The organism is Paracoccus yibinensis, from assembly GCF_030846195.1.
Taxonomy (GTDB): domain Bacteria; phylum Pseudomonadota; class Alphaproteobacteria; order Rhodobacterales; family Rhodobacteraceae; genus Paracoccus; species Paracoccus yibinensis.
The window spans coordinates 108,991-161,136 of the sequence record NZ_JAVCWH010000007.1; the positions used below are offsets into that span (position 1 = coordinate 108,991).

General features: G+C 65.0%; 49 protein-coding genes, 3 pseudogenes and 1 riboswitch (1 of these 53 only partly in view). Of the genes and pseudogenes, 26 read left to right on the plus strand and 26 right to left on the minus strand.

Annotated features, from left to right (window positions below; all coding sequences use genetic code 11):
- The 4 genes in view from RAH32_RS15130 to serB are tightly spaced (at most 56 nt apart) and all read left to right on the plus strand, a layout consistent with a single transcriptional unit that may run on beyond the window.
- On the plus strand, positions 1 to 191 hold the 3' portion of the coding sequence (locus RAH32_RS15130; protein ID WP_306608857.1) for a hypothetical protein. Its footprint begins 187 nt before the window's first position; the window shows 191 of its 378 coding nt (coding positions 188–378); the start codon falls outside the window, past its left edge; it ends in the stop codon at positions 189 to 191.
- Positions 192 to 247: 56 nt separating this feature from the next.
- Positions 248 to 1,624 carry a leucyl aminopeptidase family protein gene (locus tag RAH32_RS15135; RefSeq protein WP_306608859.1) on the plus strand — a complete coding sequence of 459 codons (1,377 nt, stop codon included), beginning with the start codon at positions 248 to 250 and terminating at the stop codon, positions 1,622 to 1,624.
- A gap of 2 nt (positions 1,625 to 1,626) precedes the next feature.
- A complete protein-coding gene (locus RAH32_RS15140) occupies positions 1,627 to 2,463 on the plus strand; it encodes a C40 family peptidase (protein WP_306608948.1) in 837 nt (278 codons plus the stop codon).
- 25 nt (positions 2,464 to 2,488) lie between these two features.
- On the plus strand, positions 2,489 to 3,367 hold the full coding sequence (serB, locus tag RAH32_RS15145) for a phosphoserine phosphatase SerB (RefSeq protein WP_306608861.1): 879 nt from the start codon (positions 2,489 to 2,491) through the stop codon (positions 3,365 to 3,367).
- On the opposite strand, the gene RAH32_RS15150 is transcribed toward serB, so the two are convergent.
- The gene (locus RAH32_RS15150) at positions 3,357 to 4,358 is read right to left on the minus strand and encodes an NAD(P)H-dependent flavin oxidoreductase (protein WP_306608863.1); all 1,002 of its coding nucleotides are present in this window, start codon (positions 4,356 to 4,358) and stop codon (positions 3,357 to 3,359) included. The two genes, serB and RAH32_RS15150, sit on opposite strands and share 11 nt — an antisense overlap.
- A 112-nt stretch (positions 4,359 to 4,470) precedes the next feature.
- Between RAH32_RS15150 and RAH32_RS15155 the strand changes: the two genes are divergently transcribed.
- Entirely contained in the window at positions 4,471 to 5,229 is a 759-nt protein-coding gene (locus RAH32_RS15155; RefSeq protein WP_306608865.1) for a TSUP family transporter, read from the plus strand.
- Here RAH32_RS15155 and RAH32_RS15160 read toward each other — a convergent pair.
- Entirely contained in the window at positions 5,226 to 6,212 is a 987-nt protein-coding gene (locus tag RAH32_RS15160; RefSeq protein ID WP_306608867.1) for an asparaginase, read from the minus strand. The two genes, RAH32_RS15155 and RAH32_RS15160, sit on opposite strands and share 4 nt — an antisense overlap.
- A gap of 150 nt (positions 6,213 to 6,362) precedes the next feature.
- Here RAH32_RS15160 and RAH32_RS15165 point away from each other — a divergent pair, with 150 nt between their 5' ends.
- Both RAH32_RS15165 and rlmN read left to right on the plus strand, forming a co-directional pair.
- Positions 6,363 to 6,887: an invasion associated locus B family protein gene (locus tag RAH32_RS15165; RefSeq protein WP_373429723.1), complete on the plus strand. Its 525-nt coding sequence runs from the start codon at positions 6,363 to 6,365 to the stop codon at positions 6,885 to 6,887.
- Positions 6,888 to 7,016: 129 nt separating this feature from the next.
- The gene (rlmN, locus tag RAH32_RS15170; RefSeq protein WP_306608869.1) at positions 7,017 to 8,186 is read left to right on the plus strand and encodes a dual-specificity RNA methyltransferase RlmN; all 1,170 of its coding nucleotides are present in this window, start codon (positions 7,017 to 7,019) and stop codon (positions 8,184 to 8,186) included.
- 107 nt (positions 8,187 to 8,293) lie between these two features.
- On the opposite strand, the gene RAH32_RS15175 is transcribed toward rlmN, so the two are convergent.
- Positions 8,294 to 8,641 carry a hypothetical protein gene (locus RAH32_RS15175; RefSeq protein ID WP_306608871.1) on the minus strand — a complete coding sequence of 116 codons (348 nt, stop codon included), beginning with the start codon at positions 8,639 to 8,641 and terminating at the stop codon, positions 8,294 to 8,296.
- Positions 8,642 to 8,821: 180 nt separating this feature from the next.
- A complete protein-coding gene (locus RAH32_RS15180; protein ID WP_306608873.1) occupies positions 8,822 to 9,655 on the minus strand; it encodes an LOG family protein in 834 nt (277 codons plus the stop codon).
- A gap of 87 nt (positions 9,656 to 9,742) precedes the next feature.
- Here RAH32_RS15180 and dapD point away from each other — a divergent pair, with 87 nt between their 5' ends.
- From dapD to argC, 8 genes are all read left to right on the plus strand, one after another.
- Positions 9,743 to 10,564: a 2,3,4,5-tetrahydropyridine-2,6-dicarboxylate N-succinyltransferase gene (gene dapD / locus RAH32_RS15185; protein WP_306608875.1), complete on the plus strand. Its 822-nt coding sequence runs from the start codon at positions 9,743 to 9,745 to the stop codon at positions 10,562 to 10,564.
- Between the two features lie 11 nt (positions 10,565 to 10,575).
- Positions 10,576 to 11,028, plus strand: coding sequence for a YaiI/YqxD family protein (locus RAH32_RS15190; protein WP_306608877.1), 453 nt, complete (start codon positions 10,576 to 10,578; stop codon positions 11,026 to 11,028).
- A 68-nt stretch (positions 11,029 to 11,096) separates the two neighbouring features.
- Positions 11,097 to 11,675 (plus strand): exopolysaccharide biosynthesis protein, encoded by a 579-nt coding sequence (locus RAH32_RS15195; RefSeq protein ID WP_306608879.1) that lies wholly within the window; start codon positions 11,097 to 11,099, stop codon positions 11,673 to 11,675.
- Between the two features lie 92 nt (positions 11,676 to 11,767).
- Positions 11,768 to 15,106, plus strand: coding sequence for a carbamoyl-phosphate synthase large subunit (gene carB / locus RAH32_RS15200; RefSeq protein ID WP_306608881.1), 3,339 nt, complete (start codon positions 11,768 to 11,770; stop codon positions 15,104 to 15,106).
- Between the two features lie 13 nt (positions 15,107 to 15,119).
- Positions 15,120 to 16,913, plus strand: a complete 1,794-nt coding sequence (locus tag RAH32_RS15205) for a DUF262 domain-containing protein (RefSeq protein WP_306608883.1) — start codon at positions 15,120 to 15,122, stop codon at positions 16,911 to 16,913.
- Positions 16,914 to 17,145: 232 nt separating this feature from the next.
- Positions 17,146 to 18,207, plus strand: a complete 1,062-nt coding sequence (locus RAH32_RS15210; protein ID WP_306608885.1) for a DNA topoisomerase IB — start codon at positions 17,146 to 17,148, stop codon at positions 18,205 to 18,207.
- A complete protein-coding gene (locus tag RAH32_RS15215; protein WP_306608888.1) occupies positions 18,204 to 18,533 on the plus strand; it encodes a DUF779 domain-containing protein in 330 nt (109 codons plus the stop codon). The genes RAH32_RS15210 and RAH32_RS15215 overlap by 4 nt, the downstream gene beginning before the upstream one ends.
- Before the next feature lie 56 nt (positions 18,534 to 18,589).
- A complete protein-coding gene (gene argC, locus RAH32_RS15220) occupies positions 18,590 to 19,501 on the plus strand; it encodes an N-acetyl-gamma-glutamyl-phosphate reductase (protein ID WP_306608890.1) in 912 nt (303 codons plus the stop codon).
- A 36-nt stretch (positions 19,502 to 19,537) separates the two neighbouring features.
- On the opposite strand, the gene gcvP is transcribed toward argC, so the two are convergent.
- The 3 genes from gcvP to gcvT form a co-directional block, all read right to left on the minus strand.
- Positions 19,538 to 22,372: an aminomethyl-transferring glycine dehydrogenase gene (gene gcvP, locus RAH32_RS15225; RefSeq protein ID WP_306608892.1), complete on the minus strand. Its 2,835-nt coding sequence runs from the start codon at positions 22,370 to 22,372 to the stop codon at positions 19,538 to 19,540.
- 79 nt (positions 22,373 to 22,451) lie between these two features.
- Positions 22,452 to 22,808 (minus strand): glycine cleavage system protein GcvH, encoded by a 357-nt coding sequence (gcvH, locus tag RAH32_RS15230; protein ID WP_306608952.1) that lies wholly within the window; start codon positions 22,806 to 22,808, stop codon positions 22,452 to 22,454.
- 15 nt (positions 22,809 to 22,823) lie between these two features.
- Positions 22,824 to 23,948, minus strand: a complete 1,125-nt coding sequence (gcvT, locus tag RAH32_RS15235) for a glycine cleavage system aminomethyltransferase GcvT (protein WP_306608894.1) — start codon at positions 23,946 to 23,948, stop codon at positions 22,824 to 22,826.
- A 159-nt stretch (positions 23,949 to 24,107) separates the two neighbouring features.
- A riboswitch (glycine riboswitch) is annotated at positions 24,108 to 24,196 on the minus strand.
- A 110-nt stretch (positions 24,197 to 24,306) separates the two neighbouring features.
- Between gcvT and RAH32_RS15240 the strand changes: the two genes are divergently transcribed.
- Positions 24,307 to 25,980 (plus strand): glycosyl transferase family 90, encoded by a 1,674-nt coding sequence (locus RAH32_RS15240; protein ID WP_306608896.1) that lies wholly within the window; start codon positions 24,307 to 24,309, stop codon positions 25,978 to 25,980.
- Here the strand turns inward: RAH32_RS15240 and RAH32_RS15245 are convergent.
- The 4 genes and pseudogenes from RAH32_RS15245 to RAH32_RS15260 form a co-directional block, all read right to left on the minus strand.
- Positions 25,977 to 26,756, minus strand: a complete 780-nt coding sequence (locus RAH32_RS15245) for an SDR family oxidoreductase (RefSeq protein ID WP_306608954.1) — start codon at positions 26,754 to 26,756, stop codon at positions 25,977 to 25,979. The two genes, RAH32_RS15240 and RAH32_RS15245, sit on opposite strands and share 4 nt — an antisense overlap.
- A 52-nt stretch (positions 26,757 to 26,808) precedes the next feature.
- On the minus strand, positions 26,809 to 27,507 hold the full coding sequence (gene rpe, locus RAH32_RS15250) for a ribulose-phosphate 3-epimerase (RefSeq protein WP_306608956.1): 699 nt from the start codon (positions 27,505 to 27,507) through the stop codon (positions 26,809 to 26,811).
- Between the two features lie 81 nt (positions 27,508 to 27,588).
- Positions 27,589 to 28,391 (minus strand): annotated as a pseudogene (locus tag RAH32_RS15255) (CbbX protein); the annotation flags it as partial.
- 215 nt (positions 28,392 to 28,606) lie between these two features.
- Positions 28,607 to 28,938 (minus strand): annotated as a pseudogene (locus RAH32_RS15260) (RuBisCO large subunit C-terminal-like domain-containing protein); the annotation flags it as partial.
- Positions 28,939 to 29,466: 528 nt separating this feature from the next.
- On the opposite strand from RAH32_RS15260, the gene RAH32_RS15265 reads away from it, so the two are divergent.
- Complete coding sequence (locus RAH32_RS15265; protein WP_306608898.1) at positions 29,467 to 29,778, plus strand: helix-turn-helix domain-containing protein; 312 nt, start codon at positions 29,467 to 29,469, stop codon at positions 29,776 to 29,778.
- 70 nt (positions 29,779 to 29,848) lie between these two features.
- Here RAH32_RS15265 and RAH32_RS15270 read toward each other — a convergent pair whose 3' ends face one another.
- Positions 29,849 to 30,514: a flagellar hook capping FlgD N-terminal domain-containing protein gene (locus tag RAH32_RS15270; protein WP_306608900.1), complete on the minus strand. Its 666-nt coding sequence runs from the start codon at positions 30,512 to 30,514 to the stop codon at positions 29,849 to 29,851.
- Positions 30,515 to 30,526: 12 nt separating this feature from the next.
- Entirely contained in the window at positions 30,527 to 31,441 is a 915-nt protein-coding gene (locus RAH32_RS15275) for a flagellar hook-length control protein FliK (RefSeq protein ID WP_306608901.1), read from the minus strand.
- Positions 31,442 to 31,546: 105 nt separating this feature from the next.
- On the opposite strand from RAH32_RS15275, the gene RAH32_RS15280 reads away from it, so the two are divergent.
- The 6 genes from RAH32_RS15280 to RAH32_RS15305 all read left to right on the plus strand — a co-directional run bounded on the left by RAH32_RS15280 (position 31,547) and on the right by RAH32_RS15305 (position 34,710).
- The gene (locus RAH32_RS15280) at positions 31,547 to 31,786 is read left to right on the plus strand and encodes a rod-binding protein (protein WP_306608902.1); all 240 of its coding nucleotides are present in this window, start codon (positions 31,547 to 31,549) and stop codon (positions 31,784 to 31,786) included.
- Entirely contained in the window at positions 31,783 to 32,100 is a 318-nt protein-coding gene (locus RAH32_RS15285; protein WP_306608904.1) for a hypothetical protein, read from the plus strand. The genes RAH32_RS15280 and RAH32_RS15285 overlap by 4 nt, the downstream gene beginning before the upstream one ends.
- Before the next feature lie 172 nt (positions 32,101 to 32,272).
- The gene (locus RAH32_RS15290; RefSeq protein WP_306608905.1) at positions 32,273 to 33,076 is read left to right on the plus strand and encodes a flagellin; all 804 of its coding nucleotides are present in this window, start codon (positions 32,273 to 32,275) and stop codon (positions 33,074 to 33,076) included.
- Between the two features lie 80 nt (positions 33,077 to 33,156).
- Entirely contained in the window at positions 33,157 to 33,531 is a 375-nt protein-coding gene (gene flaF / locus RAH32_RS15295; RefSeq protein WP_306608958.1) for a flagellar biosynthesis regulator FlaF, read from the plus strand.
- A complete protein-coding gene (flbT, locus tag RAH32_RS15300; protein ID WP_306608907.1) occupies positions 33,528 to 33,932 on the plus strand; it encodes a flagellar biosynthesis repressor FlbT in 405 nt (134 codons plus the stop codon). The genes flaF and flbT overlap by 4 nt, the downstream gene beginning before the upstream one ends.
- Positions 33,933 to 33,939: 7 nt before the next feature.
- Entirely contained in the window at positions 33,940 to 34,710 is a 771-nt protein-coding gene (locus tag RAH32_RS15305) for a DUF1217 domain-containing protein (protein ID WP_306608909.1), read from the plus strand.
- Between the two features lie 190 nt (positions 34,711 to 34,900).
- Here the strand turns inward: RAH32_RS15305 and RAH32_RS15310 are convergent.
- From RAH32_RS15310 to bglB, 6 genes and pseudogenes are all read right to left on the minus strand, one after another.
- Positions 34,901 to 35,491 (minus strand): annotated as a pseudogene (locus RAH32_RS15310) (integrase core domain-containing protein); the annotation flags it as partial.
- A gap of 247 nt (positions 35,492 to 35,738) precedes the next feature.
- Positions 35,739 to 36,362 (minus strand): transposase, encoded by a 624-nt coding sequence (locus RAH32_RS15315; RefSeq protein ID WP_306608911.1) that lies wholly within the window; start codon positions 36,360 to 36,362, stop codon positions 35,739 to 35,741.
- Positions 36,363 to 36,579: 217 nt separating this feature from the next.
- Positions 36,580 to 37,878 (minus strand): TRAP transporter large permease, encoded by a 1,299-nt coding sequence (locus tag RAH32_RS15320; RefSeq protein WP_306608913.1) that lies wholly within the window; start codon positions 37,876 to 37,878, stop codon positions 36,580 to 36,582.
- A 3-nt stretch (positions 37,879 to 37,881) separates the two neighbouring features.
- Positions 37,882 to 38,391 (minus strand): TRAP transporter small permease, encoded by a 510-nt coding sequence (locus tag RAH32_RS15325; protein WP_306608915.1) that lies wholly within the window; start codon positions 38,389 to 38,391, stop codon positions 37,882 to 37,884.
- Positions 38,391 to 39,362 (minus strand): TRAP transporter substrate-binding protein, encoded by a 972-nt coding sequence (locus RAH32_RS15330; protein WP_306608917.1) that lies wholly within the window; start codon positions 39,360 to 39,362, stop codon positions 38,391 to 38,393. The genes RAH32_RS15325 and RAH32_RS15330 overlap by 1 nt, the downstream gene beginning before the upstream one ends.
- A 29-nt stretch (positions 39,363 to 39,391) precedes the next feature.
- Positions 39,392 to 40,510 carry a beta-galactosidase BglB gene (gene bglB / locus RAH32_RS15335; protein WP_306608919.1) on the minus strand — a complete coding sequence of 373 codons (1,119 nt, stop codon included), beginning with the start codon at positions 40,508 to 40,510 and terminating at the stop codon, positions 39,392 to 39,394.
- Positions 40,511 to 40,645: 135 nt separating this feature from the next.
- Between bglB and kdgR the strand changes: the two genes are divergently transcribed.
- Positions 40,646 to 41,461 (plus strand): DNA-binding transcriptional regulator KdgR, encoded by an 816-nt coding sequence (gene kdgR / locus RAH32_RS15340; protein ID WP_306608921.1) that lies wholly within the window; start codon positions 40,646 to 40,648, stop codon positions 41,459 to 41,461.
- Here kdgR and RAH32_RS15345 read toward each other — a convergent pair.
- Genes RAH32_RS15345 through RAH32_RS15375 form a run of 7 tightly spaced genes read right to left on the minus strand, consistent with a single transcriptional unit; the run spans position 41,431 to position 48,481 of the window.
- Positions 41,431 to 42,783: an FGGY-family carbohydrate kinase gene (locus RAH32_RS15345; protein WP_306608923.1), complete on the minus strand. Its 1,353-nt coding sequence runs from the start codon at positions 42,781 to 42,783 to the stop codon at positions 41,431 to 41,433. The genes kdgR and RAH32_RS15345 overlap by 31 nt on opposite strands.
- Positions 42,780 to 43,094, minus strand: coding sequence for an L-rhamnose mutarotase (rhaM, locus tag RAH32_RS15350; protein WP_306608960.1), 315 nt, complete (start codon positions 43,092 to 43,094; stop codon positions 42,780 to 42,782). Before rhaM ends, RAH32_RS15345 begins: the two co-directional genes overlap by 4 nt.
- Complete coding sequence (locus RAH32_RS15355; RefSeq protein WP_306608925.1) at positions 43,094 to 44,101, minus strand: ABC transporter permease; 1,008 nt, start codon at positions 44,099 to 44,101, stop codon at positions 43,094 to 43,096. Before RAH32_RS15355 ends, rhaM begins: the two co-directional genes overlap by 1 nt.
- Entirely contained in the window at positions 44,098 to 45,069 is a 972-nt protein-coding gene (locus RAH32_RS15360) for an ABC transporter permease (protein ID WP_306608927.1), read from the minus strand. Before RAH32_RS15360 ends, RAH32_RS15355 begins: the two co-directional genes overlap by 4 nt.
- Positions 45,066 to 46,604 carry a sugar ABC transporter ATP-binding protein gene (locus tag RAH32_RS15365; RefSeq protein ID WP_306608929.1) on the minus strand — a complete coding sequence of 513 codons (1,539 nt, stop codon included), beginning with the start codon at positions 46,602 to 46,604 and terminating at the stop codon, positions 45,066 to 45,068. Before RAH32_RS15365 ends, RAH32_RS15360 begins: the two co-directional genes overlap by 4 nt.
- Before the next feature lie 52 nt (positions 46,605 to 46,656).
- Positions 46,657 to 47,649, minus strand: a complete 993-nt coding sequence (gene rhaS / locus RAH32_RS15370; RefSeq protein WP_306608930.1) for a rhamnose ABC transporter substrate-binding protein — start codon at positions 47,647 to 47,649, stop codon at positions 46,657 to 46,659.
- Between the two features lie 28 nt (positions 47,650 to 47,677).
- Complete coding sequence (locus tag RAH32_RS15375; protein WP_306608932.1) at positions 47,678 to 48,481, minus strand: DeoR/GlpR family DNA-binding transcription regulator; 804 nt, start codon at positions 48,479 to 48,481, stop codon at positions 47,678 to 47,680.
- Positions 48,482 to 48,663: 182 nt separating this feature from the next.
- Between RAH32_RS15375 and RAH32_RS15380 the strand changes: the two genes are divergently transcribed.
- Both RAH32_RS15380 and rhaI read left to right on the plus strand, forming a co-directional pair.
- Entirely contained in the window at positions 48,664 to 50,766 is a 2,103-nt protein-coding gene (locus RAH32_RS15380; protein ID WP_373429724.1) for a bifunctional rhamnulose-1-phosphate aldolase/short-chain dehydrogenase, read from the plus strand.
- A 5-nt stretch (positions 50,767 to 50,771) separates the two neighbouring features.
- Positions 50,772 to 52,046, plus strand: a complete 1,275-nt coding sequence (rhaI, locus tag RAH32_RS15385) for an L-rhamnose catabolism isomerase (protein ID WP_306608934.1) — start codon at positions 50,772 to 50,774, stop codon at positions 52,044 to 52,046.
- The last annotated feature ends 100 nt before the right edge of the window (positions 52,047 to 52,146 follow it).

Here is a 52,146-nt window from a genome sequence, read left to right on the forward strand (position 1 = left end):
CGCGCCAATCCGACCTTTTGGCCCGGCTTGCCTGGCAGATCGGGCTTTTGTCGCTGGCAGGCGTGGCCATGGATCTGGGCGGCTGCGCGGAACGGCGCGACCGGGTCGCCCTGCCCGCCGTCCACGCCCGGCTGATGCGGGTCGGCAACCGGTCGCTGACGGCCATCTGGGACAGGTCCGGGCTTGGCTAGGCTTGCGGGCCGGGACGCAGGCTGTAATGTCGCGTCCGACAGACAAGGACCGCCCCATGATCCCAGATTTTGCGCCCGACACCGCCGACGCCCTGCCGCTGTGGGCCGTCTGGAAAGGGGACCCGCTGCCCGACCAGGCCGGACCCTGGCCCGCCTCCAGCGGATTCACGGCGAAGCTGGGGGAAATCTGCCTGCTGCCCGATGCCTCGGGCGGGCTGGCGGGCGCTTTCCTGGGCCTGGGCGACCGGGCGCGGGCGAACCGCACCCGTTTCGCACTGGCCCATGCCACGGCCCTGTCGAAGGGCGTCTGGCGCCCTGCCTTGCCCGAGGGGGTGGACCCGGACGAGGCTGCCCTGGCGCTGCTTCTGGGGCAGTATCGTTTCACCCGCTACAAGGGGACGGCCTATGACGGGCCGCAATTCCTCTGCCCCCAAGGCGTCGATGCCGCCCGGATCCGTGCCCAGGCAGCGGGAGAGTTTCTGACGCGCGACCTGATCAACACCCCCGCCAACGACATGGGACCGGATGATCTGGAAGCCGCGGCCCGCACCCTGGCGGATGAGGTCGGGGCATCTGTGACGGTCACTGCGGGACCGGATCTGCTGGATGCCAACCTGCCGATGATCCACGCGGTCGGGCGCGCCGCCGAACAGGCCCCGCGTCTGATCGACATCCGCCTGGGTAACGATGGTCCGTGCCTGACGATCGTGGGCAAGGGCGTCTGCTTCGACACCGGCGGGCTGGACCTCAAGCCGTCGGCCTCGATGCTGCTGATGAAGAAGGACATGGGCGGGGCGGCGACCGCGCTAGGCCTTTTGAAGATGCTGGCGCTGACCGGCGCGGCCGACCGGATGCGGATCCGCGTCCTGCTGCCGGTGGTGGAAAACAGCGTCTCGGCGGCGTCCTTCCGTCCCGGCGACGTGCTGACCAGCCGCAAGGGCCTGACGGTCGAGGTGAACAACACCGATGCCGAGGGCCGCCTGATCCTGGCCGATGCGCTGGCCCTGGGGGCCGAGGAATCGCCCGACCTGATGATCTCGCTTGCGACGTTGACGGGGGCGGCGCGGGTTGCGCTTGGTCCAGACCTGCCGCCCTTCTATTGCGACGACGATGCCACGGCGGACGCGCTGTCCCGCGCCGCCATGGTCGTGCGCGATCCCCTGTGGCGGATGCCCTTCTGGGACGGCTACGAATCGCAGATCGAACCGCCGATCGCGGATCTGGACAACGCGCCCGCCGGCGGAATGGCCGGGTCGGTCACGGCGGCGCTGTTCCTGCGCCGCTTTGCCGAAGGGTCAGGGCGTTACGTTCACATGGACATCTATGGCTGGCAGCAGGTCGCGGCGCCGGGCCGCCCCAAGGGCGGCGTGGGCCAAGGCGCGCGGGCGATCCTGGCAGCCCTTCCCGCGATCCTGCCCCGGACCGTATCGTGACACTGGACCGGCGACTGACCCCCGCCACCGATCGCGTGGCCCTGGAAAGCCTGGCGGGGGTGATCGAACGTCCCGCCTATACCCCCGGCCACCCCGCGCGGCTGGCGGTGCCTTTGGCCGACCTGATGACCGCCCCCGACGGTCGGCGCGACCGCCAGGTGAATTTCGGCGCCGATGTCACGGTGATCGAGGCGCGCGGCGACTGGTGCTTCGTCCAGGCGGCGCTTGACGGCTATTGCGGCTGGCTGCCCGCCGCCGGACTTGGCACCGACCTTCCGCCCATCACGCATCGGGTGGCGGCGCCCGCAACGCATGTCTATCCCGCCCCCGACATGAAGCAGCGAGAGACCGCCAGCCTGTCGATCGGCGCGCGCCTGTCTGTCGCGGGGGTCGAGGGGCGGTTTGCCCGGCTGGCGACCGGCGGTTTCGTTCCCATCCAGCATATCGGCGACCGGCCCGCCCCGGATCCGGTGCCCGTCGCAGAAAGCCTGCTGGGCACGCCTTATCTGTGGGGCGGCAACAGCCGCTGGGGCATCGACTGTTCCGGCCTGGTCCAGGCCGCACTGACCGCCTGCGACATCCCCTGCCCCGGCGACAGCGACCTGCAACGCGCAGCCTTCCCGGCGGCCGACGACATCCAGCGCGGCGACCTGCTGTTCTGGCCTGGCCATGTCGCTCTGGCGATAGGACCGGACCGCATGATCCACGCCACCGCCTTTGCCATGTCCGTGATCATCGAATCCATCCCTGACGCGCTGGGCCGGATCGACGCCGCGGGCGACGGCCCCTTTCTGGGCATCCGCCGCCCCGCTCTGGCGCAGCCTGCCGCTTTGGCCTAGACGCCCGCCAAAGGAGGCCCGGCCCATGTTCACCGTCTCGCTGATCGCATCGCCCCTGCGCGCCAACCTGTCCGACGATGTGGCGCAAGCCCTGTCACGCCGCTGGGGCGGCGGCCCGATCCGCTGGCTGAACCCCCGCGTCGCGGCCGAGTTCGACGTGCCGGCCGAACCCGCCGATTTCCAGGACGTCTGGGCCGAACTGCAGCAACAGACGCTGGATCTGGCGATCCAGCCCGCCGCGGGGCGGCGCAAGGCGATCCTGCTGGCCGACATGGATTCGACCATGATCGGGCAGGAATGCATCGACGAACTGGCCGACATGGCGGGGGTGGGTCCCCGCGTGGCCGACATCACGGCCCGCGCCATGAACGGAGAGCTGGATTTCGACGGCGCCCTGACCGAACGGGTGAGCCTGCTGACCGGGTTGAAGGACAGCGTGATCGCCGATGTCTTGGCCTCGCGCATCACCATGGCGGCGGGCGGGGCGGAACTGGTGGCGACGATGCGCGCGAACGGCGCCTATACGGCGCTTGTGTCGGGCGGCTTCACCGCCTTTACCCAGGCCGTGGCCGACCGGCTGGGGTTCGACGAACACCGCGCCAACACCCTGCTGGCTGACGGCGGGCTGCTGACCGGCCGGGTCGCACTGCCGATCCTGGGGCGCGAGGCGAAGGTCGAAGCCTTGGTCCAGATCGCCGCCGCGCGCGGGCTGACCCCCGCTGATGCGATTGCCGTGGGCGACGGCGCGAACGACCTGGGCATGATCCAGATGGCCGGAACAGGCGTGGCCCTGCACGCCAAGCCGTCCGTGGCCGCGCAGGCCCCCATCCGCATCAATCACGGCGACCTGACGGCGCTGCTTTACCTGCAGGGCTATGCCGCGCGGGATTTCGTCACGGGCTGATCGCCCGAACCGTGTCGGCCGCAGGCCGCGCGACGCTGGCAGCCGCGCCCGTTCCCGCCCAGAACGCCCCGTATCCGGCATTCCCCCGCGCCATGGCGGCGGCATGCAGCGCCTTGCCGATGTCATAAGCCACGGGATAATCCGCCGCCCCCGTATCGTCGATGCTTGTGAAAGCATTGGCCAGACATCGTGCCGGACGGCCGGAAATCGCGCGGGTCATCACCGTCTGCCCGCCCGACAGCGCCGCGCGATGCGCGGGCGGGGTCGCCGCCTCGGGCGCGCGCAGAAAGGCGGTTCCGCATTGCACGGCAGCCGCGCCCGCCGTCATGGCCGCCCGTGCCGCCGCACGGTCCATGATCGCCCCCGCCGCCACGACCGGCAGGCCGAGCGGCAGCAGCGCCCGCACAAGCGCCAGATGATCCAGCCGCCCGTCGGAACCATCCGGGTCAAAGATGCCGCGGTGGCCACCCGCCTCGTGGCCCTGGGCCACGATCGCATCGAAACCCGCATCGCGAATCGCCTGCCCTTCGGCGACCGAGGTCGCGGTGGCCCACAGCTTGCACCCCGCCCCCTTCAACGCGGCGATCTGGTCAGGCTTGGGAAGGCCGAAATGACATCCGACGATGGCCGGCGCCTCGGCCAGCAGCACCGACAGCATCGCGTCGTTGCCGCGAAAGCTGGGATAGATTTCGGACAGCGCCGTGGGCGGGCTGGCTCCGAATCGCTGGAACTCCGGGCGCAGGGTGTCGATCCATGCCGCTTCTTGCGCAGGGTCGCGACGGGCGGGCGCATGGCAGAACAGGTTCACGCCGAAGGCCCGGCCCGTTTTCCGTCGCACCGCCTGGATCGCCTTGCGCGCGCCCTCTGCATCCAGGGCGCCAAGCGCCACGAAGCCCAACCCACCCGCTTCGCACACCGCCACGGCAAGTTCCGGGGTTGAAGTGCCCGCCATCGGCGCCTGCACCACCCGGTGCGTCAACTGGTCAAACATGCGAATCCCCTGCCCTTTGCCTTGGTGCAAATATCCCACGGGGGTCCGGGGGTGTGAAACCCCCGGTCTTCCTGGCCTTTACAAACCAGAACCAAAGGCACATGGCGCCTCCATGCTGGAACTCTCCCTTGAACTGCTCCTGATCCTTGCCGCCGCTGGCTTCGCGGCGGGCTTCATCGATTCGATCGCCGGGGGCGGCGGGCTGATCACCCTGCCCGCGCTGATGCTGGCGGGAATTCCGCCCGCCCAGGCGCTTGCCACGAACAAGGTGCAGGGGGTTTTCGGCGCCGCGACCGCCGCCATCAGCTATGCCGCGCGAGGCCTCGTCGATCTGCGCAGCCAGGGGCGATCCGCGCTGATCGCCGGTGTGGCGGGCGCGCTGGGGGCGGTTCTGGTCAGCTATCTGCCGACCGACAAGCTGCGGCTGGTCCTTCCGGTGATCCTGATCGGCATCGCGGTCTTCTTCGCGCTGAAGCCGGGCCTGAACGATCTGGACCGGGTAGAGCGGGTGGCGCCAGCGGCCTTCGCGCTGACGGCGGTGCCGCTGGTGGGGTTCTATGACGGGCTGATCGGGCCGGGGGCGGGATCGTTCTACATGATCGCCTTCGTTACCCTGGCGGGATACGGCGTGCTGAAGGCCACCGCGCATACCAAGCTGCTGAATTTCGCATCGAACCTGGGCGGGCTTGGGGCATTCGCACTGTTCGGCCAGCCCTTGTGGCTGGTGGGGATCGTGATGGGCGTGGCGCAGATCGCCGGGGCCATGCTTGGCACGCGGCTGGCCAGCCGCATCGGCGCGCGGCTGATCAAGCCGCTGCTGGTCGTGACCTCGACCGCGCTGGCGCTGCGGCTGATCTGGCAGATGATCTAGGCGGGAAAGCCGGGGGCGGTCCGCATGTCCCCCGTAACCAGGCCGCGCCAGTTGCGGATGGGGTCGGTCAGGAAGCGGCCAACGGCCGGGTCGTTTTCGGGCAGCACGCCCAGATGGACAAGCAGGGCGGTGATCGCGGCTTCCGCCGCGCGGGTCGTGCCATCCGTCACCTTCAAGGCCACCCCCAGCCCCTGATCGGGCAGGATGGCGACGAAGACCGCCTCGGCTCCGGTCTTGGCGGCAACGCGCCCGCCCATGGCGCGCATCAGGATCGTGCAGGCCCGCCCCTCGCCCGCCACCATTTCGGGATGCGCGCGCATGGCGTCCACCAGCCGACGCATGGCCCGGCCCCGCAGATCGTCGGGCGGATCGGCAAAGAGCGCCATGGCATGGCCCAGCCCCGCCAGCGAGCAGGACCAGTTCGGGGCCGAGCAGCCGTCGATGCCGAAGCCGGGGCTGACCTCGCCCGTCACCTCCTCGAAGGCGGCCTTCACCGCCTGCTGGACAGGGTGGTCGGGGTCCACGTATTCGGCCCCGCCCCCCAGGTGCCGGTTCAGCGTCAAAAAGCCCGCGTGCTTGCCGGAACAGTTGTTGTGAAGCTGGCAGGGGCTTTCGTCGCCGCAGGTCAGGCGGCGGTTTTCATCCTTGTCCTGCGGCATGTGGCAGCCGCAGCGCAGGTCGGCCTCGCCCATGCCCAGTCCGCGCAGCCATTGGTCCACCGCATCGACATGCATCCGCGCGCCGTTGTGGCTGGCGCAGGCCAGGGCCAACTGGCGGTCGGTCAGACCCGCCGCATCCGCCGCGCCGCTTTCGATCAGGGGCAGCGCCTGGATCATCTTGCAGGACGATCGGGGAAAGACGATCTGGCCGGGGCGGCCCCAGGCCTCGACAACGCCCCTGGTGTCGCAGATGACGGCATCGCCGCAATGGCTGCTTTCACGCTGTCCGCCGCGCCACAGCTCGATCAATTCCGCTGACCGCATCGCATGCCCCCTGACAATTGCGCGATTTCCTGCCTTGCGCTCTTTCTCGCGCAATGATTTTGGCTATCGTGACCGGGGACGGTTGAAAAGACCACAGCAATCGGGAAAAACCCCAAAAAGATGTGGCGAGATATGGCAGGAGGCCAGAGCATGACCAATACCACGCTGCGCGGCATGACCGCCGCCCTTGTCCTGATGGCCGGACTGGGGACCGCCGCGGCGCAGGAATCCACCAATGTCGTCGCGACCGAGGGCGACTGGACTGTCTTCGCGGCGGAAAACCCCAAGGAGTGCTGGGCCGTGTCCCCGCCCAAGGCGACGCAGAACACCGATGCGAACGGCGCCCCGCGCGAGGTGACGCGCGGGGATATCCGTTTGTATGTGGCCTATCGCCCTGGCCAGAACGGCGAGGTCAGCTTCACCGGCGGCTATCCCTTCGCCCCCGACAGCACGGTTGAGGTCGATATCGGCGGCACCAAGTTCAACCTGTTCACCGAAGGCGAAAGCGCCTGGACCGGCAGCGCGGCCGAGGACGAGAAGCTGATCGGCGCCCTGCGCGGCGGGTCGAACGCGGTCATCACCGGGCGGTCGTCGCGCGGGACGGTGACAAAGGACACCTTCAGCCTGGCAGGGATCACGGCGGCGACCAACACGGCGCGGTCGCGCTGCGAGTAAGGGTTAAGCGGGGGACTTCACGTCCCCCGAACCCCCTGTGGGATATTTGGACCAAGGCAAAGACGAGGCCGGTTGATTTTCGGCCTCGTTTCGCTTATCTGCGGGTCTTCGCACAACATCGGTAGACCTATGAACGCGCCCATCACGCAGGATGTCCTGACCCTTCCCCGCAAGCTGCCGGACAGCGGGCGGGTGAACATCATCGGGCTGACGCGCGATCAGCTGCGCGAGGCACTGATAGACGCGGGCACGCCGGAAAAGCAGGCCAGGATGCGTGTGGGCCAGGTCTGGCAATGGGTCTATCACTGGGGCGTGCGCGACTTCGCGCAGATGTCAAACCTGGCGAAGGACTATCGCGCCCTTCTGGCCGAGAAGTTCGAGATCGTGCTGCCCGAGATCGTCACCCGCCAGATCAGCAGCGACGGCACCCGCAAATACCTGGTCCGCATCGCCGGGGGCCATGAGGTCGAGACGGTCTATATCCCCGAGGAAGGGCGCGGCACGCTTTGCGTCTCCAGCCAGGTCGGCTGCACGCTGACCTGTTCCTTCTGCCACACGGGCACGCAGAAGCTGGTGCGCAACCTGACCGCGGGCGAGATCGTCGGCCAGCTGATGCTGGCGCGCGACGACTTGGGCGAATGGCCGATCCCCGGCGCCCCGAAGGATGAAACCCGCCTGGTCAGCAACATCGTACTAATGGGCATGGGCGAGCCCTTGTACAACTTCGACGCCGTGCGCGACGCCATGAAGGTGGTGATGGACAACGAGGGCCTGTCGCTGTCGCGCCGCCGCATCACGCTCTCCACCAGCGGCGTGGTCCCCGAGATCGCCCGCACCGCCGAGGAGATCGGCTGCCAGCTGGCGGTCAGCTTCCACGCCACCACCGACGAGGTCCGCAACGTCCTGGTGCCGATCAACAAGCGCTGGAACATCGCTACCCTGCTTGAGGCGCTGCGCGAGTATCCGCGGCTGTCGAATAGCGAGCGGATCACCTTCGAATATGTGATGCTGGCGGGCGTGAACGACAGCGACGAGGACGCGCATCGGCTGGTCGAGCTGATCCGCGGCATCCCCGCCAAGATCAACCTGATCCCCTTCAACGAATGGCCCGGCGCGCCCTACAAGCGGTCCAGCAACAACCGCATCCATGCCTTTGCCGACATCATCTACAAGGCGGGCTATGCCAGCCCGATCCGCACCCCGCGCGGCGAGGACATCATGGCCGCCTGCGGGCAGTTGAAGTCGGCGACGGAACGGGGCCGGAAGTCGCGGGCGGAGATTGCGGCGGAGGTAGGGTGAAGCCTTTGTTACGGCTTGCGATAAGCGGCTAGCCTTGGGCGGCTTAAGTGTCGTCATGTCCACTTTGCGGGACGGAGCAGACGGTCACCCCACCTGCCTCACTTGGACTAATCAGAGGGTGCTTCATCATCCAGAGGCGTGAAGGTGCATTGTCCCTCTGCACTCTCCGCCGTCACACCTCCGTAGAAAACATGGTGCTGTGTCAAGGCGAACTCGCCGGTCGAGCGGAACGTCAGCATCGAATTGTAGCAGCAATCAACACCTCTGTTTTGTCCTTCCGCAGCCATTCCGGTAGTTTCAGGCCCAAACCAGAAGCTCACAAAAGCTTCTGCATCGTTGTTGAGTTGCCGCAAGAATTTCTTGCCGTCGTGAATCCAGTTCATTTCAGCAACGGCAGCTCGGCGGTCCCACATCAGCGTGAGTGGCTCTGCGCCAAAATTTTCATCAGGGGGCATCCTGGTCTCTGGCACACAAACTGCGTGCCACCTGGCAGCCCGCGTGAAATCCACCTGATTAGCTGCCGCAGGAATAGCGCAAAGCAATAATATCGCTGCTAGTGCCGTCCTCATTGACCACTCCATACCCATGTCAGCTTACAAGGCCTATGACCGGCAGCAAAGGAATCAAAGCGCCTCTTACATCTTCCCCCACCCATCAATAACCCCCACCGCCTCCTCCGCGGTCTCGACATAATGGATCAGCCCCAGATCCTCCTCCGAGATCGTCCCGGCCTCGGCCAGTCCCTTCCAGTTGATGATCCCCTCCCAGAACTCGCGCCCGAACATCAGGAAGGGCACACGGGCCATGCGGCCGGTCTGGATCAGGGTCAGGGCCTCGAAGGTCTCGTCCAGGGTGCCGAAGCCGCCGGGGAAGATGGTGATCGCCCGCGCGCGCATCAGGAAATGCATCTTGCGGATCGCGAAATAATGGAAGTTGAAGCACAGTTCGGGCGTCACATAGACATTGGGCGCCTGCTCGTGCGGCAGCACGATGCCCAGGCCGATGGACTTGCCGCCGACCTCGTGCGCGCCCAGGTTGCCCGCCTCCATGACGCCCGGCCCGCCGCCGGTGGTGATGACGAATTCGCGCCCGCCGGTTTCCAGGCTGCGGCGGGTCATTTTCTGGGCGAACAGCCGCGCCTGTTCGTAATAGGCCGACAGCTTTGCCAGCGTCGGCGTGCGCGCAAGGCCCGCGTTTTCGGGCGACGGAATGCGCGCCCCGCCGAACATCACCACGGTCGATTCCACCCCGGCCTCGTCCAGCAGCATCTGCGGCTTCAGCAGTTCCAGTTGCAGGCGGACGGGGCGCAGTTCTTCCCGCAACAGAAAGTCGCGGTCGGTGAAGGCCAGTTGATAGGCGGGCGAGCGCGTCTGCGGGGTATCCGGGATATGCCGGGCGCGGGCCGCATCCTCGTCGCTGTGGGGAAAGGGATAGGCGCGGTCCTCAGTGGTCTTGGCGGCGTCGTTCATCGGATCCTCGGATTGCACGGGGCTTGCCCCAGGCTTATAGCCCGGCGGTGACAGTTTCCACCCGCCGCAGCGACCCAGGAGAGGCCCATGACCCAAGCACTTGAGACCGCCATCGAAGCCGCGTGGGAAGCCCGCGCCGATATCGATGCGCGCACCACCGGCTTCGTGCGCGAGGCGGTGGACGAGGTTCTGGCCCAGCTGGACAGCGGCGCCCTGCGCGTGGCCGAAAGGCGCGGCAACGACTGGCACGTGAACCAGTGGGCGAAAAAGGCCGTGCTGCTGTCCTTCCGCCTGAACGACATGAAGGAGATGTCGGGCGGCCCGCAGGGGTCGAACTGGTGGGACAAGGTGCCCTCGAAGTTCGAAGGTTGGGCCGAGGCCGACTGGCGCGATGCGGGCTTTCGCGCCGTGCCCGGCGCCATCGTGCGGCGGTCGGCCTTTATCGGCAAGGGCGCGGTGCTGATGCCTTCTTTCGTGAACCTGGGCGCCCATGTGGGCGAGGGCACGATGGTCGATACCTGGGCCACGGTGGGTTCCTGCGCACAGATCGGGAAAAACGTCCACCTGTCGGGCGGGGTGGGCATCGGCGGCGTGCTGGAACCGCTGCAGGCAGGCCCGACGATCATCGAAGATGACTGCTTCATCGGCGCCCGCTCCGAGGTGGTCGAGGGCTGCATTGTCCGTGAAGGCTCGGTCCTGGGGATGGGCGTCTTCATCGGCCAGTCCACCAAGATCGTGGACCGCGAGACAGGGCAGGTCATGTATGGCGAGGTTCCGGCCGGGTCCGTTGTGGTCGCAGGGTCGATGCCGTCGAAGAACGGCGTGAACCTTTATTGCGCGGTGATCGTCAAGCGGGTGGATGCGAAGACGCGCTCCAAGACATCGATCAACGAACTGCTGCGCGACTAGGGCAAGATCGGGTGGCCACGCTTTACATCGACGCCGACGCCTGCCCAGTCAAGGCCGAGGCAGAACGTGTCGCGACGCGCCTGAAGGTGCCGATGGTGCTGGTCTGCAATGGCGGGCTGCGGCCTCCGGCCAATCCGCTGGTCAGCCTGCGGATCGTGGCCGAGGGACCGGACGAGGCCGACAAGTGGATCGCCGACCAGTGCGGGCCGGGTGACGTGGTCGTCACCGCCGACCTGCCGCTGGCCGACCGCTGCCTCAAGGCAGGGGCGCGGGTGATCACCCATGACGGCGAGGTGCTGAGCATCGCCAATATCGGCCCGCGGCTGGCGACGCGCGACCTGATGGCGGATCTGCGCGCGTCCAACCCCTTCATGCAAGGCGGTGGCGCCGCATTTTCCAAGGCGGACAAGTCGCGATTCCTGCAAGTCCTTGACCGGGAACTGGGCGCCGCGCTGCGCGGCTGATCACCGGTTCCGCCGAACCCTCTGCGGCCGGGATGCGTTGGCCCCGAAGCATGCAGGAAGGCGGAACGGTGCAGGACAAGGAAACGATACAGCCCTTGCTGGACGCGGCGGGCAATGCCTCGGACGACAGGAAGACCTCGGTCGGGCAGATCGTGGAATCGCTGGGCGAAAACTCCCTGACGCCGAACCTGATCTTCGTGGCGCTTGCGGTCGTGTCGCCCTTGTCAGGGGTTCCCCTGTTCTCCTCCATCTGCGGTATCACCATCGCGCTGATTTCGGCACAGATGCTGGTCGGGCGCAATCATATCTGGCTGCCTGGTTTCGTGATGTCGCGCCAGATCGACAGCGACAAGCTGGACCGCGCCCTGAAAGCGCTGCGTCGCCCGGCCCGCTGGCTGGATCGCATCACCAGGCCTCGACTGACATTCCTTGTTCGCGGTCCGGTACGCAAGCTGACCCAGGCTCTGTGCATGATCTGCGGCCTTGCGATGCCGCTTCTGGAAATCGTGCCCTTCACCTCATCGATTCTGGGGACCGTGGTCAGCCTGCTGGCCTTTGGCATGCTGGCGCGTGACGGACTGTTTACGTTGCTGGGACTGGCCTTTCTGCTGGCATTGGGCGGCGGGGTTCTCTGGTTCCTGCAATAAGCGGGCGAAAGCCCCCTGTCTCACCTTGCGATCCGACCGCGCATGGCTATAACCCCGGACGATTTGTCAGCCGCCAGCGCCAGGGAACCACCATGCCGAAAAGAACCGATATCAAGTCGATCCTGATCATCGGCGCAGGCCCCATCGTGATCGGCCAGGCCTGCGAGTTCGACTATTCCGGCGCCCAGGCCTGCAAGGCCCTGCGCGAGGAAGGCTATCGGGTGATCCTGGTCAATTCGAACCCCGCGACGATCATGACCGACCCGGAAATGGCCGACGCGACCTATATCGAGCCGATTACCCCCGAGATCGTCGAAAAGATCATCGCCAAGGAACGCCCCGACGCGCTGCTGCCGACCATGGGCGGGCAGACGGGCCTCAACACAGCTTTGGCGCTGGCCGACATGGGCGTCCTGAACCGCTACGGCGTGGAACTGATCGGTGCGCAGCGCTCCGCCATCGAGATGGCCGAGGACCGCAAGCTGTTCCGCGAGGCGATGGACCGGATCGGCCTGGAAAACCCCAAGGCCACCATCGTCGCCGCGCCGAAGATGCCGAGTGGCAAATACGACATCAACGCGGGCGTCCAGCAGGCGATGGAAGCCCTTGAGGAAATCGGCCTACCCGCCATCATCCGCCCTGCCTTCACCCTGGGCGGCACCGGCGGAGGCGTGGCCTATAACCGCGACGACTATGAACGGATCGTGCGGTCCGGGCTTGATGCGTCCCCCGTGGCGCAGGTTCTGGTCGATGAAAGCCTGCTGGGCTGGAAGGAATACGAGATGGAGGTCGTGCGGGATCGCAACGACAACGCCATCATTGTCTGCTCGATCGAGAACGTCGATCCGATGGGCGTCCACACGGGCGATTCGATGACCGTGGCCCCTGCCCTGACGCTGACCGACCGCGAATACCAGATCATGCGCAACGGCTCCATCGCCGTGCTGCGCGAGATCGGCGTGGAAACCGGCGGCTCGAACGTGCAATGGGCGATCAACCCGGCCGACGGCCGCATGGTCGTGATCGAGATGAACCCGCGCGTGTCGCGGTCGTCCGCCCTGGCGTCGAAGGCCACCGGCTTCCCCATCGCCAAGATCGCGGCCAAGCTGGCGGTCGGCTATACGCTGGACGAGCTGGACAACGACATCACCAAGGTTACGCCCGCGTCGTTCGAGCCGTCCATCGACTATGTCGTCACCAAGATCCCGCGCTTCGCCTTCGAGAAGTTCCCCGGCAGCAAGCCCGAACTGACCACCGCGATGAAGTCGGTGGGCGAGGTCATGGCCATTGGCCGCAGCTTCCACGAATCGCTGCAAAAGGCGCTGGCGTCCATGGAGAACGGCCTGACCGGCCTGGACGAGATCGCCATCGAGGGCGCGTCCGAGCAGGGCAAGCCTGCCTTCATCGCCGCCCTGTCCCGCGCCACGCCCGACCGCATCCGCGTCATTGCCGAAGCGATGCGCTTCGGCATGACCAATGACGAAATCCAGCGCATCACCAGCTTCGACCCGTGGTTCCTGGCACGCATCCGCGAAATCGTGGACGCCGAACACAAGGTCCGTCACGAGGGCCTGCCCTCCGACCCCGAAGGTCTGCGCGCGCTCAAGATGATGGGCTTCACCGACGCCCGGCTGGCCCACCTGACCGGCCGGGACGAAGCCGACATCCGCCGCGCCCGTCGCAATGCGGGCATCTTGCCGGTCTTCAAGCGCATCGACACCTGCGCCGCCGAGTTCGAGGCCCAGACCCCCTATATGTATTCCACCTATGAGGCCCCGGCGATGGGCGACGTGGAATGCGAATCCCGTCCCACGAACGCGAAAAAGGTCGTGATCCTGGGCGGCGGCCCGAACCGGATCGGCCAGGGGATCGAGTTCGACTATTGCTGCTGCCATGCCTGCTTCGCGCTGACGGATGCGGGCTATGAAACGATCATGATCAACTGCAACCCGGAAACGGTGTCCACCGACTATGACACCAGCGACCGGTTGTATTTCGAACCGCTGACGCTGGAACACGTCTTGGAAATCCTGCGCGTCGAGCAGGAAAACGGCACCCTGCACGGCGTGATCGTCCAGTTCGGCGGCCAGACGCCGCTGAAGCTTGCCAACGCGCTGGAGGCCGAGGGCATCCCGATCCTGGGCACCACCCCCGACGCCATCGACCTGGCCGAAGACCGCGAACGCTTCCAGAAGCTGCTGAACGATCTGGATCTGCGCCAGCCGATCAACGGCATCGCAAGCAGCGACGACCAAGCCATTGCCATCGCCGAACGCATCGGCTTCCCGCTGGTGATCCGCCCCTCCTATGTCCTCGGCGGCCGCGCGATGGAGATCGTGCGCGACATGGACCACCTGAAGCGCTACATCACCGAGGCCGTCACCGTGTCCGGCAAGAACCCGGTCCTGCTCGACAGCTATCTGTCCGGCGCGATCGAGGTCGATGTGGACGCCCTGTCGGACGGCGAGAATGTCCATGTCGCGGGCATCATGGAACATATCGAGGAAGCGGGCGTCCATTCGGGTGACAGCGCCTGCTGCCTGCCCCCGCACACGCTGGACGCCGCCACCATCGATGAACTGAAGCGCCAGACCGTTGCCATGGCCCGCGCTCTGCGCGTGAAGGGCCTGATGAACGTGCAGTTCGCGATCAAGGACGGCGCGATCTATGTGCTCGAGGTGAACCCCCGCGCGTCCCGCACCGTGCCCTTCGTGGCCAAGGCCACCGACAGCGCCATCGCCTCGATCGCCGCGCGGCTGATGGCGGGCGAGCCGATGTCGAACTTCCCCCTGCGCGATCCCTATCCCGCAGGCGTCGGCCCCGAGGACGACCTGCCCTTCGCCGACCCCTTGACGCTGGCCGACCCGATCACGCCCTGGTTCTCGGTCAAGGAGGCCGTGCTGCCCTTCGCCCGCTTCCCCGGCGTCGATACGCTGCTTGGCCCCGAGATGCGTTCGACAGGCGAGGTGATGGGCTGGGACCGCAACTTCGCCCGCGCCTTCCTCAAGGCGCAGATGGGCGCGGGCACGCATCTGCCGCACGAGGGGCGCGTCTTCCTGTCCGTCAAGGACGCCGACAAGACGCCTGCCCTGGCGGCGGCGGCGCGCGATCTGGTGTCCATGGGCTTCTCGCTGGTCGCCACCGCCGGCACCGCCGAGTTCCTGGCGGCCGAGGGCGTCGAATCCACCCGCGTCAACAAGGTCTATGAGGGCCGCCCGAACATCGTGGACCGCCTGAAGAACGACGACATCGCCATGGTCCTGAACACGACCGAGGGCGTCCAGGCCATCGCCGACAGCCGCGAGATCCGGGCGGTCGCGCTCTATGACAAGATCCCGTATTTCACCACGGCCGCGGGGAGCATCGCGGCGGTGGCGGCGATCAAGTCGCGCGGGGAAGGGGAAGTTGGGGTAAGGTCGCTGCAGGCTTAGAAAGGGTTAACCGATGGCAGGAGTGCAGCAGGAACTTGTAGTTCGTGGAGAGCAGATTGAACGGGTCTTCATTAACTACAATGACCGGAAATACATCGTAAATCGCAGGTACCAGAGAAAGCTGATTTGGACGATTGAGGAAAAGCAGAGCTTCATCGACTCAATCCTTCGCGGCTATCCGGTCCCGATTGTTCTTTTGGCCGAACCAGCCGAGAGGCGAGACGGTGCCTATGAGATCATCGATGGGATGCAGAGAATGAATGCTATTACTTCATTCATTGCGAACGATTTTCCAGTCGAGGGCGAGTACTTCGATCTTAACACGTTTGCAACTGCTAAAGCCCTAATGGATGAGGGTCTCCTGCAGCAGCATACACCTGTGATGGACCGTGCTAAGTGTCTTGCTATTTCAGCCTATCCTCTACCGCTCTCAATATATGAATTTGCTGATGGTGAGTCGGTCGACGAGGTCTTTCGTCGAATAAATTCAGGCGGACGTCAACTATCACGACAAGAACTAAGGTCTGCAGGCGCAACTAATCAATTTGCAACAACTGTTCGTCTGATTTCATCTAAGGTTAGGGGAGACTCCTCTAGCACTGATACTTTGCTTCTCAATGATATGAAAAAGATTAGTATAACGAACAGAGAACTGGATTACGGAATAAATGTAGAAGACGTTTTCTGGGTGAAGCAAGGCATCTTGAGCAGAGATAATCTGAGACAGAGCCGAGATGAAGAAATGGTCGCTGATTTGGTGGCCTATATGGTTTCAGACGCAGCTATTCCTTCTAGAAGTGAACTGATAGACGCTTATTTTGCGGACCCTCGCGAATTGGAAGGATCAAATCTAGAAAGGTCACAGGCAATTGATCAAGCAGTTCGCCGCCGTACTGCCGAGCTAGTAGAGTACGATTTTCTGAGGGTTCATGACGCAATCACGCTCCTACTAGCGCGTGCGGATGTGCCATTTGTAAATCTCATTTTCCCGGATGGGCATGGTGGGAATCCAGTTCCCCGCTATTATCAGGCCGTTTTCCTAGCCTTCCACCACCTCATTGTACGTAACGCTCAAGTGGTTGCGAACGTAGCCGCCATAATTGATCGGCTGCGGAATAGTGGACGTAACATCACGATTCAAGAAGGTGGTCGCTGGGGCGCTGACAGTCGTCAAGCGGCTGTGGACTCGGTGGTTGGTTGGATCCAAGGTGCCTTTGAAAACGATCGAAACCCCGATCCCGCCAAGGTCCACTGGGTAAGCCGCCTTCAGAACCTCCTCATCAACTCTACTACAGAGCAGCCTGCTTATGATTTGAAACAGGGGTTCTTTTCGCTCAGTGACAACCCCGCTTTCGACGAACTCTCGTTCGAGAAAATACTGGTAACCTGCAGCGCAATTGCAAACATTCGACCAGGACATCGGGGATATGTTATCGTAGGCGTTGCTGAGACTGCAGCAACTGCAGCGCGTGTTCACGAGCTATTTGGCGTATCACCATCGTCCTATGAAGGCTTTTATATCACTGGGGTGGAGCATGAAGCTCAGGCTCTTGGAAAAAATTTGGACCAACTTTTCCAAGATCTAGCTAATCGCATTGAGCGGTCGGAACTCAGCGAGCCATTGAAGTCCTACATGACAAGTCACCTAAAAATGGTGCGATACTACGATAAACATGTTGTTGTCCTAGAAGTTGAAGGACAGGCCGAGCCCTCTCTGTTTGATGGTAAGTTCTTTGAGCGGCGGGGCGCACAAGTTTTTGAAGTTCCCGCCGCATCTCTATCTGGCCTTTTCGCTCGCTTTCGCTAGTGGTAAGTTTAGTGGGGAGCACATCCCTCACATCCCGTTCCGCCATTATCTTTTCCAAAAGCGCCCTCTTCCCCTTCTCGCTGATCCAAGGCACCCCCGCCCCAAGACTCGGCAGGGAACGCAGCGGCTCCTTGCGCGCGCGCGTAACGTCTTAGCAACCGCAATCCCACCTCGCGCAACCAACCCGCCCCCTCAGCGTTGAAGCAGGCCCACCCGCTCTGGATCCGCACCCATGCCCAAGGACGGCCCCGTCATTCCCGACCCGCAGGATGCCGCGCGCGAGGCGGGGTTGGTCTATGTCAACGACGACATGCCGGGAATCACCCGCCAGCGGTCCGGCAAGGGGTTCAGCTATCGCGGTCCCGACGGGAAGGCCATCACCGACAAGGCGGAACGCAAGCGGCTGGCCTCGCTGGGGATTCCGCCCGCCTATACGGATGTCTGGATCTGCCCCGATCCGCGCGGCCATATCCAGGCCACGGGGCGCGATGCGAAGGGGCGCAAGCAATACCGCTATCACCCCGATTTCCGTGCTGTCCGCGACAGCGCCAAATACGAACACATGGTCGAATTCGCCCATGCCCTGCCCCATATCCGCGCCCAGGTCGATCAGGACATGTCGCGGCGCGGAATGCCGGCGGAAAAGGTCGTGGCGACGGTAGTCTACCTGCTGGAAAACACCATGATCCGGGTCGGCAACGCCGACTATGCCAAGCAGAACAAGTCCCACGGGCTGACCACGCTGCGCGACCGGCATGTGACCTTTGACGGCAACCGGATGCGGTTCCGCTTCAAGGGCAAGTCCGGCAAGGAATGGGATCTGGGTCTGCGCGACCGCCGCGTGGCCCGGATCGTCCGCGCGGCGCAGGAGATTCCGGGCCAGCATCTGTTCCAGTATATCGACGACGATGGCCAGCGGCAGAAAGTCACCTCGACCGAGGTGAACGCCTATCTGCGCGAGATCTCGGGCCAGAACGTCACCGCCAAGGATTTCCGCACCTGGACCGGAACCGTCCTAGCCGCCCTGGCCCTGGCGGAATACGAGGCCTGCGACAGCGAGGCCGCCGCCAAGCGCAACATCCGCGAGGCGATCGAGCGCGTGGCGGCCCGCCTGGGCAACACGCCGACCATCTGCCGGAAATGCTATGTCCACCCGCAGGTGATCGACGCCTATCTTGCCGACGAGTTGAAGCTGGAATTGCGCGAGGAAATCGACGACGATCTGCAACAGCCCGGCCTGCGTCCCGAGGAACGGCAGGTGCTGGAATTCCTGAAGAAAAGGTTGAAGGCATGAGCACAGTCACAGCCACCCCCGCCGCCCTGGACCTGATCGCCGAGATCGTAGCCGACCATGGTCCCGTCCTGTTCCACCAGTCAGGCGGCTGCTGCGACGGATCCTCGCCCATGTGCTATCCGCAGGGCGATTTCCGCGTCGGCGACCGCGACGTGAAGCTGGGCGAGATCGGCGGCGCGCCCTTCTATATCAGCGCCTCTCAGGCCGAAGCCTGGGCGCATACCGACCTGGTCATCGACGTGGTGCCCGGCCGCGGCGGCATGTTCAGCCTGGATAACGGGCGCGAGAAGCGGTTCCTGACCCGGTCGGAAATCTGTCGGATCTGATTGGCAGGACTGCCGCCGTCCCCTATAACGCCCGGACATTTTCCAGGGGGCGGACCATGGCATACAGCGTTTTCATCGACGGCGAGGCAGGCACCACGGGTCTGCAAATCCGCGAGCGGCTGGAAACGCGCGACGACATCCGCCTGATCGCCATCGACCCCGACCGCCGCAAGGATGCCAGCGCCCGGCGCAAGGCCTTCGAACGGGCCGATGTCGCCATCCTCTGCCTGCCGGACGAGGCCGCGCGCCAAGCCGTGGAACTGGCGCAGGACCTGGATACGCGGATCATCGACGCTTCGACCGCGCATCGGGTGGATGAACGCTGGGCCTTCGGTTTTGCCGAACTGGGCGCAGGCGCGCGCGACCGGATCGCGGCGGCGCGGCTGGTCAGCAATCCGGGCTGCTATTCCACCGGGTCCATCGCCATCATCGCACCCCTGGTCGCAGCCGGGCTTATCGCCCCGGACGAGCCGCTCTCGATCAATGCCGTCAGCGGCTATACCGGGGGCGGCAAGGCGCTGATTGCGGAATACGACGATGGCACGGCGCCCGCGCATTTCGTCTATGGCCTGAACCAGCGGCACAAGCATATCCCGGAGATCATGGCCCATGCCGGGCTGTCGCGGCAGCCGATCTTCGCGCCCTCGGTGGGCAACTTCGCGCAGGGCATGGCGGTGCAGCTGCCGCTGTTCCTGGACGAACGCCGCACGTTGGACAGCCTGACGCAGGCCCTGACCGACCACTATGCCGGGCAGCGCTTCATCGAGGTCGCGCAAGGTGCAGGGTCGCGCATCGTGCCCACGGATCTGAACAACACCAACATGCTGCGCATCACCGTCCAGGGCGACGCCCAGAACGGCTGCGCGACGGTGGTGGCCGTTCTGGACAACCTGGGCAAGGGCGCGTCCGGGGCTGCGGTCCAGAACCTCAACATCATGCTGGGGGTGGACGAAGGCATCAGCCTTTAGGGCGCAAGACACCGGCCAAAGCCGGTGCCTGCCGTTTTATTCCGCCGCCTCGGCATAGCTTTCCAAGGGCGGGCAGGTGCAGATCAGGTTGCGGTCGCCATAGGCGTTGTCCACCCGGCCCACCGGCGGCCAGTACTTGTCCACGCGGAAGGCGCCCGCCGGGAAGCAGCCCTGTTCGCGCGAATAGGGACGGTCCCAATCGGCCACCAGATCCTCGACCGTATGCGGCGCGTGGCGCAACGGGCTTTGATCGGCGGCAATACGGCCTTCGGCCACGTCCATGATCTCGTCCCGGATCGCCAGCAGGGCGGTGACGAAGCGGTCGATCTCGGCCTTGGTCTCCGACTCGGTCGGCTCCACCATCAGCGTGCCGGCGACAGGCCAGCTCATCGTCGGCGCATGGAAGCCGTTGTCGATCAGGCGCTTGGCAATGTCGTCCACCGTCACGCCATGATCGGCAAAGGGGCGCGTGTCGATGATGCATTCATGCGCGACCCGGCCCCGATTGCCCATGAACAGGATCGGATAGGCCCCGGCCAACCGCGAGGCGATATAGTTCGCGTTCAGGATCGCCACCCGCGTGGCCTGCGTCAGCCCCGCGCCGCCCATCATCAGGCAATAGGCCCAGGAGATCAGCAGGATCGAGGCCGATCCATAGGGCGCCGCCGACACCGCGCCTTCGCCCGTCTGCGGATCGCCCGGCAGGAAGGGCGCCAGATGCGCCTTGACCCCGATCGGCCCCATGCCCGGACCGCCGCCGCCATGGGGGATGGCGAAGGTCTTGTGCAGGTTCAGGTGGCTCACGTCGCCGCCGATCTCGCCCGGCTTAACCAGCCCGACAAGCGCGTTCATGTTGGCCCCGTCGATATAGACCTGGCCGCCATGCCGGTGGGTGATTTCGCAAACCTCGCGCACGGTGTCCTCGAAAACGCCGTGGGTGGAGGGATAGGTGATCATCACCGCGGCCAGCCTGTCACCCGCCTTTGCGGCCTTGTCTGCGAAATCCTCAAGGTCGATGTCGCCGTTGGGCGCCGATTTCACCACCACGACCTTCATCCCGCACATCTGCGCGGATGCCGGGTTCGTGCCATGCGCGCTGACCGGGATCAGACAGACATCCCGATCCTGGCCGCGCGACTTGTGATAGGCGGCGATGGTCAGCAGCCCCGCATATTCCCCCTGCGCGCCGCTGTTGGGCTGCATGGAAAACGCGTCATAGCCGGTGATCTGGCACAGCTTTTCCGTCAGGTCGCCAATCGCCTCGGCATAGCCCGCAGCCTGGTCGGCAGGGGCAAAGGGATGCAGCGCGCCGAATTCGGGCCAGGTGATCGGCATCATCTCGGCCGCGGCGTTCAGCTTCATGGTGCAGCTGCCCAGCGGGATCATCGCCCGGTCCAGCGCCAGGTCCCGGTCCGACAGGCGGCGCATATAGCGCATCATCTCGGATTCGGCGCGGTTCATGTGGAAGACCGGATGGGTCAGGTAGTCGCTGTCCCGCAGCAGCGCGTCGGGGATCGCCGGACCGGTTGCCGCTTCTGCCGCATCGGTGATGCCGAAGGCGTCCAGCAGGCGTGTGATCACGCCCAAGTCGGTGGTCTCATCGACACTGATGCCCACCCGGTCGCGCCCGACCTTGCGCAGGTTGATGCCGCGATGGCGGGCGGCGGCCATGATGCCTTGCTGGCCGACGCCAACCTTGACGGTGATCGTGTCGAAGAACGCATCGGGCGCCACCTCGGCCCCGGCGGCGCGCAGGGCGTCGGCGATGGTGACGGCGTGCAGATGCACCCGCTGGGCAATGGCGCGCAGTCCTTCGGGACCGTGGAACACGGCATAGAAGGAGGCCATCACCGCCAGCAGCGCCTGCGCGGTGCAGACGTTGGAGGTCGCCTTCTCGCGCCGGATATGCTGCTCGCGGGTTTGCAGCGACAGGCGATAAGCCTTGTTGCCCTTGGCGTCGATGGAAACGCCGACGATGCGCCCCGGCATGGCCCGCTTCAAATCGTCCCGGCAGGACATGTAGGCGGCATGCGGCCCGCCATAGCCCATCGGCACGCCGAACCGCTGCGCCGATCCGACGGCAATGTCGGCGCCCATCGCGCCTGGCTCGCGCAAAAGGCACAGCGCCAGCAGGTCGGTCGCCACCACGGCCAGCGCACCTGCGGCATGCAGGGCCTCGATCTCGGGCGTAAGGTCGCGAATATGGCCATAGGTGCCCGGATACTGGAAGATCGCGCCGAAGACCTGATCCGCTTGCAGATCGTCGATCGAGGCCTTGACGATGCGAATGCCGAGTGGCGCGGCCCGCGTCTCGATCACGGCGATGGTCTGGGGATGCAGGTCATGGGCCACGAAGAAGGCGTCGGCCTTGGACTTCGACTGCCGGCGCGCCATGGCCATGGCCTCGGCCGCGGCCGTCGCCTCGTCCAGCAGGGATGCGTTGGCGACCGGCAGCCCGGTCAGGTCGGCCACCATGGTCTGGAAGTTCAGAAGTGCTTCAAGCCGCCCTTGGGCGATCTCGGGCTGATAGGGGGTATAGGCCGTGTACCAAGCGGGATTTTCCAGGATGTTGCGCTGGATCGCGGGCGGCGTGACGGTGCCGTAATAGCCTTGGCCGATGAGGCTGGTCATCACCGTGTTCCTGGCCGCGACCCGCCGCATCCGGTCCAGAAGCGCGGCTTCGGACAGCGCGGGCCAGTCCAGCGGCGTGTCCTGCCGGATTGCCTGCGGCACGGTCTGGTCGATCAGCGCATCCAGGCTGTCGGCACCCACGACCTTCAGCATCGCCTCCATCTCGGCGGGCGAGGGACCGATGTGGCGGCGGTTCGCGAAATCGTCGGGGTTGTAGTCGGTCAGGGTCCAGCGGGTCATGATCGCCTTCTTTCCAAAGCGGTTTTGCCTTGGCTCAAATATCCTCGGGGGTCCGGGGGCAGACAGCCCCCGGGCGACATCAGCCGATCAACGCCTGATAGGCGGCGTCGTCCATGAAGCGGTCCATGGCGCCCGCATCGGATGGCTTGATGCGGAAGAACCAGGCGGACAAGGCATCGTCGTTCACGCTGCCCGGCGCGTCCGCCAGGGCCGTGTTCACCGCCGTGATCACCCCCGCCACCGGGGCCGCGATGTCCGACGCCGCCTTGACCGATTCGATCACCACGACCTCGTCGCCCGCCTGGACCTCACGGCCCTTCTCGGGCAGTTCGATGAAAACGACATCGCCCAGTTGTTCGCTGGCATGAGGGGTGATGCCGACGACGATCTCGTCCCCTTCGGCGCGCAGCCATTCATGGTCTTCGGTGTATTTCAGCATGGGTCAGGCTCCTCAGCGTTTGTAGGACGGGGTGACGAAAGGCAGGGGGGTGATGGCGACAGGGATGCGCTTGCCGCGCAGTTCGGCGTAGACCGTCGCGCCATCCGGCAGTTCCGCAGGCAGCCGGGCCATGGCCACGGGGCCGCCGACCGACGGCCCGAACCCGCCCGAGGACACATGACCGATCGCCTCCCCGCCCTCGGCCTGGTCGAAGATCGCCACGCCCTCGCGGATCGGTGCCCGTTCCTCGGGGCGAAGGCCGCGCCGCACCGACGCCGCGCCATCGGCCAGTTCGGGCAGAATGATCCCTGCCCCCGGAAAACCGCCCGCCCGCGCGCCATTCGTCCGGCGAACCTTGGGGATCGACCAGCCAAGCGCCGCCTGCGCGGGCGTCACACCGCCGTCCATGTCATGCCCGTAAAGCGGCATTCCCGCCTCGAGCCGCAGACTGTCGCGCGCGCCAAGGCCGATGGGCGCGACTTCGGGCTGATCCAGCAGCGCTTGCGCGAAATCGCGCAAGCATGCGCGGGGGACCGAGATCTCGAACCCGTCCTCGCCCGTATAGCCTGACCGCGAAACCCACAGCTCCACGCCATCCCGGTCGAGGATCTGGCTGTCCATGAAGCGCATTTCGGCAACGGCCGGGACCAGCCGGGCCAGCACTTCGGCCGCAAGCGGACCCTGCAGGGCCAGCAGCCCGCGGTCGGTGACCGGCGTGACCGTTACCCCGTCCAGCGTTTGCAGATGCGCGATGTCCTGTTCGGCGCAGGCGGCGTTGACCACCAGCAGGAAGTGATCGCCCCGATTGGCGAACATCAGGTCATCCAGGATTCCGCCAGCGTCGTTCGTGAACAGCCCATAACGCTGCCGGCCTGGCGCAAGGCCCAGCACATCTGCCGGGATCAGGCTTTCCAGCGTCAGCGCCGCGGCCGCCATGTGGCCGCCCTGCGGCGTGACCAGGACCTGCCCCATGTGGCTGACATCGAACAGCCCGACCCGCGCGCGGGTATGCAGGTGTTCCGCCATCACACCCATGGGATACTGGACCGGCATTTCCCATCCGGCAAAGGGCACCATCCGGGCGCCCAGCGACAGGTGCAGGTCGTGAAGCGGGGTCCGGCGCGGGTCGTTGGTCATGTGACCTCCCTCTCTCAAACAGCCGGACAGCCGGCATCGGTTGCGGGGCTTCCCCCGTTGACGATGCCCCCTCTGTCCTTGCCCGCCCGGACCTGCCGGGTTGGGCGCCTGAGATCGTTATCCCTTCGGCGGGCCGGAACGGCCACTCTCCAGAGCTTCTGGCGGAAAACGGTCCTTCTGCCTGAGAGTTCGCCGGGGCGGCTGCTCCTTCGGCACTGGCGCGGGCCAGCTTCTCCCGAGTTCCGATGGCTGACAGCTAGCCGGGCGGCAAGTCCAAGGCAAGCCTTTTGTCGTAGCCGTCCGATTGACAGCATTCCCGCATCGACCCAAGGTTGCGCGGCATCGGGCAGGGGGCGGCGTGGCGCGCAAATTCTTCCAGATCGGCTTCAACAAGTGCGGCACGACCTTCATCGCCAGGCTGTTTCAGATGAACGGCTATCCGGCCGTCCACTGGGCCGAAGGCGCTCTGGCCGAGGATATCGCCTGGTCAAAGCTGACGGGCGCGAAGCCCTTGCAGCCCTGGGGCGACACGGTGGCCTTCACCGACATGGAATCGGTGCGCTATCTGAACATGCCCATCGTCGAGGCTTTCAAGGAGTTCCGCTTTCTTGACGACAGCCATCCCGGTTCGGTCTTCCTGCTGAACACCCGGCGGGTCGAGGACTGGGTCATCAGCCGCTACATGCACCGGGGCGGCAGCTATGCCCGTGCCCATGCCCAGATCCGGGGCGTCGCCGTCGCCGATCTGGCCGACCTGTGGGCGGCTGAATGGGACGCTCATCTGGCCGATTGCCGCGCTTATTTCGCGAACCGGGCCGAGTTCGTGGAGATCGACATCGACCACGCCACCCCAGGCGATTACCGCGATGCCCTGGCCCCGTGGTTCGACCTGCGGACCTGCCCGCACCGCCCCGGCGCGGGCGTCAGGTCGCGCCGCGAAGGCTATCTGGCCGGTCTGTCGCGGATGCTGGCGATGCCGCAGTCCAACGATGCGCCGGACAGCCGGTCCGTGACGGCAGATATCGTGCGCACCGCCCTTCCGGCCCGGGTTGCAAAGGAAGGAACGACCCCACCCGCCGGGGCCTTGATTGATCTGGACCGGGGCGAGGTCCGCGACGGCCAGGGCGGGATGCTGCCCATCCGGCGCGCGCCGGACGGGTTCTTCTATGCCGCGCCCGGATCGCCCCGCCTGCTCCGCATCGCGACGACGGCCAACGACATGGCCCAGGCAGCGGATCGCGGCAGCTATTTCGTCGAGACGCAGCCGGGATTTCCCGGCGGAACCGGTCCGGTCCTGGCCCCCAGCCGCCGGGCGGGGGCCGCCAATGTGTTCCTGTGGCCGATGCCCTGGATCCACCGGCTTGGCAACGACGGCTATCTGGGCCGGCCCGACCGCATAGACCCGCCCTGGGCCGAAAAGCTGGACCGCGCGGTCTTTCGCGGCGATCTGTCGGGCCATGTGATCACAAGGGACGGCCGGCCGGTGCGCCCTCTGCATCGGGTAGTGACGGATGTGCTGGCAGGCGGGTCGGAGGCCGACCTGACGGGCGCGACGCGCGTGGCCTTGGCGCTGCGTCATCTGGGATCGACCGATGTCGACGCGGGCCTGACGCCCGATGCGCGGGGGGCGCGTGCCCTGGATCGCGTGGGGCTGGCGCATCTGATTGCAGTGCGGAAGGGCGACGACTTCCTGCTGTCCCACCGCTATCTGATCTGCCTGGGCGCGACCTCGGGGTCCGAGGATTTCCTGCCCCTCGCCAACAGCAATTCGGTCGTGCTGCTCGAGGAGGACGGCTGGGAAACCTTCGCGCGGGCCATCTTCCAGCCTTGGCAGCACTATATCCCGCTTCGTCCTGGCGCGGGCGACCTGGCCGGGAAGCTGGCCTGGGCGCGTGCCCATCCCGACTCCTGCCAGCAGATCTCGGCCCGCGCCCGAGCCCTGTGCGCGCTGCTGGCCGACCCCCAGGCGCGCCGGCAGCAGCTTGGGCTGATCCTGCGCGACTATCGCTTGATGACCGGGCAGCGGGCCTAGATCGTCACGTTCAGCGCGCCGCCGTCCAGAAGGATGTTCTGTCCCACGATGAAGCGTGCCTGCTGGCTGCACAGGAACGCGCAGGTCGCGCCGAAATCCTCGGGCGTGCCATAGGTGCCGGTGGGGATGGTCGCCTGCCGCTGGCGGCGCGCCTCCTCCAGGCTGATGCCCTGCCTGTCGCTGACGCCCTTGTCCAGGCTGACGGCCCGGTCGGTCGCGTGGATGCCGGGCAGGATGTTGTTCACGCAGACCCCATGCCCCGCCACCTGCCGCGACATGCCAGCGACGAACCCGGTCAGCCCGGCGCGCGCCGTGTTCGACAGGCCCAGCACCGCAATGGGCGAGCGCACGGACTGCGAGGTGATGTTGACGACGCGGCCCCATCCCCGCTCCATCATGCCGGGGACTAGCGCCTGCATCAGCGCAATGGCCGACAGCATGTTGGCGTCGATGGCGCGGATGAAGTCATCGCGGCTCCAGTCGCGCCAGTCGCCCGGCGGCGGGCCGCCCGCGTTCGTGACCAGGATGTCGGCTTGGCCCACGGCCTCCAGCACCCTGGCGCGGCCTTCGTCGGTGGCGATGTCGGCGGCGACGGGCGTGACGCTGACGCCGTGTTTCGCGGCGATTTCTTCGGCGGTCCGGGTGATGTCCGATTCGGTCCGGCTGTTGATGACCAGATCCACGCCCGCCTCGGCCAGCGCCTCGGCGCAGCCGCGTCCCAAACCCTTCGACGCCGCGCAGACCAGCCCGCGCTTTCCCCTGATGCCCAGATCCATCGTCATCTCCTGCGTTTCCTTGGCGGAAGGAAACGCAGAGGGGGTCGGATTGTCAAACGGCTTCGGCAAGCCCCCGGGCCGCCTCGCGGATGGCGCGGATGTTGTTGCCATAGACCCCCGGCTGGCCGACCGAGCCGCCCTTGAAGACCGCCGAGCCCGCGACCAGCACATCCGCCCCGGCCTTGGCCACAACAGGCGCGGTCTTGGGATCGACGCCGCCGTCCACCTGGATGTGGATCGGCCGGTCGCCGATCATCCCGCGCAACCGGGCGATCTTGTCAATCTGGGAATGGATGAACTTCTGCCCGCCGAAGCCGGGGTTCACGGTCATCACCAACACCATGTCGGCCAGATCCAGCAGGTATTCCACCGCCTCGACCGGGGTGCCTGGGTTCAGCGCGATCCCAGCCTTTTTTCCCGTGGCCCGGATCGCCTGGAGGGTGCGGTGCGGGTGCGGCCCGGCCTCGACATGGGCGGTGATCATGTCTGCGCCTGCCTCGGCATAGGCCTCGATATAGGGGTCCACCGGGGCGATCATCAGGTGGACGTCCATGAAGGTCCGCACATGCGGGCGGAAGGCCTTCACGGCGGGGGGGCCGAAAGTCAGGTTCGGCACGAAATGCCCGTCCATCACATCGACATGGACCCAGTCGGCGCCCTGGTCCTCGATCGCCCGGATCTCGCGCCCGAAATCGGCGAAGTCGGCGGACAGGATGGACGGCGCGATCTTGATGCTGCGGTCAAAGGTCATGGCGGAGTTCCTATTGGGCGGCCTGCTGGATGGCCTGCCCGGTCCGGCGGTCCCCGTCAAGCCTGTCCACCGCAAGCCCGCGCCCTGGAAGACGCGGCTGGCGTGCAGGTCGGGTTCGGTAATGGCGGACAGCGTGTCGGCGCCCAGCGGGCCCTTCGCCTTGTCGAACAGCCGGTTCGCCTGGCGCAGGCGCGCGGTCCAGCGCGTTCCTGACCGACCGGGCATCGGCAAAATGCGGCTGGTGGCTGCGCGCGGCAATGTATTCGCCCATGGCGACCCGCGCGCCGTCGTCGAGGCGAGAGTTCTGCGCGGCCAGCATCCGTTCCGCGACATGCAGCAGTTCTGGGCCCGTATGATCGGAATTCGATGTGATGGGCGATGCGCGAGCGGAAGCCAGGGTTCGAGGCGAAGAAGCGGTCCATTCGGTCGGCATAGCCCGCCATGATCACCGCCCGGTCGTCGCGCCTGCTCTCCATCACCTGGAGCAGGATCTCGATACCCTCGTTCTGCACCTCTCTGGTCTTGGGGCGGTGTGCCGATATAGGGGCCGACCAGGTCGTCGCGCATTACCGTCACCAAATGCCCCTTGCGGACATAGCCAAAGCGGTGCAGCAGGTCGGCCATCTTCAGCGCCACCGTGGTCTTGCCTATGCCCGGGTTGCCGGTGAAGGACATGTGCAGCGCAGGCGTTTTCGTGGCCAGCCCTATCGGCGCCGCGCCCTGTCCACCAGCAGCAGGGCGGCAATCTGGCGGATAAGGGAGTTGACGGTTTCAACGCCGATCAGGGTCTTGTCCAGCTCGCGCAGCAAATCGCGCATGCCGCTGTCCCCGAAGGAGCGGGCCAGATCGACATGGATGGGGTGCGGGATTGTCCATGGAAGCAGGTCGTCGGTATGTTCCACGCATACCGCCCAGCCGTTGTGGATGGCGTTTGGCCCTGCACGCGACTGTCGTCATCTGAAGATCGGGAAGAAAGCCGAACTGCCCTTGGCGCAGTTTCATGAGGATCTTCTGTGCGGTCGGGGACGGTGCGTGAAGGCGCTCACCCTACGGATGCCATCGAAGGTCGCGGGCTGCGTGTTCACACGCACCGCTGCGATCACATCAAGACTTCGGGCTTCGGCGCTAGGTCGGGCATGTCGGTGGAAGCATAGTTGAAGGACACGTCCTTCCACGCAGCCAGCGCCTGCTTCAGCGGCGTGCAGGTCTTGGCCGCATCGCGCAGGATGTCCTCGTCCTCGTTCCAGATGTCGCGGCCGGCTTTGCGGGCGAAGACCATCGCCTCCAGGACCAGGCGGTTGGCGGCCGCGCCCGCTGGATGCCGTGGGGGTGGCCGATGGTACCGCCGCCGAACTTCAGCACGACATCATCGCCCACATAGGTCAGCAGCTGGTGCATCTGGCCCGCATGAATCCCGCCCGAGGCGACGGGCGCCGGGATGGCCGGATTTCGCGGTCTCGGCCGCGTCCATGGCAAGCGCACGCATGGCATGGGCCATCTTGTTTCCAGCGCAGGGTCGATGCGGGTCATCTGGTTCATCGCGCATCCCCTTCAGGCGCGCTTGGCGCCGTCGATCAGGCGCAGGCCCCGTCCGGCTGCATTGCCAAGGCGCATCCTGCCCCTCGCGGGCATGCCATCGCAGGTTTGCCTCGCCCAGCGCATTGCGGAACAGCGCATCGGCCGGGATGTCCAGCCGCTCTTGCACGTCGCCGTCGCTGTTGGTGCCAACTTCGGCCGACAGGCCTCCGTCGCCGCGACGGATGACCCCCGCCAGTGTCGCGCCACCGCTCCAAGGACAACATCAATGACTGGAATTGCGGCGGCAGATGGGTGGTTAATCGATGCTGTGCGCCGTTATCATCTCCTCCCTGTCGCCCGACAGGAGGAGATCGACGGGCAGAGATTTTCTGGGCAATCTGATAATCTGGAAGCCGAACCGGATAGGAACGGCTGCGCCAGTTGCGCTACCTTCGGGCGGTAGCCGACAGCGACAGCCTGACGGGTGCGGCAGGCCTGCTGAGGCTGACCACGCCCGCGATCCGCAGCCAGTTGCGGGGGCTGGAGGATCTGGCGGGCTGCCCCTTGGTCCAGAAGGCCGGCCACGGTGCCTTTCGCCCGACCCCTGCGGGCATGGCGCTTCTGCTGGCCGAATCGCAGGTCGCCACCGCCCTTGCTGTGCCGGATGCGACATCAGCGCCTTGCAGCAGGGCTGTGTGGGAAACGTGGTTCTGGACGTCGTTTCCCCCGGCAAGTATTTCGCGCCCGGCCTGATTGCCTGCCTGCTGCGACTTTTGCCGCAGATCGAGGCGACGCTGCGCATCGGCAACCGCGATACGCAGCTTTAGTCCGTGCCGCGCAGCGCCTCGATATCGCTGGCAAGCGCCGACCCGCCGCCCTCGAAAATCAGTTCGATGCCTCGGTTGCCAAGTTCCGCCTCGGCCACGCGAACATAGGCGCCAACCGCATCCTCCGAGATCACCTCGCCCGCGCGGCTGCTTTCGACCACAAAGGAATAGCGTCCGTCGGCCAGCTTTTCGCCCATCTCGTCGCGGCCAAACCAGTCGATCTGCCCCTCGCCCGGTCCGATTTCCTCGCGCGAAACCTCGGACCCCGATTCGTTCAACACGACAAGCGTCACGCTGTCGGCCCTGCTGTCGGGCGCGATGTCCAGCGTCAGTGCCTTGTCCCCGAACCAGACGGGCTCGGTGGTGCGCACCTCCCTCCCGATCCAATCCGCCAGCTGCCCCAGGCTGCCGCCCGATTGCATCAGCATCATTTCCAGAAGCTTGTTGGTCTGCGCCTGCTGCTCGACACCCGAGAATGTCGCAAGCTGGACCGCAAAGTCGCTGCCCTCCATCGGGTTCAGCGGATCCTGGTTCTTCAGCTGGGTGGTCAGCATTCTCAGGAAAGTGTCGAAATTCGTCGATCCGGCTGCTGTGGCGCCTGCCGTCACTGGTGTGGCAGCCCCGGACGAGGCGATCGTGCTGGCGGTGATTGCGGAAACCAAGCGATTCTCCTTTCAGATGCGAATGTCCAGCCGGGCCGGAATCACCAAAGGCGTCCAGGCCAGGGGGACAGAAACCGATTCGGGCATGTCGAATCCTTGCTGAAGCGCGTCGGGCAGGGATTGCCTGCCCCCCGATCCGCCCGAACCGTTGCCCTGGAATTCGAAGGACGCACCGGCCATCCCGGCATCACCGAAACATTCCTGCAGGAACGAGGCATTGCGGCGCAGTTGATCAAGCACTTCGGGCCGTTCGGCCCAGATCAGCACTTGCGGATTGTGTTCGGGTCCGGACATGACCATGCGGATCCGGCCCAGCTCCTCGGGCGCCAGGACCACCTCGATCCGATCCTCGCGTGCCGTCACCACGGCCTCGGCAATCTGCTGCGAAATGGAGGCGACAGGAATTTTCGGCGGCGAAGGATGCGACGGAGCGGGCGCGCCTTCTTTCCCTCCGACCATCGCAGGCGGCGGCGAATCGGCCAAGAGAACATCGACGAAAGAGGCGTCAGCCAATGCAGCACCGAGCGGGGAGGCCCCACCATCGGCCTGCACCACCGCCTCGGGGGCCGACAAGGATTCCGGGGAGGCGTCGGCAAGGATTTGCACATCCCGTGCGCGAATGTCGGGCGCCTTCTGCGCAGAAACAGTCGTCTCGGCTTCGGCCGGCGGGGCTTCTCGCAGGGCGCTCGTGATTCCCGACAAATCCTCTATCAGCATCTGCAGCAGGTCCTGCGGCGGCATGTCGGCCGGCGATGCATCCGCGGCCTCCGTATCGGCGGCAAGCTCCTCCAGCGGGGCTTCATCGACTGTAAAGGCGGCTTCTGACGAAAGCTCTCCCTCGATCTGGGCTTCGACGGGCGCGGCAGATGCCGCAGGCGCGGCGATCGGAAGGATCGCAGCGACGGGTAAAATGGAACACTCGGACATGGGTTGATCCCTGAACTGACCTTCCCAGGGATAAGGCCGAGTCCTTACGATTTATTTACTGCAAGAGGCTAGTCCTGAAAAATATCCGCAATCAGGAAGCTTCACATGCAGGTAAACCAGGCTTTGACATCCCCGTTCCCCGTGCCGACACAGCGCCCGCCATCGGAACAGCTGGAACAGGCTTTTCTCGAGGAAATGCTGAAATACTGTGGCCCGAAATCCAATACTGGCGCATTTGGCGGGGGAATCGGCGAGGATCAGTTTTCCAGCTTCCTGATCCAGGAACAGGCGGCCGTCCTGGCCAAACAGCTTGATTTCGGCTTTGCAAGGGAATTGGCACAATGAAGCCCAAGCATCGCCAGCTTCTGGACGGGGTGGAGCAGGCCATCATCCAGGGCAACGGGGCGCTGGCGCTTGACCGAATCGAAGCGCTTGCCCGGCAATTCGAACGCGATGGCCTGGACAGCGCGTCGAAAGCAAGGATCGAACAAACCTTGCAGCACTTGCTGCGCCTGGCCGAGGCTTCGGCGCGCGGCACGCAGCGGGCAATCGACCAGATCCGGGATATCGTGAAAAATGCCCGCAGCCTGCAAACCTATGACCACACTGGTCAGCGCCACAACACGCCGACCCGGGCCATCCTGGCCCAAAGGTTTTAAGTAAAATCCTTCGTTTTCAACCTTTGAGAGAGTGGGGCAAATTCACTATCCATCAATCACCGGCTGCTAGCAATGCGGTCATGCCCAAAGCGGCACAGGGATAAACGCCCAAGGTCAGAAGGCCAATCGTCGAAACCAAGGATGCAAAGCATCCCTTATATCTGAGGATAACATGTCCAGTATTCTGACCAACAACGGCGCCATCGTTGCACTGCAGACCCTGAAGAACGTGAACGGCAACCTGAACAAGGCGCAGTCGGAAATTGCGACCGGCCTTCGCGTCGCAACCGCCAAGGACAACAGTTCGGCTTGGGCCATTGCCTCGACGATGAATTCCGACATTCAGTCCATGAAGACGCTCAGCAACTCTCTGACCTCGGCCGGTGCCATGGTCAGCACCGCCCGCGATGCGGCCGAGCAGATCAGCGAGAAGCTGAAAGAGATCCAGACGAAGATCGTTCAAGCAGAAAACCCTGATGCCGACACCGCCAAGCTGCAGGCTGAGGTGACTGCGCTGACCGACACGATCGTGTCGATCGCGACAAGCGCGCAGTACAACGGCATCAACCTGACAAGCGCCGCTGCAACGGACCAGAACGTCACGGTGTCCATCCAGCGCGACGACGCCGGCGCTTTGACAGCAGAGGAACTTACGGTAACCGCCTTTGACCTGGAAGCCTTGGGCGCTGCCCTGACGGTAGGCACGGCGACGCTCGATGATATCGATACTCTGCTGGATACGGCCAACGAGGCAGCCGCGTCTTTTGGTGCTGCTCAGGCTCGAATCGAGGCTCAGGCCGGCTTTCTCAACAAACAAGCCGACTCACTGAAGATGGGCGTCAGCGCGCTTGTTGATGCCGACATGGAGGAGGCCTCGGCCCGCCTGCAGGCGCTGCAAACCCAGCAGCAGCTGGGCATCCAGGCCCTGTCGATCGCCAACCAGGCGCCCTCGGCCGTCCTGAGCCTGTTCCGCTGATGATCTTTGGCGGAGTGGGGGGGCATAATTGGCCCTCCACTCCCCGCCCTCACCATGTTTTCTGGTAGAAATCGGGATTGATGACCTTGAACGCGGTTACGCCAATGCAAGCCCATGTCGGTTATGCCTCGAACGCCGTTCGGACTGACAAGGACAACGAATACACGATTTTCGCGCGTATCACGCACATGCTGCGTCGCGCGCGGGAAGATGTGCCCACGCCCGAGCGGTTGATGGCCGTCCACAAGAACAACGATCTGTGGACGATCCTTGCGGCAGACCTTTCGCATCCTGGAAACTCTCTTCCAGATCGGTTGAAGGCTGACCTCTTGTCGTTGGCCATCTTCAGCATCCGTCACGGCCATGCCGTCATGAGCGGAAGTGCCACAGTCGATCCGCTGATCGACATCAACATGGCCATGATGCGCGGCCTGCGCCAGGAGGCACCGGCATGAGCGGCCTTGTCCTGAAGCTTGCCCCGAACGAACGGGTGCTGATCAACGGTGCCGTCATCGAAAACGGCGACCGCCGGTCCAAGATCGCGATCCGCACGCCGAATGCGCATGTTCTTCGTCTGAAGGACGCCATTCATCCCGACCGCGCCAATACCCCTGTCGGCCGGGCATGCTACATCGCGCAACTGATCCTGTCGGGCGACGCCGAACCGGCCGAAGGCAAGCGCCAATTGCTTTTGGCGGTCACGCAGCTTGCCTTGGTCTTCGACGATGACAACAGCCAAGCCATCCTGCACGAGGCGCGGGCCAGCATCGAAGCCGGCGCCATCTATCCGGCCCTGCGCCGGTTGCGTGATCTGTTGCCCCAGGAAGACCGCCTTATTCAGATCCGCCGCCAGTGAGGGTGCCATGACTGCGATCACTGTGGGATTGGGCGGCCTGGCAGGGTGGCGGGTTCTGCAAAGGATGGAAAGCCGACAGGTCGAGGCAACGGCCAAGGATCCCGTGGTCCAGCGCGCTGCCGCGTATTTCAAGGGCAACCTGTCCACCACGACCACGGCGGACGATCTAGTCGGTGATTACAAGATGTTGCAGGTGGCGCTTGGCGCCTTTGGCCTGGACACCGACATCGCCAACAAGGCCTTCATCCGCAAGGTTCTTGAATCGGATCTGGGTGATCGCTCTTCTCTGGCCAACAGGCTGGGCGACAAGCGTTATTTAAGATTTGCCGAGGCCTTCGGGAATATCGGCGACGCTGCGGCGACCGGCCAGACGATCACGGACGCCTATGTCCAACGGCAGTTCGAAAAACGTGTCGGCGAAGGGAACGAAAGCTATCGCCTGGCCCTGAATGCGCGCAACGAAATGAAGGCCTTTGCCACGCGCACCTCCAGCGATAAGACGATGTGGTACGAAGTCATGGGCAGCAAGGCGCTGCGAACGGTTTTCGAAGGCGCCTTAGGGATGAACAGTTCGATCGCCAACCTGCCCGTCGACCGGCAGTTGGAATTGTTCATGTCCGCGTCCGAACGTGTGCTTGGCAGCAGCAGCTTTTCCGAAATCGGCACCAGCGAAAAGATCGACAAGCTGGTTACACGCTATCTTGCGCTGTCGCAGGTCCAGACCAATACGACCAGCAGCCGTTATACCGCAGCTCTCAACCTGCTGTCGCAGCGATGACGGGATAGAGGGTTGAGGCAAGGACAAGGAAGGACAGACTGGTCGGGACAGTGCACCGGTGCTTCGATGCTTGCTGCTGATCCGCTATGATCAGACAATGCATGATTGCTCCAGCCAACGCATCAGGTTCTTCGAGCCTGAAGGGGCAACGGTCGTCCTCGCCGCTTTAGGCGGGGTGCGTCCTTGGAGTTTACGCGGCCATTCTCAGCTTCATGGCAGGGGGTAATCCCGCCGATGCCCATTTTGGGGCGTTCGTTGTTGCAGGTCCACAGTCATTCGGTGGCGATCTGCTGCACCTCCTCGATGGTTTCAAAGAGGTGGAGGTTCAGCCATTCATGACGGAGCGTCCGGTTCTATCCGTTCGACGCAGGCGTCTTGCCATGGCTGCCGGGCTGGATGCAGGTCAGGGTGATGCCCTGCTTCTCGGCCCAGGTCGTCAGCGTCGAACTGCCATATTCCGGCCTGTTGTCGGCCCTGATCGCCAGAGGCTTGCCGCGCCATTCGGTGATCTGGACGACCCGTTCGACCGGCAGCGAGAAATCCACTTTGGTCCCCAGTTCTTCGCGGTTGAAGTCATCCAGCACGTTCAGAAGTCGGACCTGCCGTCCGTCGGCCAGGCGATCGGCCATGAGCCGAAGATCCGCGAAGCAAGTTGCATGGACCAGGTGATGTTCGGCGCTTTCGGCCTAGACAATGCTTCCGGCTTCTCGCGTTTCAGCCGTTGTCGCGGTTTGATCCGCAGGTTCAGGTCCAGCGCGCAACAGATCCGGCGCACGCGCTTCGTCTCATCGGGCAAGACCGTTTCCGGGTCATCTTCGTCACGGTGCCTCCATTGCGTTGTCGTCTTCTATGTCAACTGTTCAGGCCTGCCTCACAATGGCGCCATGCTTGAAGGTCTCTCGATGTGATACACGCTGTCAGCGCCAGTCCTAAGACGTGCAGCAAAGCGAGTCTCGAGATCACTTTGGCCAGATCCGGGGATATGCCTGGCATTCCTTGGTCCTGAATTATGCTGCGAGGCTCCGGTTTTAGAACATCGAATTCGTTTTCCGTATTGTCAGCAGCTTGCGTGCCAGCGCAACACGGGCCTTCCCGCTTTCGGAGTGGGCGCTCAGCCGCAGCCCCCATTGCCTCAACGCGATCAAAGGCAATGTCCGATACAGGATCGCCGTCGCTGCCTCGAACAAAAGTTTGCGGGTCAACCGATCTCCTGCCTTGGAGAGGCGGCCGCCGATGTTCACGTCACCCGGCTGATATCGCTTCGGCGTCAGCCCAGGATAGGCGCCGACATCGCAGGCGGTTTGGAACCGGGCCGGGTCGTCGACAGTCGTCACAAAGGCGATCACTGTAGCAGTGCCGACACCAGGGGCGCTTGAGACAATCCGGCAGGCCGCGTCTTCCCGTGCGAAGCGGGCAAGTTGCCGGTCAGGCGCACCGCAGATCCTTGAGGCGGGACAGCACCGCCAGCAGCCTTTCGAACAGATCGCGCAGGGCAACATCATCTGGCACGCCCGACGAACGGACCGGTCGAAGGCCTGCCCTTTGCCCTCCGCCAATGTCGGACCGAATGTCTTGGCCAGACCGGGGCTCTGGCTGATCATCGTCGTGCACATCCGAACGATGCACTCGCGTGCCGTCAGCACTGCACGCATACCCCAAAACCCTCTTTTATTTTGGCGCAATCCTCCGATGAAGCGCCGAGTATCTGAGCCGGCGCTCACACACAGGGTCCCTGGGTTTCGGTGTAGCCATGACGCGGCTGGCCACCACACCCAGAAAACCTGGACAATCCTGGGCAGCTTCATCGCCCCAGCAATTGTAAAAGGGCCGAGACCGGCCCTTCCATCCTCCCCATGCGGTGCCTCGGGCCTACAGCCCGAAATACCGCGGCAGCCACATGGTCAATGCCGGGACATAGCTCACCACCAGCAAGATCGCCACCAGCAGCAGATAGAACGGACCAAGCGCGCGGATGCAGGTCTCGACCTTGACCCGCGCCACGCCCGCGCCGACGAACAAGCCGGTGCCGACCGGGGGCGTGATCGTGCCGATGGCCAAGTTGAAGATCATCACCACGCCGAAATGCACCGGATCATAGCCCACCTTCTGCGCGATCGGCAGCAGGATCGGCGTGAAGATCAGGATCGCCGGACCCATGTCCATGAAGCAGCCGACCACCAGCAGGACGATGTTGATGATCAGCATGACGACGATCGGATCGTCTGAAATGGCGAGGATCAGCGAGGTCACGGCTGCCGGGATTCCCGTGAAGGCCATCGCGAAGGACAGCGCGGCGGATGCGGCCAGCAGCAGCATGATGGTGCCGGTCATGTGGACCGTTTCCATCAGAAAGCGCGGCAATTCGCTGATGGGCTTGGTGCGGTGGATCACGAAGGCCAGCAGCATCGTGTAGATGACGGCGATGCCCGAAGCTTCCACTGCCGTCACAACGCCCAGGACGATGCCGCCAATGATCAGGACGATCATCATCAGGCTTGGCACGGCCCGCCAAATCACCCGCAGCGCCTCTGAGATGCCAACGCGCCCCGCCACCGGCCAGGCGCGCCTGCGCGCGACAAAGGCCGTCAGGATCATCATGCCCAGGCCCCACAGCACACCTGCCACGGCCCCACCCAGGAACAGCGCCCCGATCGAGGCCCCGCCCGCCACCAGCGAATAGATGATGAAGGCGGTCGACGGCGGGATCAGCATCCCCGTCGGCGCCGAGGCGATGTTGACGGCCGCGGCAAAGCCAGGGTCATAGCCCTCACGCTTCTGCATCGGCACCATCACCCCCCCGATCGAGGTCGAGGCGGCGATGGCCGACCCCGAGATGGACCCGAACAGCATGTTGCCCGCGATATTCGTCTGGGCCAGCGATCCGGGCACGCGGCCTGCGATCAGCTTGGCGAAATCGACCAGACGCACGGCAATCCCGCCCGAGTTCATGATGACCCCCGACAGGATGAAGAAGGGCACCGCCAGCAGCGAGAAGCTGTCGAGGCTGGCCATCATCTTCTGGGCCGAGGTGAACAGCGCCATGTCCATCGGCACGACCAGCAGCACGGCGGCAAAGGCCGCGGCGGTGATCGCCAGGGCCAGGGGAATGCCGATCAGGGTCATGACCCCGAAAACCCCGATCAGGATCAGGCTTGCGGTTCCGGCCATGGCTTATTCCCCCACCATGTCTGCGTCCTCCAGATCGACATGGTGGGTCACGCCCCGGCCCAGATCGATCAGGTTCAGGATGCTGTAAAGGACCATCAGCGCGCCGCTGACCGGCAGCGACAGGTAGATCCAGCTCATGGGGAGCTGCATCACCGCGCTTGTCTGGCGCGCGGCGATGGTGACGGCCCGCATTCCCCCATAGATCAGCACGCCGCCGGCGAAGATCACGAAGGCGACCGCGATCAGCGCATCCAGCCGCATGCGGCCGGTCTGCGCCAGCCGGTCACGCAGCATGTCAACCGACAGGTGGCTGCCTTGCCCCACCGCATAGGCCGCACCCAGCATCGACATCCAGATCACGCCGTAACGCAGTATCTCCTCGGTCATCGAGGACGGCTCGTTCAGCGCGTATCGGCTGACGACCTGCCAAGCCAGCACGACCACCAGCCCGGCAAGCAAGGCGCAGCAGACGAAGCCCAGCAGGAAATCCAGCCCGCGACGCAGGGCGGTCATCACTGCGCCCCGCCAGCGTCGCGGATCTTCTGGACCAGGGCCTTGGCCTCGTCCGTCTGTTCGTCATAGATCGGGGCCACGGCCTTGCGGAAGGGCGCGACGTCGGGTTCGTAGAACTGCACGCCGAACTCCTCGGCGGCCTTCTTGCGCTCGGCCTCGACGGCTGCGTCCCACAGGTTCTTGTGGTGTTCGGTCGACTCGCGCGCAGCCTCCTGGACGGCGGTGCGCTGTTCGGGGGTCAGCCGGTCCAGCGTGGCGGTGCCGATCAGCAGGATGTCAGGGATGCGGGTGTGGCCGTCATAGCTATAGTGCTTGGCGACCTCGGCATGGCGGGCGACGGTCAGGGCGAATTCGTTGTTCTCGGCCCCGTCCAGAACCCCCTGCTGGAGCGAGGTGTAAACCTCGGCCTGGCCCATGGCGACGGGGGTGGCGCCCAGCAGTTCGATGGTGCGGATCGCGGTCGGGCTTTGCAGCACGCGGATCTTCAGGCCTTTCAGATCCTCGACCGACTGGACCGGCGTGTCCACGGTATAGAAGTTGCGCGCCCCGGAATTGTAGTAGGTCAGACCCACGAAGCCCGTGTCGCGGGTGGCGTCGTAGACCGGCCCCATCACCTCGGCGCTGTCCATCGCCGCATAGAAATGGTCCTGGTCGTTGAACAGATAAGGCAGCGGGAAGACGCCATAGATCGGATTGAAGCTTTCCAGAAGTCCCGCCGACACCTTGGTCATGTCAAGCGCGCCGCCCTGCATCATCTCGATCATCTCGCGTTCGCCGCCCAACTGGCCGTCGGGAAAGAACTGGACCGTCACCTCGCCGCCGGTTTTCTCGGCGACAAGTTCTCCGAACTTCTGCATCGCCTCGACGGTGGGCGTGGCGTTCTGGGCATAGCCGAACCGCAGGGTTTCGGCCTGGGTTGTGCCCGCCATCAGGATCAGGGCAAGGGCTGTCAGCGGCATGGTGCGGGTCATCGGGTCTCCTCCTCCAGGAACCGGTCGGGTCAGATATAGCTGCGCAGGTATTCGGCCAAGGCGAACATCGCCATCGCCTGTCCGTAGGGCATCGAGGTCAGCTTGACCTGGCGGTAATAGTCCAGATCGCTGCCCAGGGCGGTGCCGAAGGATACGTTCTGCAATTCGCCCTGTTGGTTGATGTTGTCGATGACGGCCTTGATGGCGCGTTCGGCCACGGGCGCATAGTCGGCGGGCAGATAGCGTTTGCGAACGCCCTTCAGCAGGCCATAGGCAAAGCCTGCCGTTGCGGACGCTTCCAGATAGCTGGTCCTGTCGTCCAGAAGCGTGTGCCACAGCCCGCTGTCGTCCTGCATCTCGCGCAGCGCGGCGGCCTGGCGGGAAAACAGCGACAGCAGGTGCCGGCGGACCGGATCGCCTTCGGGCAGATCCAGAAGCTCGACAAACTCGGGTATCACGATGGTGATCCAGCTGTTCCCCCGCGCCCACAGCGCGCGGGCGAAGTTGTGGTTGCCGTCGAAGGTCCAGCCGTGGAACCACAGCCCGGAATGGGTGTCGGCCAGATACTGGGCGTGCAGCAGGAACTGGTACTTCGCCTCGTCGATATAATGGGGCCGGTTCAGCACCAGGCCGATCTTGGCCAGCGGCATGACCGACATCATCAACGTGTCGTCCCACATCTGCTGGTCGTTCACGCTGTTGTAGACAATGTGCTGGAGACCGCCTTCGCGGGTGCGCGGCATTTCCGCCATCACCCATTCGGCCCAGGTGTCCAGATAGGGTTCCCAGACCGGGTTGCGGTCGCGTTCGTAAAGATGCGCCAAGGTCAGGAAGGGGGCGACGGTGTTGATGTTCTTCGTCGGCGTGCCTTCCGCCAGCCGGGCGTCGAACCAGTCGCGGATGATCCCCATGGCCTTGTCGCTGCCGGTCAGTTGCCAGTACTTCAGCAGGCCATAAAGTCCGATGCCGTGGGTCCATTCCCATCCGGCCCAGCCCTTGGTGTCGATCACCCGCCCGTCGTCCAGCCGCAGCAGGAATTCACCCGTTTCGTCGGTGATGTTGATCAGGTTGTCGGCCAGACGCTCGATCAGGCTGGCCACATCCTGCCTGGCAATAAAGCGTTCCTTTTGCCGCAGAAGCGGATGCATCGTGATTCTCCCTGTTCCGTATTCGGAACGTCATTCCGAAAAACAAAGAACCACAGTCCAGATCGCTAATCAAGCTGTCTTGACACTGAATACCGATTTTTTCAGAATGGCGTTCCGAAAACAGTGGACGGTGCCATGGCTGAAAAGATCCAGAAGACTGAAAACGCTGCCGCCGTCCTGAAGGTCTTTGCGGTGCTGGAATCCCTGGCCGATGAGCGGCGGGCCAGCCTGGCCGACATTGCGCAACGCGCGGTGACGTCGAAGACGACGGCGCATCGCCTGCTGCAGACCATGGTGGATCTGGGCTATGTCGAGCAGGAGCCCGAAACCGAGAAATACGGCCTGACGCTGAAGCTGTTCGGCCTTGGCGCGCGCAGCCTGCGCGGTCAAGAGGATCTGCTGCGCATCTGCGACCGGGAAATGGGCAAGCTGTCCCGCGCCACCGGGGAATCGATCAACCTGGGCGTTCTGGACGACTTCGATCAGCGCGTCGCCTATATCCACAAGTACGATTCGATCTACAGTCTGTCGATGCAGTCCACGCTGGGCAAGCGGAACCCGCTGCATTCGACGTCGCTTGGCAAGGCGCTTCTGGCCTTTCGCAGCGACGAGGAGATCCGCGAACGCCTTGCCAGGATGGAATTGCGCAAGCTGGCCCCCCGCACCATCACCGACCCCGATGCGCTTCTGGAAAACCTGATGCAGACCCGCGCCCGCGGCTATGCCGAAGAGATCGAGGAAAGCGAGGCCGGCGTGCGTTGCCTTGCCACGCCCGTGCTGGATCACGTGGGCAAGTCGGTTGCCGCAATCAGCGTTGCCTTTCCGCTGATCCGCTTCGATGAAACGCGAAAGCCGGAATATGTCAGGCTGCTGACCGATGCCGGTCGCGCCGCCTCCGAGGCCTTGGGTTACAACCGACATCAGACCCGCGCGGACCAGACCTGGGCATAGGCCTGCAACGCCGCCGCGTGCGCCGGGATCTGCCAGACCCGCGTATCCGGCGCCCTTCCGGCACCAAGGCACAAGAGCGCCGCCCCGACCGAGGTGCCGGTGGCTGATGCCGCGACCTCGACCCCCTCAGGGCGCAGGGCGGCCAGCATGTCCAGATAGTCGGGATTGCGGGCGAAAGGCCCTTCGGTGATGGCCGGGCCTCTTGCGCCGATCAGGTTCAAGCAGGTGTGGGTCATCAGGGCCAGATACCAGGACAAGGCAGCCATGCGCTGCCCGTCATCCGCCGGCTGGGTGGTCCAGCACATTTGCTGCCCCTGAAACGGACCTGATCCCGGCTCGACTGCGGGCAGGATCATCACCTGGCCGTCAAGTACCGTCCGCCGGTCGGCATCGCTGGGCGCGGCATCGCTGCCCCCCCGGATCACCTCGTATTCCCGCCCGCCCATGAAGCGGGCCGAGGGCACAGGCTGGCCAAGCGCATTCACGTTCACCAGCACGTCGCGCGCCGGGTCGAGGGCGACCGGATCGCCGCCCATTGCCATCGCCACCACCCATGTCCCGGTCGAAACCACCGCGAAAGGCGCCTTTCGACCCAGGACATAGGGGTAAAGCGAGGCATTGCTGTCATGGATCCCCACCGCGACCGGCGTGCCCGCTGGGATGCCGGTCGCGGCGGCGACCTGTGCCGTCAGCCCGCCCAGAACCTCGTCTGCCCGCCGGGCAGGGGCAATTCGGCCGTTCAGTCCAAGGCGGTCAACCAGGTCCGAGAACCGCCCCTGCCACGGATCCCACAGGTCGGTATGGCAGCCAAGCGAGGTCACGTCGCTGGCCAGTTCCCCGGTCAGCCGCCAGCCCCAGTATTGCGGATAGGCGACGACATGGGCGATGCGGTCCCGCAGCCGGGGATCGGTTTCCAGCAACCAGTGCAGTTGCGCCCCCAGGTTCAGCCCGCAGGGCAGGCGCGGCGATCCGGTGCGCGCGAAATCCGGCCGCAGCGCGTCATAGGCGGCGGTCAAGGCATCGGGGCCGGGATCTTCGTAATCCAGCATGGGCGCGGCCAGGTTCCCCTGCGCGTCCAGCAGCACCGCCGCCGCGCCGTGGGTGGTGACCGAGATCGCGTCGATCCGGTGCCGGGCATGGAACTCCGCCAGATGGTGCAGAAAGAAGCGCCAATGCCCCTCCAGATCCGCATGAGGCCAGGGCGGGCCGGGCAGCGGGCGGTTCGGGCGGGTGACGACGGCGATCTCGGCCAGGGTTTCCCCGTTGACCAGCGCCAGCTTGGCGTTGGTCTTGCCGATGTCGATGACGGCGACGTTTGTCATGGCAGGTGGAACATCGGCACCAGCGGCACCGCCACGGGTTCGTTGTCGGGGTGCGTCGCCATGATGTCGGCCATGTGCGCCCACCACCGCTGCATGACCGGATGGCTGGGCAGGTCGTCCATGCCGTGATCGTCGGGGCGGCTCAGCATCCCGAACAGCGCGTTCGTCTCGGGGTCGAGGTGGATCGAGTAGTCCTGCACCCCGGCCTCCTTCAGCAGGGCCACCAGTTCGGGCCAGATCGCGTCGTGGCGGCGGCGGTATTCGTCCGCCATGCCGGGGTTCAGCATCATGCGGAAGGCGTATTTCTGCATCATCTTTTCCCTGATTTCGCTCGGGCCATGGTCCACAGGCGCGGCACCGCGATCACCGCGATCAGCAGCGCGCCCACGACGATGGACATCACGATCCCCGGCACGTTCAACAGCCCCAGGCCGAAGGTCACCAGCCCCATGACGAAGGCCGCCAGCACCACACCGACGATGCTGCCCGACCCGCCAAGGATGCTGACCCCCCCCAGGACGACGATGGTCACGACTTCCAGTTCAAAGCCCGACGCAATCGACGGCCGCGTCGAGCCAAGGCGAGAGGTCAGGCAGATCGCGGCGATCCCGCTCATCAGCCCGGTCAGCAGGAACAGGATGAAGCGGACACGGTCCACGCGGATGCCGGAAAACCGCGCGGCGGTCGCGTTGTTGCCGATGGCATAAACGGTGCGGCCAAAGCTGGTGCGGTGCAGCAGCACGCCGAAGACCAGGGCCGCCAGCGTGAAGATCACCAGTTCCACCGTAATGACCCAGAAGACATAGCCCTGCCCGAACCAGGCGAAGCTGTCGGGGTAGCCGGTGAAGGCCCCGTCGCCCAGCACGATATAGCTGATGCCGCGAAACAGGCTCATGGTGCCGATGGTCACGACGATCGAGGGCAGGCCGAAGCGCGCGACCAGCAGCCCGTTGAAGGCACCGCACAGTAGGCCGGTCCCCAACCCCAGCAGCACCAGCACCGGCGTGGGCGCCCCCGCCGTCATCGCCAGCCCCATCACGGTCGAGGCCAGGGCGATGATCGCGCCCACGGACAGGTCGATCTCTCCGGCGATGATCAGCATCGCCATGGCGAATGCGATCATCGCCTTTTCGGTGAAGTTGAAGCTCGCGTCCGACAGGTTCCACGGATCCAGGAAATAGGGCGAGGCCCAGGCGTTCAGCAGGAAGATCGCGACGGCCACGACAGCCAGCAGCGCCTCCCAGCTTTTCAGGGCGCGGGCCGCCGGGCGGGTCAGCCGGTCGGGGATCTGGCGCTGCGTGTGAAGGACGGCACTCATTCGGCGGCCTCGGCTTTTTTCAAGATGATGCGGCCCCCGTCCCGCTGGCTCAGCGTGTTGAAGGCAATGGCCAGCAGGATGGCGCTGCCGGAAATCGCCATCTGCCAGAAAGGAGAGATGCCCACGACCGGCAGGGCGTTCTTGATGATGCCCAAAAACAGCGCGCCCATCACCGCGCCCGCCACCGTGCCCGAGCCGCCCGCGATGGCGATGCCGCCGATCACGCAGGCCGCGACCACGTCCAGCTCAAAACCCCCGGCGATGTCCACATAGGCCACCGCATAGCGCGCGACCCACAGGTATCCCACCAGCCCCGCCAGCGCACCCGACAGCACGAAGGCCGCGAATTGCGTGCGGCCCACGGAAATGCCCGCATAGACCGCCGCATGGGGATTGCCGCCGACCGCATAGAAGGCGCGGCCCAAGGGCGTGCGGGTCAGCAGCAGCGCCATGGCCGCGATCCCCGCGATGCCGATCCAGGCCATGACGGGCAGGCCCAGGATCACGGCGCGGGGAAAGGCCTTGAAGCCCTCGCTCATCTGGTGGGCGTTGATCCAGGCGCCGCCGGTCATCAGGAAGATCGTGCCGCGATAGATGGTCATCGTTCCCAGCGTCACGACGATGGACGGGATGCCCAGCTTCCAGACCAGCAACCCGTTCACCGCGCCCAGCATCGCGCCAAGCGCGATTACCGCCAGCAGGATCAGGGGCAGCGGCACCCCGGCCCCGTTCATCAGCGCCGCGACCATGCCGCACAGCGCCAGGTTCGCCGCCACCGAGAGGTCGATGCACTTGGTCAGGATCACCGCCATCTGCCCAAGCGCCAGCAGGATCAGGGGCGAGGTGTCGGTGAAGACGCGGGCCAGGTTGGCCGGGGCGACAAAGCCCGGAAAGCGGCTGGCGACCGCCGCCAGCAGGGCCAGGATGGCAAGCGCCAGGATGGTTTCGCGCGATTTCAGGATGCTCATGCGGCTTGTCCCCGTGGCTGGCCGATGCCCGCAGCGGCGCGGACGAGGTTTTCGGGCGTCATCGCCTCGCCTTCAAATTCGGCGGCGATGCGGCCTTCGCGCATGACGATGACGCGGTCGGACATGCCCAGGACCTCGGGGATCTCGCTGCTGACCATGATGACGGCCAGGCCCTCGGCGGCGAGTTCGGACATGAAGTCGTGGACGGCGGCCTTGGACCCGATGTCGATGCCCTTGGTGGGTTCGTCCAGGATGATGACGCGGGGTTTCGTCGCCAGCCACTTGGCGATGACGACCTTCTGCTGGTTGCCCCCCGACAGCAGGCCCACGTCCTGGTCAAGGCTTGCCGCGCGCAGGTCCAGACGGCGGGTGTATTCGCGGGCCAGCGCGAACTCCTCGGCCAGGCGCAGGAAGCCGTTGCGGCTGGTCCGGGACAGCGACGGCAGGGTGACGTTCTGGAAGATCGGCAGGCCCTTGACGGCGCCCTGCCTGCCGCGATCCTCGGGGACATAGACGATGCCCGCATCGACCGCCTGCGCGGTGGACCGGATCGCCAGCACGCGGTTGTCGATGCGGCAGGCGCCCTTGGAGGGCCGGGTGATGCCGAACAGGGCCTGCATCACTTCGCTGCGCCCGGCGCCGATCAGGCCGTAGAAGCCCAGGATCTCGCCCCGGCGCAGGGTGAAGGTGATGTCCTCGAACTCGGTCGGGTGGCAGTAGCCAGCGACGGTCAGGACGGGATCGCCAATGCGGGCCGGGCGCTTGGGATAGATCTGATCGACGGACCGGCCGACCATCATCTGCACCAGCTGCCCCTCGGTCACGTCGGCCATGCGGCCCTCGCCCACGAACTGGCCGTCGCGGAAGACGGTCCAGCGATCGGCAATGCGGAAGATTTCGTCGAACTTGTGGCTGATGAACAGGATCGCCTTGCCCTGGCGCTTCAGCGTGTCCACCAACTCGTAAAGCTCGGCGATTTCCTTGTGGGACAGGGCGGCGGTCGGTTCGTCCATGATGACCACGCGGGCGTCGATGGACAGTGCGCGCGCGATGGCGACCAGGTGCTTGCTGGCAATGCCCAGGTCGCGCAGGCGCGTCGCGGGGTTCAGGTCGGCACCGATGCCTTGCAGGATGGCGCGGGCTTTCTCGCGCATGGCGCGGCGGTCGATCAGGCCCCAACGCCCGCGCGGGGCATGGCCGATGAAGATGTTCTCGGCCACCGTCATGTCGTCGAACAGCACGGTTTCCTGGTGGATCGCGGTCACGCCCGCATCGCCCGCCGCCTGCGCGGTCGGAAAGCGGATCGGCTGGCCGTCCACCAGGATCTCGCCTTCGTCGGGCTGGTAGATGCCGGTCAGCACCTTGACGATGGTGGACTTGCCCGCGCCGTTCTCTCCGATCAGGGCCGTCACCTGGCCCGGATAAAGATCCAGCCGGACGCCGCCAAGCGCGCGCACGCCGGGGAAAGTCTTGACGATGCCGCGCAGCGACAGCACCGGGGCCGCGCCGTCCTGCGGCTGGAGGTCAGCCTGCATGGGTCATGTCCTTGAGAGAGGTGCCGCCCCGAATGCCGGGGCGGCGGGCCGGTCAGAAGATCGAGCTGAACTGGTCGATGTTGCTGGCGTCATAGGTGAACGGGTCGGCCATGGCGGCCGTGTTGTTCTCGTCCAGCGTAACCTCGCCCATGCGGCCGATGGGGATGGTGGCGCCGGGTTCGGCCTTGGCCTCTCCCTTGGCCAGGTGATGGGCCAGCATGGTCGCGGAATAGCCGAGGTCGATGGGGTTCCAGATCGCGAAGGACTTGGAGGCGCCAGACTTCACATGGCCCGCCATTTCCGAAGGCAGCCCCAGGCCGGTCACGTTGACCTGGCCGATCTTGCCCGCATCCGTCACCGCCTGCGCGGCGGCCACAATGCCCACCGAGGTCGGCGCGATGATCGCCTTGAGGTTCGGATAGGTCTGCATCAGCCCTTGCGCCTCGCGGTACGACTTGTCGGCCAGGTCATCGCCATAAACCGTGCCCACGACCTTGACGTTGGGATAGTTGCCCGCGACCTTGTTCATCTCCTCGATCCAGGTGTTCTGGTTGGTCGAGGTGGTGGTGGCCGACAGGACCGCGACCTCGCCGCCTTCGGGCAGGTGGTCGGCGGCCAGCTTGATGATGGTGTTGCCGATCAGCGGGGCCGAGGACGGATCCAGGTGCATCATCCGCCCTTCGGGGGCCACGCCCGAATCCCAGGAGATCACGGTGATGCCGCGGTCCATGGCCTTTTTCAGCGTCGGCACCAAGGCATCGGTGTCGTTGGCCGACACGGCGATGGCGTCCACGCGCTGCGCGATCAGGCTGTTGATGACCTCGATCTGGCCTTCGGCGGTGGTGTCGGTCGGGCCGGTATAGATGATCTCGACATCGCCCAGTTCCTTGGCCGCTTCCTCGGCGCCCTTGTTGGCGGCCTCGAAGAAGCCGATGCCAAGCGCCTTCACCACCAGGGCGATGCGCATGGTTTCCGCCTGGGCGGTCCCTGCCATCAGGGCGCTTGCGACCGCGGCGGTCGTCAGGATGTTGCGAAGAATGCTCATGTTTCCTCCCCTTATGAGCAGATGCGCCTTATTCCTCGGCGCGTTTTCGTCGGTCCGATGCGGGTTCGACCACGATCAGCCGGATCTCGGCGGCCTCCAGCATCTGGGCCGCGCGGTCATCGATGCCGTTGTCGGTGATGACGGTGTGGATGCGGGCCAGCGGGCACAAAAGCAGGCTCGATCGTTCGCGGAACTTGGAGCTGTCGGCCAGCACGACCAACTCGTCCGCCTGGTCGATCAGCTTCTGTTCGGCCTGGATCAGCAGCGGATCGCCCTCCATCAGCCCCAGCGGGCCAAGGCCCCGGCAGCCCATGAACATGCGGCTGGCATAGAAATGGCTGCTGCCGTCCTCATCAAAAGGCGACAGGATGATGTTCTGTTCGCGATAGATCGCCCCCGCCGGGACCAGAACGGTGTTCTTCGACTGCTTCAGCAGATGTTCGGCGATGGGAAAACTGTTGGTGAAGACCTGCAGCCGCTTGGTCGTCAGCGGATGCACCATCTGGAAGGTCGTCGTGCCGCCGTTGATGATGATCGCATCGCCATCGGCGCAAAGGTCCACCGCCGCCTGGGCGATGGCGCGTTTCTGCGCGATGTTGATCGTCTGCGTGACGGCAAAGGGCTTGGCGTTGATGCCCGCGAAGGGAGTCGGATTGATCGCCTCGGCCCCGCCGCGCACCCGGCGCAGCTTCTTGGCCAGGTGAAGCTGGGCGATGTCGCGGCGCACCGTGGCCTCGGACGCGCCGGTCAGGGCGCAAAGGTCCGAAACCGTCACCACCGGGCGTTCGCCCACGGCCGACAGGATGATGCGATGGCGTTCCGTTTCCAGCATGTGTTCCCCCTTGCCGTCACCATTCTTTCAACTTCGCGCATTGTCAATCATCTTTGCGCAGAGGCACGGTTTCTGCACCTGCATAATGATCGCTTATGATCGATAATGATTGACTTTGATGCGTTCCGCTGCCTATTCCTGGGGACAGCACGGCGCTTTTGCCGCTCTTGGGAGGGGATCCGATGACAGACAGCCTGACCGCCAACCGCCTGGAAAGCCTGTGGGACGATGCCAAGGCGTCCTCCATGACCGAATCGCAGAAGCTGCTCTACCGCTCAAACCTCCTGGGGTCGGACAAGCGGGTGACGAATTATGGCGGCGGCAACACCTCGGCCAAGGTGATGGAAACCGATCCGCTGACGGGTGATCCGGTCGAGGTTCTGTGGGTCAAGGGCTCGGGCGGCGACATCGGGTCGATGGGCATGGACGGCTTCGCCACGCTCTACATGGACGCATTGCGCGCGCTGAAGAGCAAGTATCGCGGTGTTGCGCGTGAGGATGAGATGGTAGGCTATCTGCCCTATTGCACCTTCGGGTTGAACCCGCGCGCGGCCAGCATCGACACGCCGCTGCACGCCTATGTGCCCCGCCGCCATGTCGATCACGTCCATTCTGACGCGATCATCGCCATCGCGGCCTCGGTCAATTCGCGCGACCTGACGCGGCAGATCTTTGGCGATGAGATCGGCTGGCTGCCCTGGAAGAAGCCCGGCTATGAGCTGGGCCTGTGGTTGGAAAAGTTCGCCACCGAGAACCCGCAGGCCAAGGGCTGCGTGCTGGAAAGCCACGGGCTGTTCACCTGGGCGGATGATGCCAAGGACTGCTACCTGACGACGCTGGCGATCATCAACAAGGCCGCCGAATGGCTGGACCGCGCCGCAGGCGGCAAGCCCGCCTTCGGGGGCGCGGCCCGTCCCACGCTGCCGCCCGCGCAGCGCCGCGACATCGCCGCGCGGCTGATGCCCGCGATCCGGGGGCTGATCTCGAAGGACCGCCACAAGGTCGGCCATTTCGACGACGGGGCTGCGGTGCTGGACTTCGTCGGCTCGAAGATGCTGGAGACGCTGGCGCCGCTGGGCACGTCCTGCCCCGACCACTTCCTGCGCACCAAGATCCGCCCGCTACTGGTCGATTTCGACCCGGCTAACCCTGACCTGGACGCCACGATTGCCGGTCTGGAGAAGGCCGTGGCCGATTACCGCGACGACTACGCGGCCTATTACGACCGCTGCAAGCATCCCGACAGCCCGGCCCTGCGCGACCCGAACGCGGTGGTCTATCTGGTGCCCGGCGTCGGGATGATCACCTTTGCGCTGGACAAGGCGACGGCGCGGATCTCGGGCGAGTTCTACGTCAACGCCATAAACGTGATGCGCGGGGCCAGCGCGGTTTCCACCTATCAGGGCCTGCCGGAACAGGAAGCCTTCGACATCGAATACTGGCTGCTGGAGGAAGCGAAGCTTCAGCGGATGCCCAAGCCGAAATCGCTGGCGGGCCGCGTGGCCCTGGTCACCGGCGGCGCGGGCGGCATCGGCGCGGCCACGGCGGAACGCTTCCTGCGCGAAGGCGCCTGCGCGATGCTGGCCGATATTGATGAGGGCGCCTTGAAGACCGCCCATGACGGTCTTGCGGGGCGGTTCGGCCGCGACGTGGTGCGGTCCGTGCAGATGAACGTCACCGACGAAAACCAGGTCGCCCGCGCCTATGCGGAAATGGCGGTGGAGTTCGGCGGCATCGACATCCTGGTGTCGAACGCAGGCATCGCCTCCTCGGCCCCGGTCGAGGACACCTCGCTGGCCTTGTGGAACAAGAACATGGACATCCTGTCCACCGGCTATTTCCTTGTCTCGCGCGAGGCCTTCCGCACCTTCCGCGCCCAAGGGATCGGCGGGTCGGTGATCTTCGTGGCCTCCAAGAACGGCCTTGCCGCCTCGCCCAACGCATCCGCCTATTGCACCGCCAAGGCCGCCGAGATCCACCTGGCCCGCTGCCTGGCCCTGGAAGGGGCCGAGGGCGGCATCCGCGTCAATGTCGTGAACCCCGACGCCGTGCTGCGCGGATCGCGCATCTGGGAAGGCGAATGGCTGGACCAGCGCGCCAGCACATACGGCACCGACAAGGAAGGGCTGGAGGAGATGTATCGCAAGCGCTCCATGCTCAAGCGGTCGGTCCTGCCGGAAGACATCGCCGAAGGCGTCTATTTCTTCGCTTCCGACCTGTCGGCCAAATCGACGGGCAACATCCTCAACGTGGACGCGGGCAACGTCCAGGCCTTCACGCGGTGACGGCCATGATCGACAAATCCCTGATCGACTCCGAAAACGCCGTCCGCACCGCTGACCTGATTGCCGATTACGACACCCTGGGCGCGCGGCTGGCGCGGCGAGGCGTGGATATCGAAACGCTGACCGCCCGCGCCATGACCTTCGGCGTGGCCGTCCCCAGCTGGGGCACCGGCACCGGCGGCACGCGTTTCGCGCGCTTTCCCGGCGCGGGCGAACCGGCGGGCATCATGGACAAGCTGGACGATTGCAGCGTGATCCACGCGCTGACCGCCGCCACGCCGCGCGTCAGCCTGCACATCCCCTGGGACAAGGCCGATCCCGCCCTTCTGCGAGAGAAGGCCGAGGAACTGGGTCTTGGCTTCGACGCCATGAACTCCAACACCTTCCAGGACCAGCCGGACCAGGGACGCTCCTACAAGTTCGGATCGCTGTCCCATACCGACGCCGCGACCCGCCGGCAGGCCATCGAGCACAACCTGGAATGCATCGAGATCGGCCAGGCCATCGGGTCGCGCGCCCTGACGGTCTGGATCGGCGACGGATCGAACTTTCCGGGCCAGACCAGCTTGTCGCGGCAGTTCGACCGCTATCTGGACTCGATGAAGGCGATCTATGCCGGGCTGCCGGAGGATTGGCGGATCTTTTCGGAACACAAGATCTATGAGCCCGCCTTCTATTCGACCGTGGTGCAGGACTGGGGCACCAGCCTGCTGACCGCGCAGGAGCTTGGCCCCAAGGCGCAATGCCTGGTGGACCTGGGCCATCACGCGCCCAACGTGAACATCGAGATGATCGTCTCCCGCCTGGTCCGCGCGGGCAAGCTGGGCGGCTTCCACTTCAACGACAGCAAATACGGCGACGACGACCTGGACAGCGGCACCATCGAGCCCTTCCGCCTGTTCCTGGTCTGGAACGAACTGGTCGAACTGGAGGACACCCCAGGCCTGGATCTGGCGCACATGATCGACCAGAGCCACAACGTCACCGATCCCATCGAAAGCCTGATCGTCTCGGCCGTCGAGATCCAGCGCGTCTTTGTCCAGGCCAGCCTGGTGGACCGCGCGGCGCTTGCCGGGTTCCAGCAGGACAACGACGTGCTGATGGCGGCGGCGACCCTGCGCGCGGCGTTCCGCACGGATGTGGAGCCGATCCTGCAAATGGCGCGGCTGCGCGCGGGGGCGGCCATCGACCCTATCGCCGCCTATCGCGCGTCCGGTTGGCGGGCACAGGCGGCAAGAACCCGGCCGCGCGTGACCGGCGGCGGCGGCGGCATCGTGTGAACGTCACCCCCTGCCGCGACGATTTTCTGTGAAAGGCCCTGCCATGACCCATGTCGACACCCGCCACGCGATCCATCCCGATCATGCCAAACGCATGGAC

Coding starts and splice junctions, on each gene's coding strand:
- RAH32_RS15135 (WP_306608859.1), top strand. CDS start 248: ATGATCCCAGATTTTGCGCCCGACACCGCCGACGCCCTGCCGCTGTGG.
- serB (WP_306608861.1), top strand. CDS start 2,489: ATGTTCACCGTCTCGCTGATCGCATCGCCCCTGCGCGCCAACCTGTCC.
- RAH32_RS15150 (WP_306608863.1), bottom strand. CDS start 4,358: ATGTTTGACCAGTTGACGCACCGGGTGGTGCAGGCGCCGATGGCGGGC.
- RAH32_RS15155 (WP_306608865.1), top strand. CDS start 4,471: ATGCTGGAACTCTCCCTTGAACTGCTCCTGATCCTTGCCGCCGCTGGC.
- RAH32_RS15160 (WP_306608867.1), bottom strand. CDS start 6,212: ATGCGGTCAGCGGAATTGATCGAGCTGTGGCGCGGCGGACAGCGTGAA.
- RAH32_RS15165 (WP_373429723.1), top strand. CDS start 6,363: ATGACCAATACCACGCTGCGCGGCATGACCGCCGCCCTTGTCCTGATG.
- rlmN (WP_306608869.1), top strand. CDS start 7,017: ATGAACGCGCCCATCACGCAGGATGTCCTGACCCTTCCCCGCAAGCTG.
- RAH32_RS15175 (WP_306608871.1), bottom strand. CDS start 8,641: ATGCCCCCTGATGAAAATTTTGGCGCAGAGCCACTCACGCTGATGTGG.
- RAH32_RS15180 (WP_306608873.1), bottom strand. CDS start 9,655: ATGAACGACGCCGCCAAGACCACTGAGGACCGCGCCTATCCCTTTCCC.
- dapD (WP_306608875.1), top strand. CDS start 9,743: ATGACCCAAGCACTTGAGACCGCCATCGAAGCCGCGTGGGAAGCCCGC.
- carB (WP_306608881.1), top strand. CDS start 11,768: ATGCCGAAAAGAACCGATATCAAGTCGATCCTGATCATCGGCGCAGGC.
- RAH32_RS15205 (WP_306608883.1), top strand. CDS start 15,120: ATGGCAGGAGTGCAGCAGGAACTTGTAGTTCGTGGAGAGCAGATTGAA.
- RAH32_RS15210 (WP_306608885.1), top strand. CDS start 17,146: ATGCCCAAGGACGGCCCCGTCATTCCCGACCCGCAGGATGCCGCGCGC.
- RAH32_RS15215 (WP_306608888.1), top strand. CDS start 18,204: ATGAGCACAGTCACAGCCACCCCCGCCGCCCTGGACCTGATCGCCGAG.
- argC (WP_306608890.1), top strand. CDS start 18,590: ATGGCATACAGCGTTTTCATCGACGGCGAGGCAGGCACCACGGGTCTG.
- gcvP (WP_306608892.1), bottom strand. CDS start 22,372: ATGACCCGCTGGACCCTGACCGACTACAACCCCGACGATTTCGCGAAC.
- gcvT (WP_306608894.1), bottom strand. CDS start 23,948: ATGACCAACGACCCGCGCCGGACCCCGCTTCACGACCTGCACCTGTCG.
- RAH32_RS15245 (WP_306608954.1), bottom strand. CDS start 26,756: ATGGATCTGGGCATCAGGGGAAAGCGCGGGCTGGTCTGCGCGGCGTCG.
- rpe (WP_306608956.1), bottom strand. CDS start 27,507: ATGACCTTTGACCGCAGCATCAAGATCGCGCCGTCCATCCTGTCCGCC.
- RAH32_RS15275 (WP_306608901.1), bottom strand. CDS start 31,441: ATGTCCGAGTGTTCCATTTTACCCGTCGCTGCGATCCTTCCGATCGCC.
- RAH32_RS15280 (WP_306608902.1), top strand. CDS start 31,547: ATGCAGGTAAACCAGGCTTTGACATCCCCGTTCCCCGTGCCGACACAG.
- RAH32_RS15285 (WP_306608904.1), top strand. CDS start 31,783: ATGAAGCCCAAGCATCGCCAGCTTCTGGACGGGGTGGAGCAGGCCATC.
- RAH32_RS15290 (WP_306608905.1), top strand. CDS start 32,273: ATGTCCAGTATTCTGACCAACAACGGCGCCATCGTTGCACTGCAGACC.
- flaF (WP_306608958.1), top strand. CDS start 33,157: ATGACCTTGAACGCGGTTACGCCAATGCAAGCCCATGTCGGTTATGCC.
- flbT (WP_306608907.1), top strand. CDS start 33,528: ATGAGCGGCCTTGTCCTGAAGCTTGCCCCGAACGAACGGGTGCTGATC.
- RAH32_RS15305 (WP_306608909.1), top strand. CDS start 33,940: ATGACTGCGATCACTGTGGGATTGGGCGGCCTGGCAGGGTGGCGGGTT.
- RAH32_RS15315 (WP_306608911.1), bottom strand. CDS start 36,362: ATGCGTGCAGTGCTGACGGCACGCGAGTGCATCGTTCGGATGTGCACG.
- RAH32_RS15320 (WP_306608913.1), bottom strand. CDS start 37,878: ATGGCCGGAACCGCAAGCCTGATCCTGATCGGGGTTTTCGGGGTCATG.
- RAH32_RS15325 (WP_306608915.1), bottom strand. CDS start 38,391: ATGACCGCCCTGCGTCGCGGGCTGGATTTCCTGCTGGGCTTCGTCTGC.
- RAH32_RS15330 (WP_306608917.1), bottom strand. CDS start 39,362: ATGACCCGCACCATGCCGCTGACAGCCCTTGCCCTGATCCTGATGGCG.
- bglB (WP_306608919.1), bottom strand. CDS start 40,510: ATGCATCCGCTTCTGCGGCAAAAGGAACGCTTTATTGCCAGGCAGGAT.
- kdgR (WP_306608921.1), top strand. CDS start 40,646: ATGGCTGAAAAGATCCAGAAGACTGAAAACGCTGCCGCCGTCCTGAAG.
- RAH32_RS15345 (WP_306608923.1), bottom strand. CDS start 42,783: ATGACAAACGTCGCCGTCATCGACATCGGCAAGACCAACGCCAAGCTG.
- rhaM (WP_306608960.1), bottom strand. CDS start 43,094: ATGCAGAAATACGCCTTCCGCATGATGCTGAACCCCGGCATGGCGGAC.
- RAH32_RS15355 (WP_306608925.1), bottom strand. CDS start 44,101: ATGAGTGCCGTCCTTCACACGCAGCGCCAGATCCCCGACCGGCTGACC.
- RAH32_RS15360 (WP_306608927.1), bottom strand. CDS start 45,069: ATGAGCATCCTGAAATCGCGCGAAACCATCCTGGCGCTTGCCATCCTG.
- RAH32_RS15365 (WP_306608929.1), bottom strand. CDS start 46,604: ATGCAGGCTGACCTCCAGCCGCAGGACGGCGCGGCCCCGGTGCTGTCG.
- rhaS (WP_306608930.1), bottom strand. CDS start 47,649: ATGAGCATTCTTCGCAACATCCTGACGACCGCCGCGGTCGCAAGCGCC.
- RAH32_RS15375 (WP_306608932.1), bottom strand. CDS start 48,481: ATGCTGGAAACGGAACGCCATCGCATCATCCTGTCGGCCGTGGGCGAA.
- RAH32_RS15380 (WP_373429724.1), top strand. CDS start 48,664: ATGACAGACAGCCTGACCGCCAACCGCCTGGAAAGCCTGTGGGACGAT.
- rhaI (WP_306608934.1), top strand. CDS start 50,772: ATGATCGACAAATCCCTGATCGACTCCGAAAACGCCGTCCGCACCGCT.